The organism is Rhizobium sp. CBN3, from assembly GCF_030518245.1.
In the GTDB taxonomy this organism is placed as follows: domain Bacteria; phylum Pseudomonadota; class Alphaproteobacteria; order Rhizobiales; family Rhizobiaceae; genus Rhizobium; species Rhizobium aethiopicum_A.
In genome coordinates, this window is record NZ_JAULSE010000003.1 from 451206 (window position 1) to 506425 (window position 55220).

Consider the following 55220-nt stretch of genomic DNA (forward strand, 5'->3'; position numbering starts at 1 on the left):
GGCCGGACCAATTGCGATCGGGGCCGAAGCGATTGGTGGCGGCATTTCGTCCGCCAATGCAGCGGAGACGGAGGCGAGAAGCAAGGCCGATGTGAGCAGGATGCGGTTCATGTCATGGACTTTACGATTCGAGCGCCGCGACTCTAGCCGCTCGCCTTGCCAGACGCCATGTGGCCGGATGTCACCGCAGCCGCCGGCGGGAGACCGCATCAATCGTAGAGATAGTACTTGTCCCACTTCTCGCGCGGCACCTTCTCACCGATCTGGTAGTCGAGCTGGCGCACGTTGATATGCTGCGGGCCGGTGATGCAATTGTAGGAAAGATGATACCAGTCGCCCTTGCTGCGGAAGACCGCGCCCGGCGCCTGCAGCGAATTGTCGCCGGCGATCGGGTCCTTGAAGGTATAGGCGATCACCTTGTCGGGCTTGAAGCCGGTGCTGTCCTTGTTGATGCGGCTCATCGCTTCCGTGTCGCAGCTCTGTTCGAGGCGGGTGGAGGGATCGAGTTTTTCCAGCTGCTTCTTGATAGCCGGGTCGACGGCAAAGGCGGGGGCAGCCAAGCCGGCCAGGGATACAAACAGGAGCAGACGTTTCGGCATTGCGGAGGAAATCCCTTACTGTTGTACAGTCTTCATCCTGCCGCCGGCGGCTTGCCGGGGGCTGGGCACGTGCAAAATTCGCTCTGCGATAGCGGACCTCCTTAAACATTGTGGTGACATCAAGGCACGGCGGGCGGTGCCGTCTCCTCGACTGTGGACGGTCACCTGCACCCTTGGCGCTTGATCCGGCGGCTGCGCGCCTCTATCTCTTGCCAACCCGACATTCCCACCGGAGCCAATTCCTTGTCCGTTTTCAAGAGCCTGCCGACACCGCCCGCCGCACCGAAAAAGCCCCTCTCCGATACGCGTCATGGCATTACCCGCACGGATGACTACGCCTGGCTGCGCGCCGATAACTGGCAGGCGATGTTCAAGGATCCGTCGATCCTCGACCCCGAGATCCGCCGGCATCTCGAAGCCGAAAACGCCTATATGAACGCAGCGATGGAAGACACCAAGCCGCTGCAGAAAGCGCTGTTTTCTGAAATGCGCGGCCGCATCAAGGAAGACGACAGCTCGGTACCGATGAAGGATGGCGCCTATGCCTACGGCACTTTCTTTGTGACCGGAGGCGAACAGCCGCGCTATTTCCGCATTCCCCGCGACGGCGACGTCGCCGACGAGGCGATCCGCACCGTGCTGCTCGACGGCGACAAGGAGGCATCAGGCAAGGCCTATTTCCGGCTCGCCGGCCTCGACCATTCGAGCGACCACAGCCGCGGCATCTGGGGCTATGACGACAAGGGATCGGAGTTCTTCACGCTGAAGGTGCGCGATCTCGCGACCGGTGAAGATCTTGCGGACCGGATCGAGAATACCGGCGGCGGCGGCGTCTGGGCGCCCGACGGCAAGAGCTTTTTCTATTCGGCGCTCGACGAGAACCACAGGCCCTCGAAGGTGTTCCACCATATTGTCGGCCGGCCGCAGTCGGAAGACCGGCTGGTCTATGAGGAAGCCGATGCCGGCTTCTTCATGGGCGTCGGCGGCTCGCTGCTCGACGACTTCATCTATATCGACATTCACGACCACGAGACCAGCGAATACCGGCTGCTGTCGACCAAGGATCTGACGGCCGAGCCGAAGCTGGTGGCGGCGCGCGAGGAAGGCATCGAATATTCGCTGACCGAGGGCGGCGACGTCTTCTACATCCTGACCAACGACGGCGGCGCCAAGGATTTCAAGATCATGGAAGCGCCGGTCAACAATCCGGTCAAAGAGAACTGGCGCGGAGTCGTCGCCCACAAGCCAGGCACGTTGATCATCAGCCATATGGCCTATGCCCGCCATCTTCTGTGGCTGGAACGCAAAGACGGCCTGCCACAGATCATGATCCGCGACCGAGCGACCGGCGAGGAACATGCGATCGCCTTTGCCGAAGAAGCCTATTCACTGGGGCTTTCGGGCGCGGCGGAATACGATACGGATGTCATCCGCTTCTCCTATTCCTCGATGACGACGCCGTCGCAGCTCTACGACTACAATATGGTGACGCGCGAGCGCACATTGTTGAAGACGCAAGAGGTTCCCTCCGGCCACAATCCCGACGACTACGTCACCCGCCGCGTCTTCGCCCCGGCATGGGACGGGGAGACGGTGCCGGTCACGCTGCTCTATCGTAGGGATACGCCGCTCGACGGCTCAGCACCCTGCCTGCTTTACGGCTACGGCGCCTACGGCATCACCATTCCGGCCGGCTTCAACACCAACTGCCTGTCGCTCGCCGACCGCGGCTTCGTCTATGCCATCGCCCATATCCGTGGCGGCAAGGACAAGGGCTTTGCCTGGTACGAAGACGGCAAGATGGACAAGAAGACGAACACCTTCAAGGACTTCGTCGCCGCGGCCGACTATCTGAATCAACAGAAGTTCACCTCTTACGCGAAGATCATCGCCGAAGGCGGCTCGGCCGGCGGCATGCTGATGGGCGCGGTTGCCAACATGGCGCCGGAGAAGTTCGCCGGCATCATCGCGGCCGTTCCCTTCGTCGACGTGCTCAACACCATGCTTGACGACACCCTGCCGCTGACGCCGCCGGAATGGCCGGAATGGGGCAACCCGATCGACAGCAAGGAGGAATACGAGCAGATCGCCGCCTATTCGCCCTATGACAATGTCGATGCCAAGGCCTACCCGCCGATCCTGGCGCTCGGCGGCCTAACCGATCCGCGGGTCACCTATTGGGAACCGGCCAAATGGGTGGCGAAACTGCGCGACAAGACAACAGGCGAAGCGCCGATCCTGCTGAAGACCAATATGGACGCCGGCCATGGTGGGGCGTCGGGACGGTTCCAGCGGCTGGAGGAGATTGCGTTCGAGTATGCATTTGCGATCAAGGTGGCTGGGAAGATGTGAGGTGGCGGCGACGGCACAAGATCGAGCGAGAGAGAAATGCCAGTCTACATCGCCCTCCTCCGCGCGATAAACGTCGGCGGCACCGGCTCGCTGCCGATGGCTGAACTCAAGGTGATCTGCGAAGGCCTCGGCTTTACCGACGTGAAAACCTACATCCAGAGCGGCAATGTGCTTTTCCGCTCTGACGAGACTGAGAAGGCGGTCGCGGAAAAACTCGACGCCGCGCTCGGACAAAAGATGGGCAAGCGGCCGGGCGTGATGGTGCGCAGCCGGAAAGAGCTCGAGGCGATTGCCGCCAACGCGCCCTTTGTCGATGCCAAGCCGAATTTCCTGCTCGTCACCTTCCTGCCCGAAAAGGCGTCCGGCGATGCGCTCGATAAAATGGTGGCGCCCAATGGCGAGGAGGCGAAGCTCGCCGGCCGGGAGATCTACGTGTACTACCCCAACGGGTCCGGCCGCTCGAAGCTGAAGCTGCCTGCGCTTAAATCAGGCACCTCGCGCAATCTCAATACCGTGCGCAAGCTTGCGGAAATGGCCGCTGACATGGAGGACAAGATCTGAGAACAAGGATTAAGAACGGCTGCGTCGCGCAGAATTTGATTCAGGCGAAGCGCCTCAAGTGCTTGTTTTCATGGCGCCGCTTTTCTCAAGAAGCATCTTTGGCCCGCTTGGCCTTATAGCCGCTGATCTCCTCGCCAGCGGTCGGCGAAAAACGCAGGTTCCAGACGGTTGCTGTGATCGAGATGATGGTGACGACGATGAAGGCGGTGGAGAAATCGCCGAGATCAGGCGTTTCGCTGCCTGAGAAGGCCATGGAGCCGTGCAGCGCCAAGGCCCCGATGCAGATGCCGAGCGACAGCATCAGCTGCTGGAAAGTGGTGTAGAAGCTGGTGGCCGAGCTCATCCGCTCCTTTTCGATCTCGTCATAGGCAATGGTGTTGTAGGCGGTGAACTGGAAGGACAGGAAGAAGGCGCTGAGCACCAGGACGACGAAGATCAGCGGCATCGGCCAGTCCGGCCGAAAGGCGGCGCAGAGGGCATAACCGGCCGTGCCAAGGATGCCGTTGAGGACGAGGCTTCGGCGGAAGCCGAGCCGGCTGAAGACGAACCGCGCCATCGGCTTCATTGCGAGAGCGCCGAGCGCGGTTGATATGACGATCTGGCCGGCTGCGGCGGCCGACAGCCCGAAGCCGATCTGGAACAGCAGCGGCAGCAGGAAAGGCTGCGCGCCCTGGGTGATGCGGGTCAGCGAACCGGCGATGACTGATGTGCCGAAACTCGGCACCTTCATTAGCGAAAAATCCATGATCGGCGACGGATGCCTGCGGGCATGCCTCAAATAGGCAATGCCGAAGATGAGGCCGACTGATATCAGGAAGATCGAAAAGGCGCCCTCGCCCTCATGGCTCGACATTTCGAAGCCGAAGAGCAGCGAGCCGAGCGAAATGCCAGAGAGGATGAAGCCGATCGTATCGAAGGGGCCGGCCGCCTTGCCCTTGACCTCGTCGATATAGATCGAGACGAAGATCATGCCGATAATGCCGATCGGCACGTTGATGTAGAAGATCCAGCGCCAGTCGAGATAGGTGACGATGAAGCCGCCGAGCGGCGGACCGACGATCGGGCCGATCAACGCCGGCACCAGTAGCCAGGACATGGCGCTGACCATATCCTTGCGGGCGACGCTGCGCATCAGCACCAGACGGCCGACCGGCATCATCATGGCGCCACCCATTCCCTGCAGCAGTCGCGCCAGCACCAGGAAGGGCAGCGTCGGGGCCAGCGCGCAGAGGACGGAGCCGATGACGAAGACGGCGATCGCCGCCCTGAACACTGTGCGCGAACCGAAGCTGTCGGCCATCCGGCCGCTCGCCGGAATAAAGATCGCCAGGCTGAGGAGATAGGAGGTCAATGAGATCGACATGGCCGGCGCGCTCACAGCGAAATCGCGCGCCATGGTGGGCAGCGCGGTCGCCAGCACGGTCGCGTCGATATTTTCCATCAGCATCGCACTTGCGACGATCATCGCGATCACCCGAAAATTGGGCGCGGCGCGCCGAACCATCGGCGCCTGATAAATCTGATCCGACATCGTCCGGAATCACTCACGGTGGCGCGGCGGAGCAGAGGAAGCAGCAAGGCCGCGGGGATGACATGGCACAAGGCCAAGGGGAGATGATCTGCTATACGCCCGAGATCATGGCGGGGCTATGGCCTTTCTGGCAAAGCAGCTTTGACGAGAGGTAAAAGCAGATCACGATTCCTTGCATCGGCATGATCTGCGTGACGGCCGACCGACCGGGCGCGCAAGACCGGCTTGCGCGCGGGCCACCCCGGCCCTACCTATGAACAATGACCTCGACCCCGCAGAAAATCCGGTCCGGTGCGGCCTTTCCGTTCGACAACAGCTATGTCGGCTTGCCCGAGCGCTTCTTTGCGCCGCAAACGCCGACGCCGGTGGCCGAGCCATGGCTGATCAAGCTCAATGAGCCGCTGGCCGCCGAGCTCGGGCTCGACGTCGAGGCACTGCGCCGCGACGGCGCGGCGATCTTTTCCGGCAATCTCGTTCCCGAAGGGGCCGAACCGCTGGCGATGGCCTATGCCGGGCACCAATTCGGCGGTTTCTCGCCGCAGCTCGGCGACGGGCGAGCGATCCTACTCGGCGAGGTGGTCGACCGCAGCGGCAAGCGCTTCGACATCCAGCTGAAGGGCGCGGGGCCGACGCCTTTTTCACGCCGCGGTGACGGGCGGGCGGCGATCGGGCCGGTACTCAGAGAATATATCATCAGCGAGGCGATGTTCGCGCTCGGCATTCCCGCCACACGGGCGCTGGCGGCGGTGACGACGGGCGAACCGGTCTATCGCGAAGAGGTACTGCCGGGCGCGGTCTTCACCCGGGTCGCGGCAAGCCATATCAGGGTCGGCACCTTCCAGTATTTCGCCGCAAGGGGCGACACAGACGGCGTGCGGGCGCTCGCCGATTATGTAGTCGACCGTCACTATCCCGAACTGAAGGCTGCCGAAGAACCCCATCTCTCGCTGTTTTCGGCAATCGCGGAGCGCCAGGCGGCGCTGATCGCCCGCTGGCTGCATGTCGGCTTCATCCATGGCGTGATGAATACGGATAACATGACGATATCTGGCGAGACGATCGACTTCGGCCCTTGCGCCTTCATGGATGTCTATAACCCGGCGACCGTCTTCTCGTCGATCGACCAGCATGGCCGTTATGCCTATGCCAACCAGCCGGCCATCGGCCAGTGGAATCTTGCGCGGCTCGGCGAGACGCTGCTGCCGTTGATCGACGCCGAGCCGGACAAGGCGGTCGACAAGGCGAATGTGGTGATCCGGGCCTATGGCGAACGGTTCCAGGCGCATTGGCTGACCGGCATGCGGGCAAAGATCGGCCTTGCCGGGCAAGAGGATGGCGATCTCGACCTCGTCCAGGCGCTGCTGTCGCTAATGCAGGCGCAGGGCGCCGATTTCACCCTGACCTTCCGGCGGCTCTCCGACCTTGCCGGTGATGACGGCGCAGAGCCTGCCTTTGCCGATAGCTTCCGGGAGCCGGAGGCCTGTCGCCCTTGGCTCATGCAGTGGCGCGAGAGATTGTCGCGCGATCCGCAGACAGCGGCCGAACGCGCCAGCGCCATGCGCCGCGTCAACCCAGCCTTCATTCCTCGCAATCACCGGGTCGAACAGGCGATCAAGGCTGCGGTCGAGCACGGCGATTTCTCGCTATTCGAAGCGCTGCTCACCGTGCTGTCGAAGCCCTACGAAGATCAGCCGGATTTCGCCGCCTACATGGAACCGCCGAAGCCGGAGGAACGGGTGCTGCAGACTTTCTGCGGGACGTAAGCGGCTTCAATACAACCGTATCGTGACATCCGGCTGCGGCAAATGCGGCCGTTGAATAGCATCTCCCTCGCTCTATCTGCCTGACCGGCGGTCCTTTTCCGCTGATCCCCCACCCCGGTTAACCCAAGCGGGAGACAGCCTTATGGCGCTCGTCATCACCTCCATCCTCTTCATCATCATTGGCCTGGCGCTCGGCGGCGGCGGGCTCTGGCTCGTCACGCTCGGCGGCAGCATCTTCTATCTGTTTGCCGGCCTGATGTTCCTCATCACCGCCGGACTGCTGCTGATGCGCAAACCGGTGGCGCTCTGGGTCTATGCGGTGCTTGTCGTCGCCGCACTCGCCTGGGCGATCTGGGAGGTGGGATTCGACTGGTGGCAGCTGGGGCCGCGCGGCGGCGTCATCATCCTGCTCGGCCTCTGGCTGCTGACGCCCTGGATCCGCCGGCCGCTCGGCTTTCGCAGCCCGACCGGCATCGTCTACGGCGCCAATCCCTGGCCGCTCGCCGTGCCCGTCATTCTCGCCATCCTTGTTGCCGTCTATTCGATGACGACGGACCCGCACGATCTGGCCGGCGATCTGCCGAAGGATGCGGTCGCCGCCAATCCCGCCTTCGGCGGCAGCGTGCCGGACGGCGAATGGCACCAGTATGGCCGCACGCCCTTCGGCCAGCGCTACTCGCCGCTCGACCAGATCAATGCCGAGAATGTCTCCACCCTGAAGGAAGCGTGGCGATATCAGACCGGCGACGTCAAGCGGCCGGAGGATATCAGCGAAACGACCTATCAGGTGACACCGCTCAAGGTGAAGGACACGCTTTATCTCTGCACGCCGCATAACTGGGCGATCGCACTCGACGCCAAGACCGGCAAGGAGAAATGGAAATACGACGCCAATTCGGGCATGAATCCCAACCGGCAGCACCAGACCTGCCGCGGCGTCACCTATTATGCCGATCCTGATGTCGCCGCCGGCCAGCCCTGCGCCGAGCGCGTCTACCTGCCGACCTCAGACGCCCGGCTGATCGCGCTCGATGCGGCCGACGGCAAGATCTGCACCAGCTTTGCCGATCAGGGCGTGCTGCATCTGGAAACCGGCATGCGCTTCAATCCGGCCGGCTATTATTATTCCACCTCGCCGCCGGTAGCGGTGGCCGGCAAGATCATCGTCGGCGGCGCGGTGAACGACAATTATTCCACCGAGGAGCAATCCGGCGTCATCCGCGCCTTCGACATCAAGAGCGGCGCGCTGATCTGGAACTGGGATTCCGGCAATCCTGATGTAACGACGCCGATCGCCGACGGCCAGACCTATACGACCAATTCACCAAACAGCTGGTCGGTCTTCAGCGTCGACGAGGCGCTCGGCATGGTCTACATCCCGCTCGGCAACCAGGTGCCCGATCAGATCGGTATCGGCCGCAGCGACAATGTCGAGAAATTCTCTTCCTCGATCGTCGCGCTCGACATCGGCAGCGGCCAACTGCGTTGGGTGCGCCAGACGGTACATCACGACCTCTGGGACATGGATGTGCCGGCGCAGCCGGCGCTCATCGACCTGACGAAGCCTGACGGCAGCGTGGTTCCCGCCCTCGTCGGCCCGACCAAACAGGGCGATCTCTATGTGCTCGACCGGCGCAACGGCGAGCCGATCATCCCGGTCAAGGAAATCCCGGCGCCCGGCGGCGCGGTCACCGGCGATCATACGGCGCCGACGCAGCCGATCTCAGACCTCACCTTCTCGCCCGAGCCGCTCAAGGAAAAAGACATGTGGGGCGTGTCGCTGTTCGACCAGCTCCTCTGCCGCATCGACTTTCATCGCTATCGCTACGAGGGCCGCTACACGCCGCCGTCGCTTAAAGGGACGATCGTCTATCCCGGCAATTTCGGCACCTTCAACTGGGGCTCGGTGGCGGTCGATCCGGAGCGGCAGATCATGTTCGGCATGCCGACCTATCTCGCCTTCACCTCGCGCCTGGTGCCGGCCGCCGAGATTCCGCCGCGAGGACAGGACGAGAAAGGCAGCGAACAGGGGCTCAACCGCAATGACGGCGCTCCCTACGGCGTGTTCATGGGTCCCTTCCTCGGGCCGATGCAGATCCCCTGCCAGGCGCCGCCATGGGGCTATGTCGCCGGCGTCGACCTGCGCACCGGCAAGATCGCCTATATGCACAAGAACGGCACCGTGCACGACATGACGCCGCTGCCGCTGCCCTTCAAGGTCGGCGTACCGGGCATCGGCGGCCCGATGCTGACCAAGGGCGGCGTCGCCTTCCTCGGTGCTGCGGTCGACAATTACCTGCGCGCGTACGACGTAACGAACGGACGCGAGCTCTGGCGGGCGCGGCTTCCGGCCGGCGGCCAGGCGACGCCGATGACCTATACGACCGACGACAACAAGCAATATGTCGTCATGGTCGCCGGCGGCCACGGCTCGGTCGGCACGAAGCCCGGTGATTATGTCATAGCCTATACGCTGCCTTGATGGGAGGCAGCGCCTTGAGCCGCATTCACAACCGATTGAGCGGAAGGAAATCACTGACCTGGAGTGAGACCCCTCCCCAACCCCTCCCCACAAGGGGGAGGGACTACTCTGCGGCGCCGTCGCATTTCATTTCTGACGGTGCAGCATGTGGCCGCGTATGTTAGCGCCAGACTCCCGCTGCGGGTTGCCCCTCCCCCTTGTGGGGAGGGGTTGGGGAGGGGTTTTCCGGGCGATCGGACTTACTCCGGCAACCCCGCATACGAAGGGCCTCTATATAGCGGTTTCGGTCATCCGGTCGCCGGAACGGTGGGAGAATGTCGGCGAGATTCGAAAGCCGAAGGGCCGGATCCAGCAGGCGCAGGCGCGCAATCGTTTCCCCTGCTTCCGCGCTCCGCCCGGCCATGGCTTGGCCGGCCGCCATCACGCGCATAGCGCTCGGGTAGTTCGGCTGGTGGCGCAGGGATTTTGCCGCCCAGGCGGCGGCATCGTCGTAGTTACCTGCACAGAAGTGAGCCAGTCCGGTGTTGAACTGCCAGGCAAACAGGCGCGGATCCAAGGGGCTCAGGCGCATGGCCAGCGCAGCGTGTTCGATGGCCTTGTCCGGCTCGCCCAGGCAGGCTCTCACCCAGCTGCTGACGCCTAGGGCGGCGCCCAGGTTCGGGTTGAGTAAGAGAGCGCGATCGATACAAGCCGCGCTGTCATCGAGGTCGCCGCCGACATAACCGAGCACATAGCCACCGTAGGAGAGCGCGACTGCATCGTCCCAGCCGAGTTCCACGGCTCTTCTCGCCAATCGGGTCGCTTCGGCAATATCGCTGGCGGGGTTGAGCATCCAGCCATTGCTCTTTCGGGTCGCGTAGCATCGCGCCGCCCGGGCGTGGGCGATAGCAAAATCCGGATCGCGCTCGATTGCCTTCATGAATAGCCGCAGAGCCTCGTCGACGACTGATCTGTTGGTCACCGTCCGATCGAAGGCCGCCAGCCCGCGGAGATAATAGTCATAGGCGTCGAGGCTCTCGGTCGGCTTGCGTTTAGCCCGCTCGATCTCCGCCTCTTCCACTTTCGGCGTTATTGCGCCGACAATGCTGGATGCGACCTGATCCTGTAGATCGAACAGGTTCGCCAAGTTTCCGTCAAAACGGTCTGCCCAGAGATGCGCGCCGGTCGAGGTGTCGATGAGTTGTCCGGCGATACGAAGCCGGTCGCCCGCACGGCGCACGCTTCCCTCGACCACATAGTCCACGTCCAGCTCGCGCCCGACCCGCTTTATGTCGACGGCCTGCCCCTTGTAGGTGAAGCTCGAATTGCGGGCGATGACATAGAGGTGACGGAACTGCGCAAGAGCGATGGTGATATCCTCCACGATGCCGTCGGCAAAATATTCCTGCTCCACATCGCCGCTCAAATTCTGAAACGGCAACACCGCAAGGGATGGCCGATCATGATGTTTCGTCGGAGCGGAGAAGACCTGCAGCTGCGGCTCGACTGCGGCCGCGGCCCGCCGATCACCGGATCGCTGCCGCGGTTGCAGCGAGGCAGCCAGGGACGACGTCTCCGCTTCGGGTTCGACATCCAGATGCTTCTTCAGGAGAGCTCGGCAGGTCTCGAACTGGCGCAAGGCCATGTTCTCGTGGCCGCGGAGAGTGTGGATCCGCATCAACGCCCTGTGAGCACCCTCCGCCGTCGGGTCAGAGGCGAGAAGCCTCTCGGCAAGCGCTTCACAGGGCGGTTCTTCCGCGGAGCCTGGTTCCAAGAGGGCAAGGCTCAAACGTTCCACGAGCTGCAGCGCCTTGCGCTGATATGTGCTTCGGTACGGTGCGAACCACTCAGCCAATTCATCCGGAATGGACTCGCCTTCAAGCAGATCGCCGCGGTAGAGATCCGCTGCGGAGGCGAGATCTGCGCTCGCCCCCGTCCCCAGCTTCCGGTCGAAGAGCGAAATGTCGGCTTGATCGGGATCGACGAAAAGCGCCACCGTCTCCTGATCCCCTTCGATAGAGACGGTGCCGTCACTGCTCGCCGGAAACGACCGCCTGATGTCGACCAGCGCCTGCCGCAAACTATTGCGGGCCTGCTCATTACCTCGTCCCGGCCAGAAGGCTTCGGACAGCACCTCCCTGCGGCAGCCGCGGCGGCCTGCCAACGCCAGGGCAGCAAACAGCAGCGACGTCTTGCGCGTGGCGAAGCGGACTGGCCGGCCTTCTCCGGAGATGACCTCGAGACCGCCTAGCAACCTGATGCGCATAGAAAGCCCCCAGACTTTGAACCGCCGCTCGCAGAATAGCATTTGGGAAGACGGATTTAACACCGATTTAGCGGCGGCTTGTCGAAGTTTTCTTCCCGGTTCACGCTCAGCCGAACAGGCCGAAAACGCTCGTATGGCAGATTTCCACCCGCACATCACAAGTGGAGATCGGAAATGGCTCATACGGAAACACAGCCTATCGTCAGCGCGCCGACAAACCAGGTGGCTGGCCCCATGAACATCATCGCAAACCTGATCGCTGGCCTGCAGGCGTGGCGACGGGCGGTCGTGAGCCGGCAACGACTGGCCGAGCTGACACCCGATCAACTGAGAGACATCGGTCATCCGGAGACCAATCGGCCCGTGCTCGAAATCAAAGCGGGCCTGATCACGAACTTGATGTCGATGCGGTAATCAATTGCTTCTGAAGCGATTTAACACATCACACCATCTCGGTGATCATCCTGCCGACTTCGGCAAAGATCGGGTTGAGATCCTTCATCGGCGCCGTCGCTTCGGCGATATAGACGGCAGCGACGATCGGCCCACGGTCCGGCGGCCAGATAACGGCGATGTCGCCGAGGGAGCCGTTCGGGCCGGTGCCGGTCTTGTCGCCGACCTTCCAATCGGCAGGCAGGCCGGCCCGCAGCCTTTCCTTACCCGTCGTGCTCGCCACCAGCCAGGCGATCAGCTTGTCGCAAGAGGGCCCGGTCAACACCGAGCCGAGCGTCAGATTGCCGAGCGTATCGAGCATCGCATCCGGTGCCGTGGTGTCGCGCGGATCGTCCTTGCGACCCTCGTTCAGTGTCGGTTCGGTGCGGTCGAGACGCGTGGTGCCGTCGCCGATCGAGCGCAGCCAGTCGGTCAGTGCCGGCGGGCCGCCGAAACTTTCGAGCAGCAGGTTGCCGGCGGTGTTGTCGCTGACCGTTACCGCCGCCTCGCAGAGTTCGGCGATCGTCATGCCGTCGGCACCGGCGTGTTTTTCACTGAGCGGCGAATAGTCGACGAGCTTGTCCCTGCCGTAGGTCACCCGGCGCTCGAGGCTCTCCTGCCCCTTGTCGACGCGGGCAAGGACGAAGCCTGCCGCCAGCGCCTTGAAGGTGCTGCACATCGGAAAAGCTTCGCTGCCGCGATAGCCGAAGGAAATGCTCGTCTGGGTGTCGAGCACCGAGACGCCGAGGCGTCCGCCGGTGCGCTTTTCCAGCGCGGCCAGGCGATGCTCGATATTGTCGTCGCCCTCCCCCGCAGTTTCCTGTGCATTGGCCGCAAGCGCCAGCGTGGACAGGCCCAAAGCAGGCAGGCAGAGTGCCGAGCCGATCAGCATGCGGCGAGTAAGGCTGGGATCCATGAATTCCTCCGACGATTCGGAGAATAGAGCTAAGGACCGATTGCGGCGGCATCTCGTCCCCGCTGCAACTTGTTGTCGGCCGCTGCAACCTTGTTGTCAGCCGCTGCACCCTTGTTGAGTAGCGGCGATTTCGTCCTCCGCCCGCAGCAATCAGGCGGCGCGCGTGACCTCGACCGTCACATGCGACAATTCTTCCAGCGCCGAAAGCCTGTCCTTGTAAAAGGCCGGATCGCGCGGCTGCGAGGTGACGACCGCGACGATTGCTGCATGATGGCCGGGGCCGACCTGCCAGACATGCAGGTCGGTGATCCGATCCTCCTCTGTCTCGATCGCCTGGCGGATTTCGCCCGGCAGGATCTCGCCTTCGGGCATGACATCGAGAAGGACGCCGCCCGACGATTTCAGCAGGCTCCAGGACCAATTGGCGATGACCAGGCCGCCGACGATGCCCATGATGGGATCGAGCCAGAGCCAACCATAGAGGCTGCCGAGGGTCAACGCCGCGATGGCGAGCACTGACGTGAGCGCATCGGCCATGACATGCAGATAGGCGGCGCGGATATTATTGTCGCCGGCCTCTGCGTGATGGTGGGCATGGTCGCCGTGACCGCCATGGCCGTGGTGGTGTGCGTGGTGCCCATGCGCGTGATGGCCATGCGCGTGCGCATGATGAGCATGCGCGGCATGACCGCCGCCGGCCAGCAGCCAGGCGCTGGCGAGATTGACGGCAAGGCCGATGACCGCAACGGCGATTGCCTGGGCAAAGCCGATCGGCACCGGATTGGAGAGGCGCAGCAGGCTCTCCCAGGCCATCAGCAGGGCGATCAGGGCAAGGACAATGGCGCTGGCGAAGCCGGCGAGATCGCCGAGCTTGCCGGTGCCGAAGGTGAAGCGCGGATTGCGCGCCTGCCGGCGGGCAAAGAGATAGGCGAGCGCGGAAATCAAAAGAGCGCTGGCATGGGTCGACATATGCCAGCCATCAGCGACGAGGGCCATGGAGCCGTAGACGGTGCCGGCGGCGATTTCCGCCACCATCATCACCGCCGTCAGCGCAATCACAAGCCAGATGCGCCGCTCGTTACGCAGATGATCGGCGCCGAGGAACACATGATCGTGTTCGAGGGCTTTCACTTCGACTTTCCCGATCCCGGCATTCATTCCCAGGGTCCTTCTCTCATCAGCGGATATAGGTTCTCAGCACTTCAGATATTTCTTCGACCGCCTCGGCCCGGGCTCTGTCGTCCTCGGCATTGAGCACGTGCTCGCGCAGGTGATCATCCAAAACCTCGCCGGTCAGCCCAGTCAGCGCGCCCCGAATGGAGGCGAGCAGTTGCAGGATTTCGCCGCAGGGGCGTTCAGCCTCGAGCGCCCGCTCGACCGCTTCCAGCTGCCCCTTCAGGCGGCTGACGCGGGCAATGAGCTTCTTCTTCTGCAGGGTGGTGTGAGACATCGCAGACCTTCAGGTAGCATAGGGGGGTATCCTATTTAGGTTCTCGGCTGGATTCAAGGCCTGAGATGTTTCAACGTCACGCGCTCACGCCATTGACAAATGCCGCGTTTGCGGCGATGGATGCTGCATGATCAAGAACGTGCACCAGAGCCGCTCGTATTTTTGGCTGTACCTGTAAAGGGCGGCCGGACAGATCATATTGTCAACAAGCCGCCGTCAGGCGGCTTTGTTGTATCGGCAGCGTCCTGACGGCAGATTATCAAAGGACGCGAAGACCATGACTGAAATCGAAGACAGCGAAATTTCACTGATGCGCCCATCGGTGGTGACGATCCGCGCCGCCAAGCCGCGCGACCTGCCCGAGCTCAACGAGATGATCGCGCTGCTTGCCGCCCATCATGGCGACGCGGCCGCGACGACGCCGGAGCAATTGGAGCGCGACCTGTTCGGCCCGCTGCCCTGGATCACCGCGCTTATTGCCGAAACCGGCGAAGGGCTGATCGGCTATGCGATTCTCGTGCCGCTCTACAGGGCGCAGGAAGGCAAACGCGGCATGGACCTGCACCATCTCTTCGTGCGCGACGGCCATCGCGGCCACGGCACCGGTCAGCTGCTCGTCGACCGCGCCCGCGAGACGGCGCGCAATGCCGGCTGCGGTTACCTCTCCGTCAGCGCCGCTACCGGCAATGTGCTGGCGCATCGTTTCTACGAGCAGATGGATTTCACCCCGCGGCCGGTGACCGGCATGCGTTACATGCAGTCGATCGCATAACCCGCCCCGCGAGTCTAAGTCTGTGTTGATGAGGAGATTTCATGCCTGACTTCAAACTCCATTGCTTCGCTCTCTCGGGGAACGCCTACAAGGTCGCCCTCTTCTTCGCCCTTGCCGGCATCGAGTGGGAGAGCATTTTCGTCGATTATCTCGGCGGTCAAACGCGAACCGAACAATGGCGCGAAACCATCAATGAACAGGGCGAGGCACCCGTGCTCGAACATGGGGAAACGAAGATCAGCCAATCGGGGGTTATCCTCGACTACTTGTCAGAGGTGACGGGGCAGTTCGGGGCGCAGTCAGCCGAAGAACGGCGCGAGATCATGCGTTGGATCCTTTTCGACAACCATAAATTCACGAGCTATTACGCGACGTTGCGGTTCATCTATGGCCTTCAGAAGAGCGGCGAGACGCCGGTCGTCGAGTTTTTGAGGCTGCGGGCAAAGGCTGCCTATGCAATTGTCGACGGCCACCTTGCCCACCGAGCCTTTATGATCGGCAACCGGCTGACAATCGCAGACCTCTCCTTGGCAGGCTACGTCTTCATGCCGGAGGAAACCGGGATCGATCACAGCGCCTATCCGGCGATCGCAGCCTGGAAAGACCGGATCAGCAGCATGCCAGGCTGGCGCCACCCCTATGATCTGATGCCGGGTCCCACCTCGCTTTGAACAATTTGAACAAGCGTCCTCGTCCGTCCGAATGGACGCACCGCCGCTTTAACGTCCCGGCACGGCCTTGAGATAGGCGGCGATCGCCTCGCGGTCGGCAGCCGGCAGGCGGGCGATATTGTGCTGCACATCGACCATCGAACCGCCGACGGAATCGAAATCGGGCGTGAAGCCGGTTTCGAGGTAGTTGGCGATATCCGCCTCGCTCCAGCCGCCGATGCTCCTGGAGGCCGGGGTGATATTGGGGATGCGGCCCTTGCCTTCCGGATTGGGCGCGCCGGCAAGCCACTGATCTGCCTGGAAGCCGCCGAGCCCATTGCGCGGCGTGTGGCACTCGCCGCAATGGCCGGGGCCTTCGACGAGATATTGCCCGCGCTTGATCTTGTCGTCGCTCTTGGCGAGCGCGACGCGCGGCTGATCGTTGAAATAGAGGAATTTCCAGCCGCCGAGCGCAAGGCGGATATTGTAGGGAAAGGGCAGTTCATGCGGGGGCGCGACGCTGGTGCTCTTCGGCAGGGTTTTCAGGAAGGCGAAGAGATCGTTGACGTCCTTGTCGCTCATGCGGGAATAGGAGCCATAGGGAAAGGACGGGTAAAGATGCTCTCCGCCCGGGGCGACGCCGCGCTTCATCGCATTGCCGAACTGGGCGAGCGTCCAGGCGCCGATGCCGGCCTTTTCATCCGGCGAAATGTTCGGCACGTGGAAGGTGCCGAAAGGGCTCTTCAGCGCCAGACCGCCCGCCAGCGTCAGCCTGGCATCGCCTTCGGAACCGGGTGCTGAATGACAGCTGACGCATCCGCCCGCCCAGAAGACCATCTCACCGTTTACCGGATCCGGCGCGCCGAGACCGGCCCAATGGCTCTCCGGCAGCGGATCTGGCGCGGTAACGAGGTAGAAGGCGCCGCCGCCGAGAACGGCGACGCCGATCAGACAGAGCAGTAACCGGATGAATCTGCGGACCATGCGCCGCCTCCCCTGTTGCCGACGTGACCCGCCATCGATCGCACATCAGGCGATCCGCGCCGGCGGAAATTGCTCAGGCCACTATCACTCCTTGATACGATAGGCCTTGTGACAGCCGCCACAATTGGCGCCGAGGGCGTTCAAGGTGGCGCCGACAGCGACGGCATCGGCCGGAAGCTGAGCCAGTGCGGTTTCGGCGTCGGTCGAGAGCTTTGCGGCCCGCGCCTTGAAGTCATCCATGTTTTCCCAGACCTTGGGGCTGACCTCGGGATCGTTCATATCGCTGCCCGGCTTGAACTGATCGGGGAAGACCTTGGCCGTTGCGGCGATCGTCGTCAGCGCCGACTTCACCGTCTCGGCATCATAGGGCTTCTCACCCTTGGCGATGGCGGCCATCGCGCCCGCCGAACCGCCGATCTTCTTCATCAACGAAATGCGCGAATCATGGGTGCCGTCGGCGGCGGTCACCGAACCGAAGGCGATGCCGGCCATTGCTGTGGCGGCAGCTACTGCTTTCCAATTCATCTATTCCTCTCCATTTTCTTGAGGCCAAGGCGGCCGCTGGCCAATCTGCACCGGCAGCATGACAAAATCCATGCGTCCAGGCAGTCACGTTTTGCCGGAGGGTCATAAAAACAATGTGATAACCGGCGGCTCAGGCGGTTTTCCAGCCTTGCCACAGGCTGAAGGCAGAGACCGCAACCAGGAGCAGTCCGGCGCAGCGGCCGACAAAGGCCGTGGCGTCGGGATTTGCCACCAGCAGATCGCGGCTGCGGCCTGCCGTCATCGCCAGCGTTCCGTAAACGGCAAACTGCGTGACGACGGTCATGGCGCCCATGATCAACCCCTGCAGCCAGACCGGGCCATATTCAGGCTTGAGAAACTGCGGGTAGACAGCGAACATGAAAATATAGGCCTTTGGATTAAAGAGACAGGTGACGGCGCCCTGGCGGAAGGCGCGCCAGCCGGAGCGCGCCGTCGCCGGTCCGACCGCCTCGACGGTGATCGAACTGCGCATCAGCGAAACGCCAATCCAGATCATATAGGCGACGCCGGCAAAGAGCAGCAGGTTGAAGAGCTGCGGCAGCATGGTGACGAGCACGCCGACGCCGGCCGCGCCATAGGCCGAATGCACGGCACCGCCCGCCATGATGCCGCCCGTTGCCGCGAGCCCCCGCCTGATACCGCCGGTCAGCGCGTTGGCAAGCACGAAGAGCATGTCCATGCCCGGCACGATGATGATGCCGAAGAGAAGGGTAAAGAAGAGCCAGAGGTTTTCATGGTAATTCATGTCAGTTGCCACCTTCAGTTCCGCGGGCCATCTTCAAAAGACCCCGATTGATTTCAATCCGATAGGCGGCTCTATACGCAAACCCAACTGACAGTGTATTGTCAGGAGCGTGAGGATGGAGATGCAAAAATGCGCAAGGCCTCGCGGCTTTTCGAGATCATTCAGATCCTGAGGCTCGCCAGAAAACCGATGACGGCGGCTGTCATGGCCGAGACGCTCGAAGTGACCGTGCGCTCGATCTATCGCGACATCGCCGCCCTCCAGGCAATGCGGGTGCCGATCGAAGGCGGTCGCGGCATCGGCTACATCATGCGGCCGGGCTTCGACCTGCCGCCCCTGATGTTCTCGATCGAGGAGATGGAGGCGATCGTTCTGTCGCTGGCGCTGCTCGAACGCACGGCCGACGAGGAGCTGAAGCAGGCCGCCCGCAGGGTCAACCAGAAGATATCAGGCGCCGTGCCGGCGCCATTGCGTGAGGCGATGAACAACAAGGCGCTTTATGCCTGGGGCTCGATCGCGCAGCCGGCTGCCATCGACCTTGCGGTCGTGCGCCGGGCGATCCGCGACGAACGCAAGCTGCTGCTCGCCTACCGCGACGAACTCGGCCGCGCCAGCGAGCGGACAATCCAGCCGATCGCGCTGATCTATTATTCGCAGACCGCCAATATCGTCGCATGGTGCGAGTTGCGACAGGCGATCCGCAATTTCCGCAGCGACCGGGTGGAGCAGTGCGCGGCGAGCGAGGATTTCTTCAAGGGCGACGGCGACCGGCTGCGGGATTTGTGGACGAGCGGGTGGACGCAGAAGGCTGTGTCTGCGTGAAATCAGCCACATGGCCGATCATCGACGCTCACATGCGCGTCGACGTGCCCCTCATCCGCCTGCCGGCACCTTCTCCCCGTAAACGGGGCGAAGGGGATATGCCGCGGCCCCTCCGTTCCTCACCAACCTCTGGTATGGCACGTCCCCTCGCCCCGTTTACGGGGAGAGGGTTAGGGTGAGGGGCAGCTATTGCACGGATCTGACGGCAGAGTTGCACAAGCCTGAGCAGGATGAAAAGACGTGCCGGCCCCGGTCGCAGCCTGATAAACCAGCGTGCGGCTCTTCTCGCGGCCGAAGCCGCGGATCTCGATGCGGTCGGGGTGGAGCTCGACGATGGCGAAGGCGTTCTGGTTCTCGGTGTCGACCACGCCCTTGAAGTTGACGAAGTGGCAGGCGCCGGCCTTGCCGTAATTGCCGACATGGTCGTGGCCGTTGAGATAGGCGACGACATGGGGCTGTGAGGCGAGCAGCGCGACGACGCGCTCGCTGTCCCACATGCCGTGCTCACCCGGCGGATACACCGGATAATGGTTCATCACGATGACCTTCTCGCCGGCGGCAGCCGCATTGGCGATCTCGTCGCCGAGCCAGGCGAATTGTTCGTCGCTCAGCGCCCCGTTCCAGTGATGGGCATTCGCCGCCTCTTTGGCCTGCAGCTCCGCCAGCAGCCGTGCGGCAAGCGCACGGTGAGGATGGCCTTCGGGCGGTGCGAAGGTGCTGACCTCGTTGCCGTCGAGCACGATGAAGCGCCAGCCGTGACGGGAAAAGCTGTAATGGGGCGACGGCATGCCAAGGCGGGCGGCGACTTCGGAAAGGTGCCCGGCGGAGACGGAGAAATCGTGATTGCCGAGTAGGAAGAGCGCCTCGTGCCTCAGCTTGCCGTAGACCGGCAGGATGTCGTCGAAGCTGGCGAAGCTGCGGTCGATGACGTCGCCGAGCGTCATGACGAAGCTCAACTCCTCGCCGTTGAAGATCTCGATCGCCTCGGCGACTTTGGTGAGGCTGTTGGCGTAATAGCGGTCCATGGCCGCGTGTGGGGCGACCGCCGCATATTGCGGGTCGGCGATGATGCCGAAGCGGAACAGGGGAACAGCAGAGGACGACATGGGGCGGGCCTAAGAGCGGCCGATGACAGGGCTGTGACGGCTTCATGCGAAAAGAAAACACCCGGCGTTTGCGGCGCCGGGTGTCGAATTGGGCGAAGTCGCTTACTTCGTGGCTGCTTCGTAGCGCTCCAGGACGTAGTCCCAGTTGATCAGGCTATCGATGAAGGCTTCGAGATATTTGGGACGCGCGTTGCGGTAGTCGATGTAATAGGAGTGTTCCCAGACGTCGACGCCGAGGATCGGGGTGGCGCCGTGAACGAGCGGGTTTTCGCCGTTCGGCGTCTTGGAGATTTCGAGCTTGCCGTTCTTGACGGAAACCCAGGCCCAGCCGGATCCGAACTGGGTGGCGCCGGCATTGGCGAAATCGGCCTTGAACTTGTCATAGCCGCCGAGATCGGAGGCGAAGGCGGCTTCGAGCTTGCCCGGCAGCTTGTTGCCGCCGCCGCCCTTCTTCATCCACTTCCAGAAATGGATGTGGTTGTAGTGCTGGGCAGCGTTGTTGAAGAGCCCGGCATTCGTGCCGAAAGACTTCTTCACGACCTCTTCGAGCGAGAGATCCGAAAGGCCGGCTTCGGCGGCGAGCTTGTTGCCGTTGTCGACATAGGCCTTGTGGTGCTTGTCGTGGTGAAACTCCAGCGTTTCCTTCGACATGAAGGGGGCAAGCGCTTCGTAATCATAGGGAAGTTCAGGCAATTCGAAAGCCATGTCAGATCTCCTCTTGCAATAGATTGCGTCATCGGCAGGTGAGGCGGAACATAGGAGGGGAAAGGGGGAGAGGCAACCGGCGAAATATCAAAAAACGACCGGACGGAGGAAAATTTGCCTCAGCTTCAGGGCGGGATTCGAGCGTGCAAAATCGCCGGCATGCCGCCCCGAAAACCCGCTCACCGGCGACCGATACCAATGGAGATCCGATATGAACAGGAATATAATCCCGCGTCTCACCATTGCCGCGCTTCCGCTTCTTGTCACTGCGGCGCATGCCTCTTCGGACGAGGCCTGGAAACAGCTCGCCGCCGACGTGGAAGCCAAGTGCAGGAAGGCGGCGGTCGCGATCGAGAAGCCGAAGGCCGCCGTCGATCCCTTCGGCACCTCGCATTACGGGCTGGCCCTGGTGACGGGAAAGCCGAAGGGGGCCAAGGGCCTCGTCGTCCAGATCTGCGTCTATGACAAGCAGGAGAAGTCGGTCGAGATCGGCAGTGAGATGGATGCCAATGAGCTCGGGTTCACGCCAGCGAAATAGCCGGCCACGGTGGCGGTTTGTGACTTCAGTCACATTCCGAGCGGAACCCGACCTCGCTCTCAGGAGTTGAAGTCCTGGGTTTTTAGAGCGCCGCGCCTCTGTGAGAGGCGCTGAGGCGCTCTATGTTTGCGATAAACGCATGATCTTTTCCGAAAATCGATTGGGATTCTCGGGCTATGCGCAGGGAGGGTTCAGGCATGTCGGAGCTTCGCAACCGGGCGGAAGATCAGCAGAAAATCTATCAGCGCTGGGCACCGGTCTATGACCGCGTCTATCGCGGCATCCTGCGCGACGGCCACCGCAAGCTCGCCGCGCTGGCCGCCGCGGCCGGCACCGATATTCTGGAAATCGGAGTCGGCACCGGTCTGACGCTCGCCCACTATCCCAGCCGCTGCCGGGTGACCGGCATCGACATTTCCGAACATATGATCGCACGGGCGCGCGAAAAGGTGCGGCGCGAAAACCTGCGGCATGTGCAGGCGCTCGAGGTGATGGATGCGCATGCGCTGCACTTTGCCGACAAGTCTTTCGACGTGGTCTGCCTGCCCTTCGTCATCACGCTCATTCCCGAGCCCGAGCGGGCGCTGGACGAATGCGCCCGGGTGCTGCGGCCGGGCGGCGAGATCATCCTGGCAAGCAAGCTCGGCGACGGCGCCGGCCTGCAGGGCGCGATCGAGGCGGCGGTGGCACCGCTGGTGCGCCACATCGGCTGGTCGTCCGCCTTCCGTATCCACCGCATCGTCGCCTGGGCCGAGCGCCGCGGCGATTTTTCAACGATCGATATTCTGCCAGTCTTTCCGAACGGCTTCTTCAAGATCGTCCGGTTAAAGCAGCGCGGCTTTTCCTCCTGAGACCAAAAGTTTTTCCGCATCGCCGATTCTGATGCTACCGTTCGCCTGAGGGGACTGCATGACATCGGATATCTTCTTTTTCATCGTTGTCGGCTTCTGTGCGCAGATCGTCGACGGCGCGCTCGGCATGGCCTTCGGCGTGCTGTCGACGACGAGCCTCTTGGCTTTCGGGGTGCCGGCGGCCAATGCCAGCGCCATGACACATGTGACGGAAATGTTCACGACGGCGGCGTCAGGCCTGTCGCATGCCTATCATCGCAATGTCGACTGGCGTCTGGTGGCGCGGCTCGCCCCGGCCGGCATGATTGGCGGCGCGATCGGCGCCACTCTGCTTGCCAATATCGACGGCAAGGTGATCGAGCCCTTCGTATCGGCCTATCTGATCGCGATTGGCCTCCTGATCCTCTACAAGGCCTTCCGACCGCAGAACAGGCGCGAGGTGCGGGACTGGGCGGTGCCGCCCGTCGGCTTTTGCGGCGGCGTGCTCGATGCGATCGGCGGCGGCGGGTGGGGCCCCGTTGTCACCAGTACGCTGGTCGGGCGCGGCCATGATCTGAAACGGGTGATCGGCTCGACGAATTTCACCGAATTCGCAGTGACGCTGACGATTTCGATCACCTTCGTCGTGACGCTCGGCTGGTCTGAGCTCAATTCGGCGATCGGCCTGATCATCGGCGGCGTCATCGCCGCCCCTTTCGGCGCCATCCTCGTCAAGCGGCTGCCGGTGCGGGCGCTGATGGTCGCGGTCTCGATGGTCATCATCACGACGTCGGCGATGCGGATCTTCTAAAGCCGCTTCGGCGGGTCAGAGATTGCGGCCGAAATAGACCTCCACGGCGGCGATCCTGTCGCCGCGGAAACGAAGGCTTTCCATATTGGCGAAGCTCGTGCCGTCCAGTTTTTCGGCGCGATAGCGAACGACAGCCTCGTCGCCGTTTACCGCCAGGAATTCGATATAGATCGCGCGGAAGAGCGGATCCTTGGGCCAGCAGCGCTCGAAATGGGCGGCCCTATCGATATGATCGTCGCGCGGACTGGAAAAGGTGAAATCCTCCGTCAGCATGGCACCGGCAATATCCTTGCGGTCGGCGAGATAGGCGGCGTAGAGATCGCGGACGGCCTGTTCCCTCGGGATCACTGCGTTCATGGCATGTCCTCCATAACCGATTGCATTGCGCAATCGGTTATGTCCTAGCACTTTTCCCTGAGATGATCCAGATTGCGGCGCGATTGCGCTACAGGATCGATGCAAGGAATGACAGACACACAATGGGACGCCGGGGTTAAGCTTGGCTCGATCTACTGGAAGCGCAACCTTGCCGTCTCGCTGATCGGTTCCTTCACCACGATCGTGGCGATGACGCTGCTGCTTCCCTTCCTGCCGCTCTATGTCGAGGAACTCGGCGTGACGGAGCACGCGGCGATCGTGCAATGGTCGGGCATCGCCTATGGCGCCACCTTCCTTGCCGCCGCCCTGGTCGCGCCGCTCTGGGGGCGGCTCGGTGACATCTACGGCCGCAAGCTGATGCTGGTACGCGCCAGCCTCGGCATGACGCTGGCGATCTCGCTGATGGGCATGGCCGGCAATGTCTGGCAGCTGGTGGCGCTGCGCCTATTCGTCGGGCTTGCCGGCGGCTACTCCTCCGGCTCGATGGTGCTGGTGGCGACGCAGACGCCGAAGGACCGCTCCGCCTGGGCGCTCGGCGTGCTCTCCTCCGGCATCATGGCTGGCAATCTCGTCGGGCCGTTGATCGGTGGAGCGCTGCCGCCGCTCATCGGCATCCGCGGAACGTTTCTCGCCGCCGGCGGCATGATCTTTTTCGCCTTTCTCGCCACCACCCTGCTGATCAAGGAGGAGAAGTCGCCGGACCGCCGCCAGGCGGCCAAGGCGAGCGGCGGCTGGAAATCCATAGCCGACAAACGGCCCGTCATTGCCATGCTTGCGACCGGCATGCTTCTGATGCTCGCCAATATGTCGATCGAACCGATCATCACCGTCTATGTCGCCGAGATCATGCCCGTCGAGGCGCAAGTGACGGTGATCTCCGGTCTCGTCATGTCGGCTGCCGCCCTCGGCAGCATTCTTTCGGCCTCATGGCTCGGCAGGCTCGCCGACAGGATCGGCCACTGGCCGGTGATCTCGGGCGCGCTCGTGGTCGCCGGGCTGCTGCTGATACCGCAGGCTTTCGTCACCAGTTCCTGGCAGCTGATCATACTGCGTTTCCTGATGGGTGCAGCCCTCGGCGGGCTTCTGCCCTGCATCGCCGCCGTCATCCGTCACAGCGTGCCGGACAGTGCGGCCGGAAGCATTCTCGGGCTTTCCGTCTCCTCGCAATATGTCGGCCAGGTGGCCGGCCCTGTCCTCGGCGGCTTCGTCGGCGGGCATATCGGCATGCGGGCAGTTTTCCTCGGCACCGCGCTGCTGCTTGTGGCGGGTGCGGCCTATGCCTGGGCGGCACGGCCGAGGGATACGGAGACATCAAACATGCGTGCTTCCGCAAATCAGCTCGACGCCTGAGCGGGCGATCGCCTCCAGCGTTTCGCGACTGTCGCCGGCGCGGGCGCGCACGGCAAGGGAATGCATGACGGCGGAAGCGAGCCTTGTCAGCGTCAGCGGGTCGGCGCTCTCGGCAAGCTCGCCGCTTTCCGCGGCAATGCGCATGCGCTTTTCGATCTCACCGTCGAAATCGTTGAGGCTGCGGCCGAGCACCTCCCGCACCCGCTCATGTTCGACCGCCTCGACCGAAGCGGTGCTGATCAGCAGACAGCCGCGGGCGGCGATTTCGCCATGCAGATAGATTGCCAAAGCACCGGCATAGACACGAGCGAGGTTGTCGCGCAGCGGCAGCGAGGGGTCGAGCGCTTGCTTCAGAACCTCCATGCCATCCTGGCGATACGCCTCCAGCGCCTCGAGATAGAGGGCTTCCTTGTCGCCGAAGGCGCCATAGAGGCTCGGGCGGTTGAGGTTGGTCGCGGCACTCAGGTTGTCGAGCGAGGCGGCACTAAAGCCCCTATCCCAGAAGACATCCCGCGCCTTGTCAAGCGCTGCCCGGGCGTCAAAGCCCCTCGGTCGGCCGCGCTTCTTCTCGTCCTTCATATTTTGTACCGCTTCGCATTAAATTCTTGACGAAGGTCATTTTATGCGAAACAGTACAAATGTCCAAACATTATCGCCTAACGCATCTTGCCGCCTCCGCAGAAAGGAAACCGACGATGAAACTCTATATGCACGCCGCCGCCTGCTCGCTTTCGCCGCACATCATCTGCCGGGAGCTGGGCCTCGACATCCAGCTCGTCCAGGTCGACCGGAAAACGCACACAACAAGCGACGGCGAAGATTATCTCGCCATCAACGGCAATGGCTATGTCCCGGCGCTAATGCTCGACGACGGCAAGGTGCTGACCGAGGGACCGGCGATCGTGCAGTTCCTCGCCGAAGGTTCGGCGCTGCTGCCCGAAATCGGCGACATCAAGCGCAACGAGGTTCAATCCTATCTCAATTTCATCACCGCCGAGCTGCACAAGCCGATGGTGCTGCTGTTCAATCCGATTTATGCCAGCGTGCACGGCGAGATCCGCGCGCTGATCTCGAAGCGGCTTGCCTGGCTGAACGACCGGCTTGCCGGATCCTATCTCACCGGCGAGGCCTTCACGGTAGCGGACGCCTATCTCTTCGTCTGCCTGAACTGGTCGCCGTGGACAGACATCGATCTGAAACAATGGCCTGATCTGCACGGCTTCATGGCTCGTGTGGCGGCGCGTCCCAAGGTGCGCGAGGCGCTGCAGGCGGAAGACCTCCAGGCCTTCAATGCCGACGGCGTCTATTTCGCCCCGCAGGCCTATCTTGCCTCGGCCGGACGCGTGGGCGAGCCGGTGCGGCCATAGCACCGGCCACGCTCAGAGAGTGTTGACCGCCACCGGCAGGGCGCGCTTATGCGCGGTCGCCCGATAGGCGGCAAGGATCCGGCGGCCAGCGATCTCGCCGACCGGCTTGCCTTCAAGAAAATCGTCGATCTCATCATAGGTGACGCCATAGGCCTCCTCGTCGGGACGCAGCGGCCGCTGATCCTCGAGATCGGCGGTGGGCACCTTGAAGACCAGATCGTCCGGAGCGCCGAGCCGCTTTGCCAGCAGGCGGACGCGGCGTTTGTTGAGCCCGGCAAGCGGCAGGATATCGGCGGCGCCGTCGCCGAACTTGGTGAAGAAGCCCATGACGGCCTCGGCGGCATGATCGGTGCCGATCACCAGGGCGCCGAGCGCGCCGGCAAGCGCGAACTGGGCGATCATCCGCTGGCGGGCCTTGATATTGCCGAGGATGAAATCCTGCCGGCCGGCCTCGGCAAAGGCGAGGCCGCCGTTCTGCGCGGCCGCCAGCATCGCATCCGCCGGCTCCTTGATGTTGACCATCATCGAGCGGTCGGCACCGATCGTTGCGAGCGCCTTCGCCGCATCGGCCTCATCTGCCTGGATGCCGTAGGGAAGACGCACGGCGATGAACTCCGCCGAATGGCCGCCGTCACGCAGCTCACGCACCGCCTTCTGGGCGATCAGCGCCGCCGTCAGCGAATCGACGCCGCCGCTAATGCCGAGCACGTAGCCGCGCATGCCGGAGGCGACGAGATAATCCTTGAGGAAGGCGGTCCGCCGCTCAATCTCGTGCTCGGGATCGATTGCGGCGGCAACGCCCAGCTCACGGATGATCTCGCCTTGTTCGTCGGACAGCACGGTCATGGGATTCTCCTTTATGGGATTCGCGGGCACTATGGCGGAAAGGTGCGGGAAGGGTAAGGTGGTGACTGTGTTGTACGTGTTCCGAGCGTAAGAGGCTCCCTCACAGCAAGAAAATGCCCCTCACCCTAACCCTCTCCCCGTTCTGACGGGGAGAGGGGACGTGCCCTGCGAGAGCTGAGCGAGGAACGGAGACGTTGCGGCATATCCCCTTCGCCCCGCAAGCGGGGAGAAGGTGCCGGCAGGCGGATGAGGGGCGGACGCGAGCGCCTAGCGCACGATCGTAAACAGCTCCACCGGCTCCGCAAAGCCCTTCAGCCGATGCGCGCCGACGGAGGCGGCGTCCCCTGCCCCGGCCTCATCGCGGAACGGCGCCGACATCAGCAGAGCCTCGCCCAACTCGCTGCAGGCGGTCTGGATGCGGCTAAGCAGATTGACGTCGCGGCCGATCAGGGTGAAGTCGAGACGGTTGCCGGAGCCGATATTGCCGTAGCTGACCTCGCCGTAATGCAAGGCGATGCCGGCCTTCACGCCGATGCCTTGATACTGGAAATGGTCGATCTCATCGAGGATGGCGCGGGCCGAGGCGAGAGCGGCGCCGCAGGACTGGGCGGCATCGTAGCCCGGGAAGAAGGCGAGCACGGCATCACCCATGAATTTCAAGAGTTCGCCGCCCTCACGCGTGATGGCCGGCACGATCCTGTCGAAATAGGCGTTCAGCAGGCCGAGCACGGTGCTGCCGGGCAGCCGGTTCGACAGCTCGGTAAAACTTCTGAGATCGCAGAGCAGCAGGGCTGCCTGCATCGATTCGATCTCGCCGCGGCGGATACGGCCGGCGAGGATCCTGCTTGCCGTCAGCGGGCCGATATAGGTATCGAGCAGACTGAGCTCGACCTGGCGCAGAATGCGCAACTCGCTGGTGTTGCGCAGCGCCGGCAGGATGCGCTCGATCAGCTGCTGCTCGGAGGCGGAGAAGCCGCCCGGCCGCCTGGTAGCGAAGACGGCGGCGCTGACCGGGCCGTCGACATTGCAGAGCGGCGCGATGACGAGCTGCATCAGGCCGCGGTCGGCAAAGACATCGATATGCTGCCAGCGGCCGTGCACGCTGTCGCCGGCCCCGACGACCAGCAATTCCCGCGTGTCCATGACCTTGCGCAGCGGTGTGTTCGATATCGCAACCCGCGCGCCGTGTTCACGGTCGTGGATCTCGACCGGTTCGCCCGGAGCCCAGGCGACGGTGCGCCCGATGAACTCTGGATGCAGCGTCATCAGATGCAGGGTCAGCCGGTCGACCGGCAAGCCAAGCGCCTGAAGCCTGCGGCCGAGGCCGGAGACGAGGCCGGCTTCGTCGAGCGCATGGCATTCGTCGCCGGAGAGCCATTCGATGATCGAGAGCAGCGCGCCGGTGCTGACGGCATTGCCGGCGGCCTGTGGCCGAAACCGGTCGGCTACGGGGGCATGGATCGCTGACGTCATAGTCTTCTCCTCCTTCATGCTTAATGGGCGCCGCCGCCGGAGAGTTGACCGGGTTTGCGAAGCAACAGGCTTGCCAGCAGGGCGACGACGAGGGCGACGCCGAGCAGGAAAAACGTGTCGCTGAAGGCCATGATATTGGCCTGCTTGCGAATTTTGAGCGCGATGGCAACGACAGCCTTGTGGCTGGCGAGCGCCTGATCGCTGACGCCGTGGTTCATGAAATAGGCCGTCAGCCGGGCGATGCGATCGCGGGTCGCTTCCTCGAAGACGGAGACCGAGTTGGTCAGGATGTTCGAATGGAACTGTTCGCGCTTCGACAGGAAGGTCTGCAGCGAGGCAATGCCGACCGCGCCGCCGAGGTTACGCATCATGTTGAAGAGGGACGAGGCCGAACCGGCATTCTCCTGCTCGATGCCTGACGTGGCGATCGCCGAAAGCGGTGTGAAGACGAGTGCCTGGCCGATGGCGCGGACGATGTTCGGCCAGAACAGCTGGTCGCTCGCGTAATCGCCGGTCATATGCACATTCATGAAATTCGAGGCGGCAAAGAGGGCGAAGCCAATGACGATCAGCAGGCGGACGTCGAACCGTTTCATCAGGCGCGGCACCAGCGGGATCAGCAGCAGCTGCGGGATGCCGGTCCATGCCAGCACCATGCCGATCTGCTCGGAATTATAGCCCTGGATGCGGGTGAGATAGATCGGCAGCACGAAGACCGAACCATAAAGCGCAATGCCGAGCAGGAAATTGGCGACGATACCGAAGCCGAAGTTGCGGCGCAGCAGCAGGCGCAGGTTCAAGAGCGGATGGGCAGTCCTCAGCTCGATGACGATGAACAGCGTCAGCGAGACGGCCGCAACAACCGCCAGGCGGAGGATGAAATCGGAGCCGAACCAGTCCTCCTTGTTGCCCTCTTCCAGCACGGTCTGCAGGGCTGCCAGACCGATCGCCATGGTGACGATGCCCGGCCAGTCTCCTTTGGCGAGCAGCTTCAGGTTCATCGGCGCCCGGTCGAGCGAAGCAAAGAGCATGCCGACCATCAGCGCGCCCGGCACCAGGTTGACGTAGAAGATATATTCCCAGCCCCAGTTCTCGGTGAGGTAACCGCCGATGGTCGGGCCGATCGCCGGCGCGAAAGTGGCCGACAGGGCAAAGAGCGCCAGGCCGATCGGCTGCTTGGCCTTGGGCAGCAAGATGATGATGATGGTGAAGGCCATCGGGATCAGCACGCCGCCGGAGAAGCCCTGGATGGCACGCAGGATGATCATCTGCTGCAGATTGGCCGCGAAGGCGCAGGCGACCGAGAAGACCAGGAAAAGGATGGCATTGACCAGCAGATAGTTTCGTAGCGAGAAGACCCGCGTCAGCCAGCCGCTCAAGGGGATGACGACGATCTCGGCGATCAGATAAGAGGTCGAGATCCAGCCGCCGTCATCCGTGCCGGCGCCGATGGCGCCCTGAATATCGGCGAGCGAGGCGTTGACGATCTGGATGTTGAGCACCGCCATGAAGGCGCCGAGCGTGGAGCCGACAACCGCCATCCACATGCGCAGCGGGCTCATGGCAGTGGCTTGGGCCGGCGTTGCGGCGGCCGGACGCGCAAGCGAATTGCTGTTTGCGGCGATCTCAAGCGTGGCCATGACATATCTCCTTCCAGCTCTCGCGGGAACTTTCTCATGAGGGGTCCAGGTGATCGTTAAGAGAACGATCGGGGATCATCCGGGGAATGATCGGGGTCATTCGCGGAAGAAGAGAAGAATCATCCAGCGGGGCTGGATAATCCCTGCTCGGAAGCAGTCTTGCGCTCGGCCGCTTCTGTCTGAGCGGCCTTGGTGTCGATCTCGGGCTCGACCGACATGCCGGAGCGCAAGAGGCCACTCAGCGCTTCATCGTCGATGACGATCTTGACCGGGATGCGTTGGACGATCTTGGTGAAATTGCCGGTGGCATTGTCAGGCGGCAACAGCGAGAATTCGAGGCCGCTTGCCGGCGAAAGACTATCGACGTGGCCTCTGATCGCCGTGTCGGGAAAGCTGTCGACCTTGATCTCGACCGGCTGACCGGGGCGGACATGGGTGAGCTGCGTTTCCTTGAAATTGGCTACGACATAAACGGCATGCAGCGGCACGACTGCCATCAACTGCGTCCCCGAGGTGACATACTGGCCGACGCGTATCGAACGGGCGCCGACCGTGCCGTCGACGGCGGCGACGATGTCAGTGTAGGAAAGGTTGAGCTCCGCCTGGTGAACGGCCGCTGCCGCCCGGTCGCGCTGGGCAATCGTCTGTTCGCGCTGGCTTTCGAGAACCGGTACCTTGTTCTCAGCCGCCACAAGTGCGGCCCGGTCGCGCTCGACAGCGGCGGCGGCCTGATCGCGAGCCGACTGGGTCTGTTCGGCGCGGGACTGCGTGCCGGCGCCGCTGGTGATGAGGCGGGCCGAGCGGGCGGCATCGGAAACGGCAAAATCCAGCGAGGCCTGAGAGGCATCGATCGTTGCCCTGGCCTGGCCGATGACCGACTGCTGCAGGGCGATCTGGGCATCGATATTGGCAATGGCGGCTTCGGCCGCCTTGAGATCGGCCCTCGCCTGCGACAGAGCGGCCTGGAAGTCGCGGTCGTCGATGCGGGCAAGAACCTGACCTGATTTGACCGCGTCATTGTCGTTGACCAGCACCTGCCTGATATAGCCGGCGACCTTCGGGGCGACCGTGGTGTAATCGGTCTTCACATAGGCATCGTCCGTGGATTCGATGAAGCGGCCGACCGTCCAATAGCGATAGCCGAAATCGCCCGACAGGGCGATGCCGGCAAGCAGTGCTGCGGCAATGACCGCACGCTTGGCAGTCCTGCGGCCGGTCCTCGCCGGAATTTCCGCAGCCGGAGCCTCGACGACAGGCGCTTCTGCCACCGGGGCGCTCGGCGCTTCGGCCGCAGGTGCGGCATCGGCCTGCCGGGCAGTGTCGAAAACGTCGTTGCGGGGCAGCTCAACCATCGTACTTCTCCTTCAATGCCGGCCCCGTTTCAGAGGCCCTGTTCGATTGAAGGGAAAATGCACCCTGCCACTGTTTCTGATAATCTGCTTATATCGGGAAGGATCATCAACTCTCAGCGGATAATCCGAGGGCAATATGGATCGACTGACAAGCCTTGCCGTCTTCGGCCGGGTGGTGGAATGCGGCGGTTTTTCCGCCGCCGCGCGCCGGCTGAACATGTCCGTGACAATGGTCGGCAATCACGTGCAATCGCTGGAGGACCGGCTCGGCGTCAGGCTCCTCAATCGCACGACGCGCAAGGTCAGCCTGACGGAAACCGGCAAATATTATTATGAACGTTCATCGCAGATCCTGGCCGAGCTCGACGAGGCCGACCGGACGGCGGGTGCGCTCAGCACTACGCCGCGCGGCACGCTGAAGGTCTATACCAGCAGCGCCATCGTTCGTTTCCTGCTGCCCGTCGTCAGCGAATATATGGAGCTTTATCCGTCGATCTCGCTCGACTTCAGCGTCGGCGAGCGGATGGTCGACATGATCGAGGACGGCTACGATCTGGTGATCCGCACCGTGCCGCCACCGGATTCGTCCCTCGTCGCCCGCAAACTGACGCCCTGGCGCCATATGCTCGTCTGCTCGCCCGCCTATCGCGACAGCCACCCGATGCCGCAAAGGCCAGCCGAGGTCGCCGATCACAATTGCCTGCAATATGCCTATTACCCCTATGGCGAGGAATGGCGCTTTGAGGATGGCGAGGGCAAGCAGGAGAGCGTCAAGATCGGCGGCAACATCATCTCGAACAATGCCGAGATGCTGCGTTTCGTGACACTGAATGGGCAAGGCATTTTCCTGGCGCCGAGTTTCGTGGTGTTCGACGATATCGCCGAAGGGCGGCTGGTGAAGATCATGCCCGACTACCGGCCGGTCGAATTCAACATCAACGCCGTCTATCCCAACCGCAGCCATCTGGCGACGAAGGTGCGGCTGTTTATCGATTTGCTGGCCGAGAAATTTGCGGAGCATCGGAAGTGGATGACGTGAGGCGCGCGCGTCGGTCGCGCCCTGGCGAGCTGCATTAGCCACCGCTCCTCAATTCTTCAGCAAGCCGGAAATGGCGATTGGCCATTTCTGCGTCGCCCTTTGCCTGAGCGAGCAGAGCCAAATTGTAGTTCGCACCCGGGTCGTCCGGTTTCAACTGGAGAGCGGCGAGGTAATGGTGCTCTGCCGCGGGCAAGTCCCCGTTCTCGTGAAGCAGGACGGCGAGATTGTTATGGGCCTCCGCATAGTCCGGCCTCGCACGAATAGCGGCTCGGTACTCTTCCTCTGCCCTATGCTGGTCGCCCGGTTCGAGCAGCATGGCATAATTGTAATGCGCCTCTGCATAATCGGGCTGATGCTCCAGCGCTCTTGCATAATGGGCTTCTGCGCTTGCTATATCTCCCATCCGCTCCAAGAAGACGCCGTAGTTGTTATTGGCCTCGGCGAAGGCGGGTCGGAGACGAAGGACTTCCCGGTATTGGCAGTCGGTCTGAACCGGATCGTCATTCGCCTCGAGAAGGCCCGCATATCGCAGCCGAGCATCCACAAAGTCGGGACGAAGGCGAATGGCGTCACGATAATGCGTTTCCGCGCCGCCGATATCGCCCATTTCCTGCAGCAGGATCGCATAATTATAGTGGCCTTCGGGATAATTCGGCCAAAGGCGGAGCGCCTCCTGGTAATGCTCAGCGGCTTCGACGGCGTCACCTAGCCTTTTCAGAAGAATTCCGAGATTGTTGTGAGCCTCCGGATATGTGGCACGGAGTTCCAGTGCCTTGCGATAGCAAAGCAGTTCGTCTTCCACCGCACCAGTACTTCGCGATCCCAACCCGACCCCTCTCAGGAACCAGTCCTCCGCGGTCATTTTGTCCTCGGGCCTTGCGGCAAGTGCGGCCTGGTCGACGGACACCATCCTGTAGAGCTGGCGACAGGCCAGAAAGTCGCCTTTGAGCTCGAAACTTCCAGCATCCTCGAAATTATAAACGGGAAGGTCGATAAGCTCGAGAATAGTCTGTGAGATAAACAACGAGTCCGGGTCGGCGCTCGCTTCCACGCGCTTCGCGATATTGATAGCCCGACCGATCCACGCGTCGTCGTCTGCAATCCGGTAGCATTCGCCGAAGTGGCAGCCCACCCGGATCGGAAGATCATGCCCGTACTGAGATGCGGCCAGAGAACGGCGGCGTTGTTTCCAATACGCGATGAGCTTCAGCGAGAAGTGAACCGCGACGTCCGCGGATTCGAAAAGAAAAAGGTGGCCATCCCCGGTGAAGTTTTCATGCCGCCTGCCGTACTGGCTGGCCAGGGACTGCGACAGGTAGCGGTATTCCGTGACGATTTCCGCTGCCGCATCCCCTGAGACATTGTTCCAGACCGCCGAGTGGCGGACGAGATCGGTGAAGATAACGGCGAAGTAGATACTCATTTCGTTTACCGCCGATCGGCGCTATCATCTTACAAAGTGAGCGCATCGAGGTTGAACTTCATCCAGTACACAGAAGGAAACCCATCATGCCACAGTATATGGTCGAAAGACACTTGCCAGGCATCACTCCGCAGCAGCTTTCAGCCGCCGCGGCACGCGCAAAGGTCGTCACTGCTGAAATGACCGCACAAGGCAAGCCGGTTCGATATCTGCGCTCGACCTTCGTGCCATCGGAAGAGAAATCTTTCTGCCTATTCGATGCGCCCTCTGCCGAGCGTGTCGAGGAAGCAAACCAGATCGCGCAAATTCCTTTGCAGCGTATTATCGAAGTCCAGCACATCGCTGCCGACGATCTGGCCTGAGATACTATTTTCAAAAGATCGACGGTCGCGACCTGCGAAACGCGGTCCAACGGACGGGTTGAGGCCCGTGGCTCGACCCAGGCCAAGGTATCGGCAGGCGGATGAGGCGCAGACTTGAATCTTACCAGCTCGGACCGCCCATGCCCTATCCTTGCGCTTCGGGCGTTCGCAGCTGCAATCGATTCACTAGATCGATTGCTTCGGCTGCGCCGAACCGCTCCTCATCATCACTCTTCGCTCTCGCTTCTGCCGTGGGCCCAGTCCATGTAGAGCTCCAGCGCCTTGCGTGTGACGGGGCCTTCCTGAAGATCGCGGTCGTCGAGGCGGGTGACGCCGACGACCTTGGAGTAGTTGCCTGTCGTGAAGACCTCGTCGGCCTGCATGAAATCCTCCACGGAGAGCGTGGCTTCGACAACGTCGAAGCCGGCCTTGCGCAGCAAGCCGATGACCCTGGCGCGGGTGATGCCGGCGAGGAAGGTGCGGTTGGCAGCCGGCGTGATCACCACGCCGTCGCGCACAAGGAAGACGTTCGAGGAAGCGGTCTCGACGACATTGCCGTTGAGATCGCGCACCAGCGCGTTGTCGAAGCCGCGGCTGCGCGCCTCGGCGATCATGCGGCCGCTGTTCGGATAGAGCGAGCCGGTCTTGGCCTCGGTCATCGCTGTTTCCGGCGACGGACGACGATAGGGCGAGACGGTGAGGCTGGTGCCGCCATGGCCGCCCATCGGCGCCTCGAACAGGCAGAGCGCGAAGCGGGTCGATTCGGCGTCGACCGAGACGACGCTGCCGGGCGACCCATGTTCGCCCCAATACATCGGCTTGATGTAGATTGCCGTCGCGCCATCAAATTTGGCGACGCCTTCCCAGGCGAGTGCGGCGATCTCCTCGGCAGACTTCACCGGCTTCAAGCTCATGGCGAGTGCTGAGCGGTTGACGCGTTGACAATGCAGGTCGAGATCCGGAGCGATGCCGTCGAACCAGCGGGCGCCGTCGAAGACCGAGGAGCCAAGCCACATGGCGTGCGAGGTCGGCCCGATCAGCGGCGGGTTACCGGAGAGCCACTCCCCGTCGACATGAGTCCAGGTGGTTGAACGCGGTGATGTATCGACGGCCATACTGCCCTCCCTATCAAGTCAGGGAAAGCAAAAACCGCCGCGGCTCGCCGGGTCAAGGAGAAATCCGAGCGGGAAAGGCGGAAGCAAGAAAATGCCGGAGGACGGCGCAGGGCCGCAATATTCGTGCGCGATACCGGCGACGCCGTCGATGGGTGCATCAGCAAAAATGATGGAAGGACAGTTGGATCGCCGGGCCGCCGCATGCGATCATGGACGCAAGCGCGAATAAGGGAGAACGCCGATGAAAGCCATGTTCTACGAAGCCTTCGAGCAGGCCCCGGAGATCCGCACCCTGCCCGATCCCACACCTGCCGAGGACGGCGTCGTCATCGCAGTCGGCGCAAGCGGGCTCTGCCGCAGCGACTGGCACGGCTGGATGGGCCATGACCCAGATATCCGACTGCCGCATGTGCCGGGTCACGAGCTTGCCGGGCGGATCGTCGCCACCGGCCGTGGCGTGATGCGCTTCAAGGTCGGCGACCGGGTAACCGTGCCCTTCGTTTCCGGCTGCGGCCACTGCTCGGAGTGTCATTCCGGCAACCAGCAGGTCTGCCCGAACCAGTTCCAGCCCGGCTTCACCCATTGGGGTTCCTTCGCTGAATATGTAGCGATCGATTATGCCGACACCAATCTGGTGCACCTGCCCGATTCGATCGAGGACGCGACGGCGGCAAGCCTCGGCTGCCGCTTCGCCACCTCGTTCCGCGCCGTTGCCGACCAGGCGCGCACCGGTCCCGGCGAATGGATCGCCGTACATGGCTGCGGCGGCGTCGGCCTGTCGGCGATCATGATCGCCACCGCACTCGGCGCCAATGCGATCGGCATCGACATATCGGAAGAGAAACTCGCCTTCGCGCGCGCATGCGGGGCGGTGGCGACGGTCAATGCGTCTGAAGTCACCGACGTAGCCGAAGCGGTGCGCGAGATCACCAAGGGCGGCGCGCATGTCTCGATCGACGCGCTCGGCCACCCCGCCACCTGCTTCAACTCGATCAAGAATCTGCGCCGGCGCGGCCGGCATGTGCAGGTGGGGCTGATGCTCGGCGAATACGCCACCCCGCAGATTCCAATGGCTCAAGTGATCGGCCACGAACTGGAAATCTACGGCAGCCACGGCATGCAGGCCTGGCGCTATGACGCGATGCTGTCCATGCTGGCGGCCGGCAAGATCGCCCCGCAGAAACTGATCGGACGCCGCGTCAGCCTTGAGGAGGCCGTGCCGGCGCTGATGGCGCTCGACAAGGCTGAGGCAACAGGGATCAGCGTGATTACCCGGTTTTCATAGGGAGCGTCCGAGTCTGGGCATAATGAAGTCGCAAGGAGAGAATACATCTTCTCCTCTTTGAGTATCATCGACCGACCGCTAGACTCACTGCACTGGGCATATGATCTGTCGCTGTCTGAGGTAACGGAACGGTTCTGCGGTTGGTGGACAGTTTCCGGTATTTTGACGGTGTTAAGTTGTGGTGGCGGAGAAACACCCGGTTGAAATTTGACAGATTGCGATAGCCGACCTCGAAGCAGATGTCCGTTATCGGCATAGAGGTATCGGTCAATAGCTGACCCGCCTTCCAGATACGAAGCTTGTTGACGTGGTCGGTGAAGCTGTGGCCGCTGTTTTTCTTGAAGAATCGCGAGAAGGCGCTGTCGCTCATGCCAACCATGCGAGCCATATCAGGCAACCGGATATCCTCCGACAGGTTGGCGAACAGATATGCGAAGACCTGTTGCAGGGCTTCGAGCGAACCATAGCTCAGGTCCGGCACGTAAGCCTCTGAAGACAGCGTATCGAACTCGTCGGTGTCCCGCAGCAGCGAGAGCAATGACAGGAAGGTCGAAAGCCGCACCGAGCCGGACTGGAACTCCATGTCGAGTATCAGCGCCTCCGCCTGATCCCGCGCCCGGCCCTTGAAGGAGAGCCCCCGCTTTGCGCGGGCGAGAAAGTCACGCAGCCCCGCCAGTTCCGGCAAGAAGGCCGAAGCCTGCTCCAGCTTGGCCGGCAGAAACTGGATGACGATGTCACGTCCTGGAATGCGCTCATCCGGCCCGAGCGGCGTCACCCAGTCGTGCGGCAGGTTGCTTCCGATGACGGAAATATGGCCCGGGGTGAACGCGCCGACATGATCGCCTGCAAGTAGGACGCCGCTGGCGTTGGGAATATAGTGGATCTCCACCTCCGGGTGGAAATTCCAGACGTTGCGTTCCCACGGATAGTCGTCGCGGCGCCAGAGGAACGACTCGTCCGCGCCGGTCAAGACATATTCAAATCTCGCGACCGTCGGCGAAATAACTGACATTGCGCACATTCTCCCGTGCCTCCCAGCATGCCCCATACGCCGACAATCAATATTAGATTGTGCAACGCACACAAGAAATCATGAATAAATTCGGTATTTCGCGCATGAGAGTATCAGTATTGCGCAACGGCCGCGCTTGTGTCCACCCGTTCTTTCTACAACTATTGTGGTCCGTTGGGCGTCTTGGAGGAGAGTTTAGACGCACAACCGGACCGACTTTGCGATCCAAATGGAGGAGAACAATGAACAGTTTCGTCAAAGCCGTGGGCGTCGGCTTCATTTCGCTTGGCCTTTGGAGCTCGACCGCTCTTGCTCAGGATTCCTGGTGGAAGACTGCCGCCCAGCCCTATCAGGGCGCAACCATCCGGGGCATCTCGGAATCGACCCCAGCATCGAAATATGTCGAGCAGGTGCTCGGTCCGAAGTTCACCGAAGAGACCGGCATCAAGGTCGAATTCGAGGCGACATCCTGGGACCAGATGTACGACAAGGCGATCAAGGACATGGAGGCCAATACCGGCATCTATGACTTCGTCTATATCGAGCAGGACATCGTATATACGTATCTGGCCCGGAACTTCCTGGTCGATATCACCAAGTCGCTCGCCGATAATGCGAAAATCGCTTCGCCGGACTTCAAGCCGGAGAATTTCACCACTTTCCTGAACTATTTCAAGGATCCGAAGTCGGGCAATGTCATGGGTGTTCCCATGGAAGCATTCATCAAGCCTTATCTCTACCGCAAGGATCTTTTCGATGATCCGGCGATCCAGAAAGCCTACAAGGATTCCACCGGTGCGGATCTGAAGCCCGCGACGACGCATGAAGAGTATACCCAGATCGCCAAGTTCTTCACCGAATACGGCGCAGACAAGGAGCTCTGGGGAACCACCGTACAGGCCTCGTCGAGCCACCCCGCCGCCTTCTACGAATTCTTCGAGTCGGTCGCGCCGACCTTTGGCGTCTACAACTGGGGCATCGATGGCACGACCTTCGCGGCCACCGAAGCGAACGGCGGCCAGATGAACTCCGCCGCCGCGAAGAAGGCGCTCAACTACTGGATCGGCCTGCTGAAATACGCGCCGCCGGAATCGACGTCGTCCACTTGGGACGAGGTTGCCGGGACATTTGCCGCCGGCCGCGCAGCCCAAGGCCTCGTCTACGGTGAAAACGCTGCCTGGATCGCTACCGACGAAAGCAAGTCGACCGTCGTCGGCAAGGTGGGAGTGGCATTGCCTCCCGTCGAGGCGGGTGTCATGGAGGCAGCCGAATCCGGCAAAGGATATATCGGCTATTACGATGGTGGCGCGTTCGGCATCCCCCATTCGTCCAAGAACAAGGACGCGTCGCTGCTATTCCTGCAGTATATCGGTCAGGCTTCAGTGCAGACCGACTGGGCGTTGGCCGGCTCCCGCATCGTCATGAACTCGACCTACGACGATCCCAAGATCGTCGATCAGGACAAGAAGATGAACGGCTACTACACGCTGATGCGTGAGGATGGAAAGCTGTTCGCCGGAGCGCCGCCGTTCCCGTTCCACGCGCAAGTTCTGCAGGTAGTCGCGCCGTTCATCTACAAAGCGATCGTCGGTGAGATCAAGCCGGACGATGCGCTGGACCAGGCCGCCACCGCAGCCGAAGCTGAACTCGTGAAGCTCGGCTACCGCAAGTAAAAGACCGCACCTCCCAAGCGGTTGGCGGCCGCCTTCAGCAAGGTGGCCGCCCCTTTCCTGACTGCGGTTTTCGGGCCTGCCCGCGGCGCTGGTAGTCAGGCGAATTAGTGTCAAGGACGATCTGACGGAGCGCAGGATGAGACAATCCAACATCGGATGGCTGTTTCTAACACCAGCCACGCTAATCCTGTTCGTCGTCGGGTTCGTTCCCTTTATCTACATTCTCTATGTCGGCTTCTTCGACTGGAACACCAACGCAGTCGACCCAACCCTGCGCTGGGCCGGCCTTCAGAACTATCGCAGCCTCGTTTTTGACACGACATTCCTGAACTCGCTTGCGCGCACGCTGGTCTTCGCATTCTTCGTCGTTGTGAGCGAACTGTTGTTAGGCTACGTCCTGGCCCGCGCGCTGATGGCGGACCGCCTGTGGGGCCGGCAGTTCTTTCGCACGATCCACACACTGCCGATCGTTGTCGCGCCCATTGCAGTCGGCGCTACCTGGCGGCTGCTTTGCGTTCCGGGCTTCGGCATCGTGCCCTACTACCTGAAACTGTGGTTCGGCATCGACTACAACATCTCGACCAACGCCTATCACGCCTTCGTCACCGCGATTATCATGGACCTGTGGCATTGGACGCCGTTCGTTACGCTGTCGCTCATGGCGGGACTGACCGCCTTGCCGAAAGAACCGCTCGAACAGGCGCAGATCGACGGCGGCAACAAGCTGCAGATTTTCTGGTACGTGATCGTTCCGATGTTGAAGCCGGTGCTGCTGACAACCGTCTTCATCCGGCTGATGGACGCATTGCGCTCGGTCGACGAAATCTGGATGCTGACCAAGGGTGGTCCGGCTGAGGCGACCCGGTTCATCGGCCTTCATATCTGGATCAACGTCTTTCCGAAGACCGACTACGGCTACGGTGCGGCCATGTCGCTGCTGACGCTATACGTCACGATCGTTCTGAGCTGGCTGCTGTTCGTTGCCATGACCGGCCGCAAGGGAGGTGCACAATGAGACGTTCCGGTATAGCGTCCTTCGTCCTTTGGATATGTCTGACCATTCTGACACTGCTTCCGGTCTGGTGGATGCTGGTCGTTTCCATGCGCCCCCGCGTGAAGCTTTATTCGAAGTCGTTCCTCATCGACGATCTTTACTGGAACAATTTCCTGGCGGTGCTGAACAGCTCGACCTTCCTGCAGTATCTCTGGAATTCGCTGATCGTGGCGACATCGAACGCAGCGCTGGTGTGCGCGCTCGGCCTGCTCGCGGCGTTCGGGCTGTCGCGTTATAAAATCGGCGGCGGTGACAATGTGTTTTTCTGGCTGATCACCAACCGCATGGCGCCGCCAGCCGTGTTTCTGCTGCCGCTCTTCCTGCTGTTCACCAAGTGGTTCGTGTTCGGCGATTTCATGCTGTTCGATACGAAGATTGGCCTAATCCTGCTCTATTGCGTCTTCAACCTGCCCTTCGCCGTCTGGCTCTTGAAGGGCATGCTCGACGGGATCCCGCTGGAGCTTGACGAAGCGGCGCGGGTCGATGGTGCGACCACCGGCCAGGTGCTGTCCAACGTCATCCTGCCGCTGGCGCGGCCGGGGTTGGCGGTCACCTTCATCCTGACCTGGATTTTCGCGTGGAACGAGTACCTGTTCGCAGCGACCCTAACGTCGTCGGCTCACGCCAGGACGGTGACGACAGCGCTCGCTGAATATGTCTCGGTGACCGGAACGAACTGGGGCGAGATGGCGGCGATGGCGTTCCTGACCACGCTCCCGGCCCTTATCGTGCTCGGCTTCGTCCAGAAGCACATCGTGACCGGCCTCACGTTCGGCGCATTGAAAGGGTAAGATGATGGCTGGCGTTCAACCCCAGAAAACCCAACGCGACGGATTCCTGCCTATCCGAACCAACGGCTTCGACAGGGGCTTCATCTCGGTCGTGATCCTAATCCTGGTGCATCTTCTCTGGATGCGCTTCCTGGAGGGCGTATTGCCCCTATGGGTGGCGACGGTGCTCTGCCTGGCGCTCGCCGTGTTCATTATCCGAAAGGGCTGAAGACATGAGATCACTCGTCCTCGAACGCAAAGACGAACTGCGCATTCGCGACCTGGACCCGAAGGAGGCGCTCGGTCCAACCGACGTGCGCATCGCCATCAAGACCGTCGGCGTCTGCGGATCGGACGTTCACTATTACACTCACGGCGCGATCGGCCCGTTCGTTGTGCGCGAGCCAATGATCCTCGGCCACGAAGCCGCCGGCATCATCGAAGAGGTCGGCAGCGCGGTCCAGAACCTGAAAGTGGGCGACCGTGTTTGCATGGAGCCCGGCATTCCCGACCCTCAAAGTCGCGCGTCGCGGCTGGGTCTCTACAACCTCGATCCCGCGGTGCGCTTCTGGGCGACACCGCCGGTGCATGGCGTACTGAGACCGAGCGTGGTCCACCCGGCGGCCTTCACCTTTAAGCTTCCGGACAACGTTTCGTACGCCGCTGGCGCTATGGTCGAGCCGCTGGCTGTAGGTTTTCAAGCAGTTTCCAAAGCGAGGCTGACGCCCGGTGCGATCGCGCTGGTCACGGGCGCCGGGCCGATCGGCATGGTGACAGCGATCGCGGCGCTGTCGGCTGGTTGCGCCAGAGTTATCGTTACCGATGTTGTCGACGAAAAGCTTGCCGTGGCGCGCAAGCTCGGCCCTGCCATCATGACCGTCAATGTACGCTCGCAGGACCTGAAGAGTGTCATAGCCCGCGAAACCGACGGCTGGGGCGTCGATGTCGTCTTCGAATGTTCCGGCGCGGCCGACGTGATCGCCGACACGGCGCACCATGGTTGCCCCGGCGGCGCCATCGTCCTTGTCGGCATGCCCCTGAAGCCGGTCCCGCTCGATGTCGTCATCGCCCAGACCAAGGAGCTGCGCATCGAACACGTGTTCCGCTACGCCCATGTCTACCCGCGCATCGTCGCGCTGTTGGGATCGAACCAGATCAATGTCGACGCGCTGATCACCGATACCTACGCTTTCGAGGATTCTGTCGAGGCGTTCGATTACGCCGTGCGACCGAAGCCGTCCTCCGTGAAGATCCAGATCGAGCTTGGGAGGTAGCATGTACCTGCGGAAGTTGGATCTCAGTGGCGGATGCAGGATACACCTCGTGGTGAAGCTGCCCGTGGACCCGTCCCGAATGATCGGCGGCCAAGCCGCCACAACTGACTAAGGATTGACACATGGCGACGATCGAGCTCGACCAGGTCGACAAGCATTACGGCTCCTATCACGCACTGCGCAACATCTCGTTCGATATAGCCGACGGTGAGTTCGTCGTGCTGGTCGGTCCCTCCGGTTGCGGCAAATCCACCCTGCTGCGGTCGCTTGCCGGCCTTGAGGAGATCACCGGCGGCACGATCAAGCTTGGCGGACATCGCGTCGACAACATCGCCGCCAAGGACCGTGACGTGGCGATGGTGTTCCAGAACTACGCGCTCTATCCGCACATGACTGTTCGGGAGAACATGGCCTTCGCACTGAAATTGCGCGGCGAGAATCTTGCGGATCGCAATACCAAGGTCGACAAGGCTGCCGAGATGTTGCGGCTTACGCCCTATCTCGACCGATATCCGAAGGCGCTTTCCGGAGGCCAGCGGCAGCGTGTTGCCATGGGGCGCGCGATGGTTCGCCGCCCAAAGGCGTTCTTTTTCGACGAGCCACTGTCAAACCTGGACGCCGCGTTGCGCGTAGATATGCGTTCGGAAATCAAAACTCTTCATCAGCGCCTCGGCGCGACTTCCGTGTATGTCACGCATGACCAGATTGAAGCCATGACAATGGCGGACCGCATTGTCGTGCTTCGCGACGGCAAGGTGGAACAGATCGGTGCGCCACTAGAGCTTTACGACAGGCCGGCAAATATCTTCGTCGCCGGCTTCATCGGATCGCCGGCGATGAACATGCTGCCGGCCACGATCGATCTCTCCTTGAACTCAGCGCGGCTCGCTGACGGGTCGGCCCTTCCCCTTCCACAAGGCACGCGGGCGAGTAACGGCCAGGAGGTTATATACGGCGTACGTCCAGACCAGTGGATACTGGCGAATGGCGATGCGGGCGTACCGGCAACTGTCGAGTTGATCGAGCCCACCGGGGCCGAAATTCTCCTTGCAGTCCAATTGGCGGGCAAGCGGGTCTTGTGCGCCTTTCGCGAGCGCCACGCGCTGAAGCCGGGCGACAGGATACGGCTCAACGTCGATCCTGCCGCGGCTCATGTGTTCGACAGGCAATCCGAGCAAAGACTCCCGTTCTGAGCAACAGGCATCCGAAGGATCAACCATGTCGGACTTTACAGGAAAAACGGTCATCATAACCGGCGCTGGCAAGGGTATCGGTCGCGCCTGCGTTGAACTGCTCAGCCACCGTGGCGCTCGAATCGTAGCCTTGTCGCGTACGCAGGCCGATCTGGATGATCTTGCGGCAACGTTCGGTGCAACCGTAATATCAGTCAATCTCGCCGACAATGCAGCAGCACGCGCCGCCATGAAGAAGGCGGGACTGGCAGACGCGCTGATCAATTGCGCGGGAACCAATGTGCTTGAAAGCGTCATCGACATGACCGAGGAGGGCTATGAGCAGGTCCTCGGCATCAACCTGCGGGCCGCGCTGATTTGTGCGCAGGAGTTCGCGCGGGCTCGCATTTCAAACGGCGGCGGCGGTACGATCGTGAATGTGACCTCGATCGCCGGACATCGTGGTTTCGTGGATCACGTGGCCTACGCCGCTTCGAAGGCGGGACTGGAAGGCGCGACACGTGTCATGGCCAAGGAACTCGGCGCCTATGGAATCCGGGTCAATGCAGTGGCGCCCACGGTTACCATGACGGAGCTTGCCGCCAAGGCGTGGTCCGAGCCTTCCAAACGTAACCCGATGATTGTTCGCCACCCGTTGGCGCGCTTTGCAGCGGTCGACGACGTCGCGCGCTCGATCGCACTGCTTATTTCAGAGGACGCCCCGATGATCACTGGCGCAGTACTGCCAGTCGATGGCGGCTTCCTTGCTGTCTGAAAATCAAAAGGCGAGACAAGACGATGACTAAATCACTCGAAGGAAAGATCGCTGCGGTAACCGGCGCAGCTTCCGGTATCGGCCTGGCGACGACCCGTGCCCTGGTCGACGCCGGCGCCAAGGTCGTGATGGTCGACTACAACAGCCAGGCGCTGGAAACCTACGCTGCCGAGTTCGGCGACGCTGTAGTCATGCAGGTCACCGATCTTCTGGACGCCGCAAGTTGTGCGGCCATGGTGCCGGAAATCCTGGCAAAGGTCGATCACCTCGACATTCTGCACTGCAATGCGGGGTCCTACATTGGCGGGGATCTTATCGATACCGATACGGCGGCAATCGATCGGATGCTGAATCTCAACGTGAACGCCGTCATGAAGAACGTCCGCGACATCGCTCCGCATATGATCGAGCGCGGGACCGGGGACATTTTGGTCACTTGCTCCGTAGCCGGCCATGCGCCGATCCAGTGGGAGCCGGTCTATTCCAGCTCCAAATGGGCGATTACCAGTTTCGTCCAGATCATGCGCCGGCAGTTGAAAAACCACGGCATCAGGGTCAGCCAGGTCTCGCCCGGCCCGGTCGTTTCCGCTCTGCTTGCCGATTGGCCCCCCGAAAACCTTGAGAAGGCAAAAGCCAATGGGAGTCTGATCGAGCCCTCCGAGGTCTCCGATGCCATCATCTTCATGCTGACCCGCCCGCGAAACGTCACGATCCGGGACATGATTGTCTTGCCGACAAATTTCGACGTGTAGGTAATGAATACCAAGGTGTTGCGGGAGGCCCAATTCCGGGCTTCACGTCAAAGGTCTGACTGCTTTGGGGCCGTGAGCGGACTGGCAGGTTTTCTATCGAGAGCTTGCTTCGCAGACATTGCCGGACATCTAAGCATTTGCAGATTCCGACATCTTGATGATTCAAATCTGATCGTCCAATTATTGGTCATCAAATTCCGGGAACATGCTATTCTAGGTTTATGGCGCGATTCACAATCCCTTCTAGCCTCAAAGATGATCCGGACATTGTTGCTCTGCATCGACAGTTTCTAGTCGAGGAAATTGATCGTACGCTTTCCTTAGCTGAAGTACGATCCCTACCATTCGATGAGTTACTAACAGGCATCGAATGCTTGCCTAATATCGACAACTCAAGTGAAATCATATTTCGCGCATGTGAATACGAGCCGTCTCTCAATCAAGCATACTCTCTTGCGGAATCTGTTCGTCGATTGGCAGATTCTGTCGAAGAATTACCGAGCCGCCTTAAGCCAACCTATGATAGAGCCATAAGGCGGATATTGTCGCGACTTCCTGCAGAAGTAGCGTGGCCCGTTTGCTCTCCGTGGCTTGAGCACAAGAGAAAATTCAGGAGGGAAACCGCCTACTTAGTTCTTCGAAAAACGGGTGTAGATGAGACTGCAGGAGCGCGTTTACTTGGTGTTTTTCAAAGTACGGGTGATCAGATGGCGTTAGAGCTGATAGCTCGAAACCCACTTGCTACCAGAAACGTGAATATTGAGACAATTTTACCACTCTTTGATGACGAGTATTGGCGAATGCGACTGGTGGAAGCTGTATTGATGGATGATGAGACAAAATCGGTGATGTTGGCGACCAAATATCCAAGAGAATTTACACACGCCGTCGGTCGTCAAAAACAAAAGAGTATGCTTCCAAAGCTTAACAGCCTTTTTGATCTGCAATCTGAAAATCTGGAATTCCTTTCAATATACGCTTGGGCTCTCGGTCAGATTGGAGCGATGGAAGAAATCCGCAAGCTTCGAGTACATATCGAGAGGCTACGATTTCTGGCCTAAATGGGTCAGCTTTCAGAAGCTAGGCGAGTTCAGCGAACGTCCGAGTTGGAGCGCAAAGCTGCCAACGCCGCATCGTTACCGGTTGGTGGCAGTCCGCAAATATCCGGTGTGCCGTGTGTCCCGCCTCCGGCCCTCTCGGAGACACAACTTAGAACGCGGCAGGCCCGTGTCATTTTCACGCAGGCCGCCCTGGATCGGGGACCTTGCGGAAGCGGCCCGCTGCACCGATATCCGCCGCGACGCTTCATCAGGCATTATCCGTGCCGAAGCCGTCCGGCGATCTTGCCCCGGCAACGGGGCGGTTGCCAAAGGCGGCGCAAAGGTCTAACGGCTGCGCCGGCAAGAAGGCGCCTACAAGAAAAGCCTCGTTAAGAAGAAGAAGAAAGAGACATGATGTCCAACTCGTTTGTGAAAATGCCTGCCGAAAACACGAAGCGATATTTCGTTCTCGGCGAACGGATCGAGCGGCGGCTTCGGCTCCGCGGAACCTGGTTCAACATCTTCGACGTCACAGTGCCATCCGGCAGCCGGACGCCGAAACACGCGCATGCAAGCCCGGAAGTCTTCCGCATTCTCGAGGGCCGTTTGACGATCTGGCGGCTGACCGACAGTGGTCCCGAGGAGATCGAGGCCGGTGCTGGCGACATCGTCACGATCCCGCCTTTCACGGTGCACGGCTATGCCAACCGCGGGACCGTTCCGGCAGTCTTTTCGGCCGTCGTCGATCGCGAGATGGCAGAGTTCATCGAAACGGAAGGCACGAGCGAGCCGCTGAAAGCCCCCTCGCCTGAGACCATCGCCCGGATGACGGCCGCTGCCAATGCTTATGGGATCACCATTCTGGCGGCGTGACATTCGAGCGCGTGATGCCGGAGCGTTCGGCGTTCGGCATCACGCAGGAATGCGTGAAGGCATGCTTGCCGCCGTTTTTCGAAACTGTCACATCAAGGCGCTATAAGGAATTCGCCCGGCGCCTCTTGCGCCGGACCTGTTTCACCGCCAAAATTGCGCCATGCCCGATAGCGACCCATCCAGTACAAGCTCCGCCCGTTCAAACCGGAAAGCCGCCGCGGAAGGTGCCGGCCCCTGTCGTAGACGGTGCGGCGATGTCTGCCTCGCGCCTCGCATCCAGCCGAGCTCACAGAAAGCTTTGCCGATGGGTGATGCGCATATATAGCGTCTCTGCGAAAGCTCCGCCGCCTCGCCTTATGCGGCATCAAAACCTCAACGAATAGGGTCCCTGTGTTTCTGGAAATTGGAATTGTGGCGTTTCTCACCATCCTGAATGGTGTGCTCGCCATGTCTGAGCTGGCTGTCGTGTCTTCTCGAACAGCCCGCCTGAAGGTCCTCTCCGACAATGGGAGCAAAGGTGCAGCTCAAGCCATCAAACTTGCCGAAAACCCCGGTCGCTTTCTTTCCACGGTTCAGATCGGCATCACGCTCGTCGGTGTTCTCTCCGGCGCTTTTTCCGGGGCCACGCTTGGCGGCCGCCTGACAGCATGGCTGGAGGCGCAGGGAATGTCATCGACGGCCGCTGACGCTATTGGCGTCGGCTCCGTCGTCGTGGCGATCACCTATCTTTCCCTGATCGTCGGCGAACTTGTGCCAAAGCAGATCGCATTGCGGGAACCGGAAGCGGTTGCGGCGAGGGTCGCGCCCGCCATGGCGCTGCTTTCACGAATTGCCCTGCCGCTCGTCTGGCTTCTTAACGCGTCGGGAAATCTGATGCTCAAGCTGCTCGGCCAGACAGGAAAAGTCGGCGATAACGTCTCTGACGAAGAGATCAAGACCGTTCTGGCCGAGGCGCAGTCGGCGGGCGTCATCGAAAGCGAAGAGTCGGCGATGATCTCTGGCGTCATGCGGCTGGCGGACCGCACCGCCCGGGCGCTGATGACGCCACGGCGGGACGTCGAAATTATTGATATCGACGACAGTCTCGATGAAATCCGGACGCAGTTGCACCGGACGAAGCGGTCTCGATTGCCGGTTCGCAAAGGCAGTTCTGACGAGGTGATCGGCATCCTGCCGGTCAAGGATTTCTACGACTCGATGTCCGAACACGGCAGCGCCGACATCCAGGCCCTTACACAGGACGTCCCGGTCGTTTCAGACCTTGCAACCGCGACCAATGTCATTGAAGCGATCAGGAAATCGCCTGTTCACATGGTGCTTGTTTTTGACGAATACGGCCATTTCGAAGGGATTGTTTCGTCAGGGGACATTCTGGAAGCGATCATGGGGGCACTTCAGGAGGGCCCGGTCGATGAGCAGGCCATCGCCCGTCGAGACGATGGTTCCTATCTCGTCTCCGGCTGGGCGCCGATCGACGAATTCGCCGAGTTCCTGAATCTCAAGCTCGAGGACGATCTCGAATATCAGACCGTGGCCGGCCTGGTGTTGGAGGAGCTGAAACATCTGCCGGAATTGGGGGAGAGCTTCACGAGAGATGGATGGCGCTTCGAGGTCATCGATCTCGACGGGAGGCGCGTGGACAAGATCCTTGTCTCTGAAGTTCGCGACTGAGCTCGACGGGCGCAACATCGAAACGATCCGCATCCGCCACAGGAAAGACGTGGCCCGACATCAGGAGGTATCGCCATGGCATGGTCCGCCAGCCAATATGTGAAGTTCGAGGACGAGCGCACGCGGCCGGCGCGCGATCTTCTGGCGCAGGTACCGCTGCAGAACCTTCGCCGCGCCGTCGACCTCGGCTGCGGCCCGGGCAATTCGACCGAGCTCATCATCGAGCGTTATGGGGCTGCCGGCGTCTCCGGCCTCGACAGCGACATCAACATGCTGGAGGCGGCCCGCAAGCGGCTGCCGGGCACAGCCTTCGTCGAGGCGGATCTTGGCAGCTGGCAGCCGACGGAGCCCGCCGATCTGCTCTTTGCCAATGCCGTCTTCCAGTGGCTGCCCGATCATCTCGACATTTTCGAGCGGCTGATGGACGGGCTTTCCGAAGGCGGCGTTCTTGCCGTGCAGATGCCCGACAATCTCGGCGAACCCTCGCATCTGGCGATGGAAGAGACTGCCCATGCCGGCCCTTGGAAGGCCGCCTTCGAGGCGAAGAGCGTGCGCCGTCAGCCGCTGGCACCGCCGTCCACCTATTATTCCAGGCTGATTGCCAAGGCGGCGCGCGTGGATATCTGGCACACCATCTACAATCACCCGATGGCCGATGCGGGGGCGATCGTCGAATGGGTCAAGGGAACCGGGCTGATGCCCTATCTCGCCCATGCCGGCGAGAGACATCGCGAGGCTTTTCTCGCCGATTATCTGGAGCGGGTGGAAAAAGCCTATCCGAAGCTGTCGGACGGTCGGGTGCTGCTGCGGTTCCCGCGGATTTTCATGGTGGCGGTGAAGAAATAACCGGCTGCGGCCGGATGCTCGCTCGCACCATGGTTTCGCAGCTTGTGTCGATCAATCTGTCGCTGCCCGCGGCAGCCGCTGCACAATTCCGGGCAGCGTGCATTCGTCTAGTTAACGGCAGCCAGTCCGCCCGCCAACAGCGCATCCAGTTGGGCAATCTCAGCTGCGGTCAGGCTGATACCTTTGGCCTCCGATAGGATGCGCGCGGCGAAGCGGCGCTGCGACGGAAGCCGCGCGCCTTGTCCCACAATCGTATCGAAGAGCACTTCGGCGCGCGCGAACGGATCGCCGGGGCGGCCCCTGGCAAAGGCTTCGGGTGACATCGCAATGATCAGTTCACCATGGAACGGCGCCAAGGTCGTCGTGCCGAGGTAGTCTAAGACCTCGGGACTGGTGAGATCGCCGATCATGATGCCGGCGAGCAGCTCTATCATGGTGGCGATGGCGGACCCCTTGTGGCCGCCAAAAGGCATCATTGCGCCTTCGAGCGCGGCAACCGGGTCAGTGGTGGGATTGCCGGCAGCGTCGATCGCCCAACCTTCCGGCAGTTGCTTGCCAGCGCGGCGGTGCAGTTCGATCTCACCGCGCGCGGCCACCGACGTGGCAAAATCGAACACATAGGGCGGCTGGTCTTTGCGAGGCCAGCCGAAGGCGAATGGATTGGTGCCGAGCAGAGGCTTGCTGCCTCCGGATGGCGCAACCGTCGCATAGCTCGGGCACATCACCAATGCTGCCAGGCCGTGCGCGGTCAGTGCCTCGACCTCGGGCCACAGGGCCGAGAAGTGCGAGCAATCGTTGATGACCATCGCGGCGATGCCAAGCCGCTTGGCGCGTTCCGCCAGAGCGGGTACGCCGAGTTCAAACGCCGCGCTGGCGAAACCGCCCCGCGCATCGACCCTGACGATGGCGCTGCCGTCATCCGGTGCAACGACGGGAGCGGCATCAGGCATCACCTTGCCCGCCTTTACCGTGCGCAGCGCACCCTCGATGCGGTATATTCCGTGCGACTTGCAGGCATCGCGTTCTCCGGCCACGATGACATGCGCCAAAGCCGCCGCCTGCACCTCGTTCAATCCTGCGCGTTCGAAGATGGCAACGACTCGATTTTGCAGGGCTTCGACGCTCATGGTAACGGCTTCAGTCACGCAATTCTCCATCCGAGATCAAGTTCCGCTTTCGCCCGCCCTGCTTTTGGCCGCCAGTGACACGCTGGCAAGTCTTCGACCGTTCTGCAGCCCAGCTGCGCCATCGTTGCCGTCAGTTCGGCTTTCAGGACGTTCATCAAATGATCGCCGCCGCGACGCCCGATGGCGGCGGAAGCAAACAGGAATGGCCGGCCGATCAGGACAAAATCGGCACCGAGCGCCAGCATCCGGGCGATATCGAGGCCGGAGCGCACGCCTCCGTCTGCGAAAAGCAAGGCCTTGGGGCCAAGTCGTGCGCGGATTTCACCGATGACCTCCGCCGCCGACGGCGCGGCGTCGAGTTGCCGTCCCCCATGATTGGAGAGGATCAGACCATCGCCGCCCAAGGACATATATTCCTCCGCTTCGTCGGCGCGAAGCACACCCTTGACCAGGATCTTGCCTGGCCATGCGTCTCGGATTTTCTTGAAGCGCTCGCGCGTGACGTGACCCGTCATCACCCTGCCGACAAATTCGGCCGCTGCGGCAAGGCTCGAGCCCTTCGGATAGTAAGGCGAGAGATTGGCGAAGTCGGGAGCGCCGTTTTGCAGAATGCCCATCGCCCATGACGGACGCATCGCCACCTGCATGATCGTCGAAAGGTCGTAGACCGGCGGGATGCTCAAACCATTGCGGATGTTGCGCTCGCGCCGGGTGGATGCGGGAATGTCGACAGTCACGACAAGGACGTCGTAGCCCGCTCTGCGCGCCCGATCCACCATGTCGTCCTCCATGGCGGGATCGTTGGGTGGATAGAACTGGAACCAGCTGTGATCACCGCCTGCAAGGCGGATCGTCTCAAGCGAGGTGTTGGCGAAAGTGCTGAGGATATAGGGAAGGTTATGCTGCCTGGCAGCCTGTGCCAGCGGCAGCTCGGACCCGGGCCACAGAAGGCCGGCCAGCCCAAGCGGCGCGACGGCAAATGGCGCGTCGAAACGATGACCGAACAGGCTTGAGCCGATATCGGGCTCGTCGGCGTCGGCCAGGTAGCCCGGCATCAGCACCACCTCTTCCATGGCCGCCAGATTGCGCCGCACGGAGGCTTCGCGCCCGAGCCCGCCGGCGAGATAGTCCCAAGCGAAATACGGCATGCGTCTTTGCGCGGCTTTTTCCATGTCGGCGACGCAGGGAAACCGTCGTTCTAGCGCTAGGTCCATCTCGGGTGCTTCGATCTTCAGGAGGAAAAGACAGCGGAACGCTCTGGCGTTCCGTGGCGGGGATTGGGTGCCTCGATCAATTTTCGCTTGAGGTCATCGCCCCCAGCAGTTTCGGCAGATCGCCGAAGCGCGCGACCAGACTGAAGACGATCCCTGCCGTCGCCACGAATAGGATCGCCACCGCCGCCATGGTCGGCGTGTAGCCGTAACGCAGCGAATTGAAGATCTTGATCGGCAGCGTTTCCAGCGTGAACCCGACCGTCATGTAGGCAACGATGTATTCGTTGAGCGACAGCACAAAGGCAAACGCGTAGCCCGACACGATGTAAGGCGAGATCAACGGCAGAACGACGGTTCGGAACACGATGCGGTCATCGCCCCCCAAGGTCGAGGCGGCCTCCACCAGCGAGCGGTCGATCGCCGAAAAGCCGAGCGAAATGGTCACCAGCGGCAGCGTGACGAAGAAGATGGCGTGGCCGATCACCGCCGTCCAGGGCTGACCGTAGAAACCGGTCGTAGCCCAGAACGTCAGGAGGCCGAGCGCCGTGATAACCGGCGGCAGGGTAAAGGGCGCCACGCCGAGCAACTGGAAAATATTGGCCCAGGGCGCGTAGCGGCGCCAGAGGAACCAGGCGAGCGGCAAGGCGATCAGCACCGCCAGCGCCGCCGACGACAGCGCCAGCACAAGTGAGGCGATCAGCGCGTTGCGCCATTCCATGTCAAGAAAGATCTGACCGTACCAGCTGAGCGAGAAGCCTTGCGGCGGGAAGGTGAGGCTCTGCCTGGCATTGACCGACACACCGGCGACGACGATCAGCGGCAGAGCGAGAAACAGCCCGACCAGCCCGAAAAAGAGGTTGCGGAGAATAGTCATTTGATCTCCCCTCCCCGGCGGCCAACGAGCAGGGTGAGCGCTACAAGGGCCAGTGTGACCAACACCAGGAAAACCGCCATGGCAGCCGCGAAGGGCATGTTCGACTGATAGATCGCCTGGTCGGTAATGTGCACGGAAAGCGTCCAGTGCTGCGGGCGGCCGAGCAGTTGCGGCAACAGATAGGATCCGAGCGCGAAGATGAAGACCATGATCAGCGTGGCGAGGATCGTATCGCGCAGTGCAGGCACGACGACTGTGAAGAAGGCCTGGACCGGCGAAGCGCCGAGCGTGCGCGCGGCCTCCGACAGCGTCGGATCAAGCCGCACCAGCGCCGGGTAAAGCACCAGGACCGTATAGGGGAAGGCCTGATAGACCATGCCTGTGACGACGGCCCCGGCGCTCGGCGTCAGCGCGACTGCCTGCCCCATGAGGCCCAGCCACACGAAGAGGTTGGTGATGCCGGCCGTGCGCGAAAACAGCGTCGACCAGGCGAAGCCGATGATGACCTCAGACAGGGACAGGATCGAAAGGAGTGCGACCAGCCAGGCCACCTGGGTGCTCCGCTTCATGCGGATCAGCAGATATGTGAATGGCAGGGCCAGAACGACACAGATAACGGCCACACCAATCGCAAGGAGCAGCGAGAAGCTGAGCACTCCGCCAAAGAAGGCTGAGAGGAAGCGGGCATAATTGTCGAATACGAAGTCGGGCGTGTAGAAGCCGCCCTGCTGGCGCTTGAAGAAGCTGACCGATATCATCGTGCCGAAGGGTACGACGAAGAAGACGATCAGCATGATCGCCGGGAACGCGAGCGGGGCATAATCGCCGAGCGTCTGCGGGGCTTCGCGTCTCATTGCTCGAGCACCACGCAATCCTTGTCGGTGAGCGCAATGCCCACCCTCTGCCCTACCGTCACGTCAGGGCGCTCGCGCGGCGTCGAGACCGCAATGAACTGATGACCGCCGACATTGACAAAGGTTTCGACGACGCCGCCGAGATCGCGGACAAAGATGACCTCGCCCGTCAGTGCGCCGGCCTCGGGCGGGCCCAGGCGCACGTCTTCCGGCCGGATCGAGAGCGTGGCGCGCTCGATACCTGCCGACAGCGACAGGGCTGCGACCGGCTGCCCCAATATGCTGACCGCGCCGCCCTCCCGCCTGGCCTCGACCAGATTTGTCTGGCCAATGAAATCCGCGACGAAACTGTCTGCCGGCCTGCGATAAATCTCGGTCGGCGACGCCGCCTGGCGTATCTGACCGCCGTTCATGACCACAACCGTATCGGCCATGGTCATCGCCTCGCGCTGGTCGTGCGTGACGGCGATCGTGGTGATGCCGAGCCGCTGATGAAGCTGGCGAAGCTCCACCTGCATGGCTTCGCGCAGCTTCGCATCAAGCGCCGACAGCGGCTCGTCGAGCAGAAAGAGTTTCGGCGAAATCGCCAGTGCCCTTGCGATTGCGACGCGCTGCCTCTGGCCGCCGGAAAGTTTCGACACGGCGCGATCAGCGTAGCCCGGCAAATAAATCATCGCCAGCAGCTCTTCGACGCGCTTCGCCTGCTCGTCCTTGGGCCGACCGCGAATGCGCAAGGGATAGGCGATATTCTCGCCTACCGTCAGGTGCGGGAACAGCGCCAGCGACTGGAACACCATGCCAAGCTCGCGCTGGTGCGTCGGCGTCTTGGTGATGTCTTTCCCGTTGAGCGTGATGCGGCCCGAGGTCGGCAGATCGAGACCTGCGATCATGCGCAACAAGGTCGTCTTGCCGCAGCCGGAGGGGCCGAGCAGACAAACGAATGCCCCGTGCGGCACCGTCAGGTCGACATTGTCGACGGCGCGAATGACGCTGAAGTCCTTGACGATATTCTGAAGCGTAAGTCCCGACATATGCCTCTTCCCCACTCGAAGGCGGGCCCCTGAACGGGGCCCGCGAAAGCACGATGAGCGTCAGCTGGCGATCATTTCCGTCCACTTCTCGTTCAGCCAGTCGGCCTTGGAGAGGTACATGTCGTAGTGTGGAATGATCGGTTCGATGTCGGAGGAAACCGCCGCAAATTCCTTCTCGTTCAGGTCGGTCGTTTCGCGCCTGACGGTTGGCGACGTGCCCACCTTGCGTGACAGCACGGCCTGGACGGACGGCTGGCACATATAGTCGATGAAGATATGCGCCTCTTCCGTCTTCTGCGACGCCTTCGACAGCGCCCAGGAACCTGCGTCCTGAATGCCGCCCTCCTTCGGGAAGGTCGAGCGAACGGGCTGGCCGTCCGCGGCGGCGAGACCGGTCACGTCGTGATAATACTGTCCCATCGGGATTTCACCCGACTTCAGCGCCTGTTCGAACTGCGCCTCGTCGCGATACCACAGGCGGACATTCGGCTTCAGCTCGGCCAGCTTGGCGAAGACCTTGAGGATGCTCTCCTCGGTGTCGAGCGCCTGGGCGCCGCCGAAATAGGTCTTTGCCGTCACGTCGAGCAGGAAGGAGTTGGAGACGAGCGCCAGCAGACCGAGCTTGTCGGCATTGGCCGGGTCCCACAGCGCTGTCCAGCTGGTCGGCGCTTCCTTGTAGACATCAGTGTTGGTGACGAGGGTGATGAACCATGAGACCGCGCCGATGCCGGCGACGCG

At 61.8% G+C, this 55220-nt stretch carries 54 protein-coding genes and 1 pseudogene (2 of these 55 cut by a window edge); 28 read left to right on the forward strand and 27 right to left on the reverse strand.

The window, feature by feature from the left end; genetic code table 11:
* Window positions 1–111, reverse strand: partial view of a polysaccharide deacetylase family protein gene (locus tag QWJ46_RS07500; protein WP_302750189.1) — the 5' portion only. It extends 687 nt beyond the left edge of the window; the window shows 111 of its 798 coding nt (coding positions 1–111); the start codon lies at window positions 109–111; its stop codon lies off the left edge, out of view.
* Window positions 112–209: 98 nt separating this feature from the next.
* Entirely contained in the window at window positions 210–599 is a 390-nt protein-coding gene (locus tag QWJ46_RS07505; protein WP_085777460.1) for a DUF930 domain-containing protein, read from the reverse strand.
* Window positions 600–842: 243 nt separating this feature from the next.
* Here QWJ46_RS07505 and QWJ46_RS07510 point away from each other — a divergent pair, with 243 nt between their 5' ends.
* Together QWJ46_RS07510 and QWJ46_RS07515 are read left to right on the forward strand one after the other, a co-directional pair.
* The gene (locus tag QWJ46_RS07510) at window positions 843–2951 is read left to right on the forward strand and encodes a S9 family peptidase (RefSeq protein ID WP_302750190.1); all 2109 of its coding nucleotides are present in this window, start codon (window positions 843–845) and stop codon (window positions 2949–2951) included.
* A gap of 36 nt (window positions 2952–2987) precedes the next feature.
* Window positions 2988–3512 carry a DUF1697 domain-containing protein gene (locus QWJ46_RS07515; protein ID WP_302750191.1) on the forward strand — a complete coding sequence of 175 codons (525 nt, stop codon included), beginning with the start codon at window positions 2988–2990 and terminating at the stop codon, window positions 3510–3512.
* A gap of 85 nt (window positions 3513–3597) precedes the next feature.
* Here the strand turns inward: QWJ46_RS07515 and QWJ46_RS07520 are convergent, their stop codons facing one another.
* Window positions 3598–5043 carry an MFS transporter gene (locus QWJ46_RS07520; RefSeq protein WP_302750192.1) on the reverse strand — a complete coding sequence of 482 codons (1446 nt, stop codon included), beginning with the start codon at window positions 5041–5043 and terminating at the stop codon, window positions 3598–3600.
* Window positions 5044–5303: 260 nt separating this feature from the next.
* Between QWJ46_RS07520 and QWJ46_RS07525 the strand changes: the two genes are divergently transcribed.
* Window positions 5304–6806: a YdiU family protein gene (locus QWJ46_RS07525; RefSeq protein WP_302750193.1), complete on the forward strand. Its 1503-nt coding sequence runs from the start codon at window positions 5304–5306 to the stop codon at window positions 6804–6806.
* A gap of 142 nt (window positions 6807–6948) precedes the next feature.
* The gene (locus QWJ46_RS07530; RefSeq protein ID WP_302750194.1) at window positions 6949–9288 is read left to right on the forward strand and encodes a glucose/quinate/shikimate family membrane-bound PQQ-dependent dehydrogenase; all 2340 of its coding nucleotides are present in this window, start codon (window positions 6949–6951) and stop codon (window positions 9286–9288) included.
* Between the two features lie 160 nt (window positions 9289–9448).
* Here the strand turns inward: QWJ46_RS07530 and QWJ46_RS07535 are convergent, their stop codons facing one another.
* Window positions 9449–11533 (reverse strand): BTAD domain-containing putative transcriptional regulator, encoded by a 2085-nt coding sequence (locus tag QWJ46_RS07535; protein ID WP_302750196.1) that lies wholly within the window; start codon window positions 11531–11533, stop codon window positions 9449–9451.
* Between the two features lie 174 nt (window positions 11534–11707).
* Between QWJ46_RS07535 and QWJ46_RS07540 the strand changes: the two genes are divergently transcribed.
* Window positions 11708–11947 (forward strand): DUF1127 domain-containing protein, encoded by a 240-nt coding sequence (locus tag QWJ46_RS07540; protein ID WP_302750197.1) that lies wholly within the window; start codon window positions 11708–11710, stop codon window positions 11945–11947.
* Between the two features lie 28 nt (window positions 11948–11975).
* Here QWJ46_RS07540 and bla read toward each other — a convergent pair whose 3' ends face one another.
* The 3 genes from bla to dmeR form a co-directional block, all read right to left on the reverse strand.
* Window positions 11976–12881, reverse strand: a complete 906-nt coding sequence (gene bla / locus QWJ46_RS07545; RefSeq protein ID WP_302750199.1) for a class A beta-lactamase — start codon at window positions 12879–12881, stop codon at window positions 11976–11978.
* Window positions 12882–13031: 150 nt separating this feature from the next.
* Entirely contained in the window at window positions 13032–14039 is a 1008-nt protein-coding gene (gene dmeF / locus QWJ46_RS07550) for a CDF family Co(II)/Ni(II) efflux transporter DmeF (protein ID WP_302750201.1), read from the reverse strand.
* A gap of 19 nt (window positions 14040–14058) precedes the next feature.
* Entirely contained in the window at window positions 14059–14331 is a 273-nt protein-coding gene (dmeR, locus tag QWJ46_RS07555) for a Ni(II)/Co(II)-sensing transcriptional repressor DmeR (RefSeq protein WP_097599864.1), read from the reverse strand.
* 277 nt (window positions 14332–14608) lie between these two features.
* Here dmeR and QWJ46_RS07560 point away from each other — a divergent pair, with 277 nt between their 5' ends.
* A complete protein-coding gene (locus QWJ46_RS07560) occupies window positions 14609–15103 on the forward strand; it encodes a GNAT family N-acetyltransferase (RefSeq protein WP_221113218.1) in 495 nt (164 codons plus the stop codon).
* 41 nt (window positions 15104–15144) lie between these two features.
* Window positions 15145–15774: a glutathione S-transferase family protein gene (locus QWJ46_RS07565; protein ID WP_302750203.1), complete on the forward strand. Its 630-nt coding sequence runs from the start codon at window positions 15145–15147 to the stop codon at window positions 15772–15774.
* Between the two features lie 48 nt (window positions 15775–15822).
* Here the strand turns inward: QWJ46_RS07565 and QWJ46_RS07570 are convergent, their stop codons facing one another.
* The 3 genes from QWJ46_RS07570 to QWJ46_RS07580 form a co-directional block, all read right to left on the reverse strand.
* Entirely contained in the window at window positions 15823–16737 is a 915-nt protein-coding gene (locus QWJ46_RS07570; protein WP_302750204.1) for a cytochrome c, read from the reverse strand.
* A gap of 84 nt (window positions 16738–16821) precedes the next feature.
* On the reverse strand, window positions 16822–17262 hold the full coding sequence (locus QWJ46_RS07575; RefSeq protein WP_302750205.1) for a cytochrome c: 441 nt from the start codon (window positions 17260–17262) through the stop codon (window positions 16822–16824).
* A gap of 130 nt (window positions 17263–17392) precedes the next feature.
* Window positions 17393–18028: a LysE family translocator gene (locus QWJ46_RS07580; protein WP_302750206.1), complete on the reverse strand. Its 636-nt coding sequence runs from the start codon at window positions 18026–18028 to the stop codon at window positions 17393–17395.
* A 129-nt stretch (window positions 18029–18157) separates the two neighbouring features.
* Between QWJ46_RS07580 and QWJ46_RS07585 the strand changes: the two genes are divergently transcribed.
* A complete protein-coding gene (locus QWJ46_RS07585) occupies window positions 18158–18850 on the forward strand; it encodes a YafY family protein (protein ID WP_184458841.1) in 693 nt (230 codons plus the stop codon).
* 263 nt (window positions 18851–19113) lie between these two features.
* On the opposite strand, the pseudogene QWJ46_RS07590 reads toward QWJ46_RS07585, so the two are convergent.
* Window positions 19114–19956 (reverse strand): annotated as a pseudogene (locus tag QWJ46_RS07590) (metallophosphoesterase); the annotation flags it as partial.
* A 102-nt stretch (window positions 19957–20058) separates the two neighbouring features.
* Complete coding sequence (locus tag QWJ46_RS07595; RefSeq protein WP_085777444.1) at window positions 20059–20661, reverse strand: superoxide dismutase; 603 nt, start codon at window positions 20659–20661, stop codon at window positions 20059–20061.
* Window positions 20662–20872: 211 nt separating this feature from the next.
* Here QWJ46_RS07595 and QWJ46_RS07600 point away from each other — a divergent pair, with 211 nt between their 5' ends.
* From QWJ46_RS07600 to QWJ46_RS07610, 3 genes are all read left to right on the forward strand, one after another.
* Window positions 20873–21199 (forward strand): hypothetical protein, encoded by a 327-nt coding sequence (locus QWJ46_RS07600; protein ID WP_302750207.1) that lies wholly within the window; start codon window positions 20873–20875, stop codon window positions 21197–21199.
* A gap of 197 nt (window positions 21200–21396) precedes the next feature.
* Entirely contained in the window at window positions 21397–22050 is a 654-nt protein-coding gene (locus QWJ46_RS07605; protein ID WP_302750208.1) for a class I SAM-dependent methyltransferase, read from the forward strand.
* Between the two features lie 58 nt (window positions 22051–22108).
* Entirely contained in the window at window positions 22109–22840 is a 732-nt protein-coding gene (locus QWJ46_RS07610; RefSeq protein WP_302750209.1) for a sulfite exporter TauE/SafE family protein, read from the forward strand.
* Window positions 22841–22855: 15 nt separating this feature from the next.
* On the opposite strand, the gene QWJ46_RS07615 is transcribed toward QWJ46_RS07610, so the two are convergent.
* Window positions 22856–23197, reverse strand: a complete 342-nt coding sequence (locus QWJ46_RS07615) for a nuclear transport factor 2 family protein (protein WP_302750211.1) — start codon at window positions 23195–23197, stop codon at window positions 22856–22858.
* Window positions 23198–23305: 108 nt separating this feature from the next.
* Here QWJ46_RS07615 and QWJ46_RS07620 point away from each other — a divergent pair, with 108 nt between their 5' ends.
* The gene (locus QWJ46_RS07620; RefSeq protein ID WP_302750213.1) at window positions 23306–24568 is read left to right on the forward strand and encodes a multidrug efflux MFS transporter; all 1263 of its coding nucleotides are present in this window, start codon (window positions 23306–23308) and stop codon (window positions 24566–24568) included.
* Here the strand turns inward: QWJ46_RS07620 and QWJ46_RS07625 are convergent.
* Entirely contained in the window at window positions 24530–25147 is a 618-nt protein-coding gene (locus QWJ46_RS07625; protein ID WP_302750215.1) for a TetR/AcrR family transcriptional regulator, read from the reverse strand. The two genes, QWJ46_RS07620 and QWJ46_RS07625, sit on opposite strands and share 39 nt — an antisense overlap.
* Window positions 25148–25263: 116 nt before the next feature.
* Here QWJ46_RS07625 and QWJ46_RS07630 point away from each other — a divergent pair, with 116 nt between their 5' ends.
* Window positions 25264–25935 (forward strand): glutathione S-transferase N-terminal domain-containing protein, encoded by a 672-nt coding sequence (locus tag QWJ46_RS07630; protein ID WP_302750216.1) that lies wholly within the window; start codon window positions 25264–25266, stop codon window positions 25933–25935.
* Between the two features lie 12 nt (window positions 25936–25947).
* Here QWJ46_RS07630 and nadE read toward each other — a convergent pair whose 3' ends face one another.
* The 4 genes from nadE to QWJ46_RS07650 form a co-directional block, all read right to left on the reverse strand.
* Window positions 25948–26781: an ammonia-dependent NAD(+) synthetase gene (gene nadE / locus QWJ46_RS07635; protein ID WP_302750217.1), complete on the reverse strand. Its 834-nt coding sequence runs from the start codon at window positions 26779–26781 to the stop codon at window positions 25948–25950.
* A 267-nt stretch (window positions 26782–27048) separates the two neighbouring features.
* A complete protein-coding gene (locus tag QWJ46_RS07640) occupies window positions 27049–28254 on the reverse strand; it encodes an adenylate/guanylate cyclase domain-containing protein (protein WP_302750219.1) in 1206 nt (401 codons plus the stop codon).
* A 20-nt stretch (window positions 28255–28274) separates the two neighbouring features.
* Complete coding sequence (locus QWJ46_RS07645) at window positions 28275–29894, reverse strand: DHA2 family efflux MFS transporter permease subunit (protein ID WP_302750220.1); 1620 nt, start codon at window positions 29892–29894, stop codon at window positions 28275–28277.
* A 119-nt stretch (window positions 29895–30013) separates the two neighbouring features.
* The gene (locus QWJ46_RS07650) at window positions 30014–31246 is read right to left on the reverse strand and encodes an HlyD family secretion protein (protein ID WP_302750222.1); all 1233 of its coding nucleotides are present in this window, start codon (window positions 31244–31246) and stop codon (window positions 30014–30016) included.
* A gap of 136 nt (window positions 31247–31382) precedes the next feature.
* Here QWJ46_RS07650 and QWJ46_RS07655 point away from each other — a divergent pair, with 136 nt between their 5' ends.
* Window positions 31383–32285 (forward strand): LysR family transcriptional regulator, encoded by a 903-nt coding sequence (locus QWJ46_RS07655; RefSeq protein ID WP_302750223.1) that lies wholly within the window; start codon window positions 31383–31385, stop codon window positions 32283–32285.
* A 34-nt stretch (window positions 32286–32319) separates the two neighbouring features.
* On the opposite strand, the gene QWJ46_RS07660 is transcribed toward QWJ46_RS07655, so the two are convergent.
* The gene (locus QWJ46_RS07660) at window positions 32320–33708 is read right to left on the reverse strand and encodes a tetratricopeptide repeat protein (protein ID WP_302750225.1); all 1389 of its coding nucleotides are present in this window, start codon (window positions 33706–33708) and stop codon (window positions 32320–32322) included.
* Between the two features lie 86 nt (window positions 33709–33794).
* Between QWJ46_RS07660 and QWJ46_RS07665 the strand changes: the two genes are divergently transcribed.
* Complete coding sequence (locus tag QWJ46_RS07665; protein WP_064692247.1) at window positions 33795–34070, forward strand: DUF4242 domain-containing protein; 276 nt, start codon at window positions 33795–33797, stop codon at window positions 34068–34070.
* A 227-nt stretch (window positions 34071–34297) separates the two neighbouring features.
* Here QWJ46_RS07665 and QWJ46_RS07670 read toward each other — a convergent pair whose 3' ends face one another.
* Entirely contained in the window at window positions 34298–35185 is an 888-nt protein-coding gene (locus QWJ46_RS07670) for a branched-chain amino acid aminotransferase (RefSeq protein WP_302750228.1), read from the reverse strand.
* A gap of 241 nt (window positions 35186–35426) precedes the next feature.
* On the opposite strand from QWJ46_RS07670, the gene QWJ46_RS07675 reads away from it, so the two are divergent.
* Window positions 35427–36470, forward strand: a complete 1044-nt coding sequence (locus QWJ46_RS07675; RefSeq protein ID WP_302750230.1) for a zinc-dependent alcohol dehydrogenase family protein — start codon at window positions 35427–35429, stop codon at window positions 36468–36470.
* A 64-nt stretch (window positions 36471–36534) separates the two neighbouring features.
* Here the strand turns inward: QWJ46_RS07675 and QWJ46_RS07680 are convergent, their stop codons facing one another.
* Window positions 36535–37482: an AraC family transcriptional regulator gene (locus tag QWJ46_RS07680; protein WP_302750280.1), complete on the reverse strand. Its 948-nt coding sequence runs from the start codon at window positions 37480–37482 to the stop codon at window positions 36535–36537.
* A gap of 242 nt (window positions 37483–37724) precedes the next feature.
* On the opposite strand from QWJ46_RS07680, the gene QWJ46_RS07685 reads away from it, so the two are divergent.
* From QWJ46_RS07685 to tam, 12 genes are all read left to right on the forward strand, one after another.
* Window positions 37725–39155, forward strand: a complete 1431-nt coding sequence (locus tag QWJ46_RS07685; protein WP_097599882.1) for an extracellular solute-binding protein — start codon at window positions 37725–37727, stop codon at window positions 39153–39155.
* 136 nt (window positions 39156–39291) lie between these two features.
* On the forward strand, window positions 39292–40170 hold the full coding sequence (locus tag QWJ46_RS07690) for a carbohydrate ABC transporter permease (RefSeq protein ID WP_085777432.1): 879 nt from the start codon (window positions 39292–39294) through the stop codon (window positions 40168–40170).
* A complete protein-coding gene (locus QWJ46_RS07695; RefSeq protein WP_085777431.1) occupies window positions 40167–41000 on the forward strand; it encodes a carbohydrate ABC transporter permease in 834 nt (277 codons plus the stop codon). Before QWJ46_RS07690 ends, QWJ46_RS07695 begins: the two co-directional genes overlap by 4 nt.
* A gap of 1 nt (window position 41001) precedes the next feature.
* Window positions 41002–41208, forward strand: a complete 207-nt coding sequence (locus tag QWJ46_RS07700) for a DUF2160 family membrane protein (protein ID WP_010052171.1) — start codon at window positions 41002–41004, stop codon at window positions 41206–41208.
* Between the two features lie 4 nt (window positions 41209–41212).
* The gene (locus QWJ46_RS07705; RefSeq protein ID WP_097599883.1) at window positions 41213–42253 is read left to right on the forward strand and encodes an NAD(P)-dependent alcohol dehydrogenase; all 1041 of its coding nucleotides are present in this window, start codon (window positions 41213–41215) and stop codon (window positions 42251–42253) included.
* Window positions 42254–42375: 122 nt separating this feature from the next.
* On the forward strand, window positions 42376–43446 hold the full coding sequence (locus QWJ46_RS07710; RefSeq protein ID WP_302750235.1) for an ABC transporter ATP-binding protein: 1071 nt from the start codon (window positions 42376–42378) through the stop codon (window positions 43444–43446).
* A gap of 25 nt (window positions 43447–43471) precedes the next feature.
* Window positions 43472–44200 carry an SDR family oxidoreductase gene (locus QWJ46_RS07715; RefSeq protein WP_302750236.1) on the forward strand — a complete coding sequence of 243 codons (729 nt, stop codon included), beginning with the start codon at window positions 43472–43474 and terminating at the stop codon, window positions 44198–44200.
* A 23-nt stretch (window positions 44201–44223) separates the two neighbouring features.
* A complete protein-coding gene (locus QWJ46_RS07720) occupies window positions 44224–44952 on the forward strand; it encodes an SDR family oxidoreductase (protein WP_302750237.1) in 729 nt (242 codons plus the stop codon).
* Window positions 44953–45173: 221 nt separating this feature from the next.
* Window positions 45174–46013, forward strand: a complete 840-nt coding sequence (locus QWJ46_RS07725) for a hypothetical protein (protein WP_302750239.1) — start codon at window positions 45174–45176, stop codon at window positions 46011–46013.
* 390 nt (window positions 46014–46403) lie between these two features.
* Window positions 46404–46865 carry a cupin domain-containing protein gene (locus tag QWJ46_RS07730; RefSeq protein WP_097599889.1) on the forward strand — a complete coding sequence of 154 codons (462 nt, stop codon included), beginning with the start codon at window positions 46404–46406 and terminating at the stop codon, window positions 46863–46865.
* 390 nt (window positions 46866–47255) lie between these two features.
* Window positions 47256–48536, forward strand: a complete 1281-nt coding sequence (locus QWJ46_RS07735; protein WP_302750241.1) for a hemolysin family protein — start codon at window positions 47256–47258, stop codon at window positions 48534–48536.
* A gap of 75 nt (window positions 48537–48611) precedes the next feature.
* On the forward strand, window positions 48612–49382 hold the full coding sequence (tam, locus tag QWJ46_RS07740; protein ID WP_302750242.1) for a trans-aconitate 2-methyltransferase: 771 nt from the start codon (window positions 48612–48614) through the stop codon (window positions 49380–49382).
* Between the two features lie 107 nt (window positions 49383–49489).
* Here tam and QWJ46_RS07745 read toward each other — a convergent pair whose 3' ends face one another.
* The 6 genes from QWJ46_RS07745 to QWJ46_RS07770 all read right to left on the reverse strand — a co-directional run.
* Window positions 49490–50527: an Ldh family oxidoreductase gene (locus QWJ46_RS07745; protein WP_302750243.1), complete on the reverse strand. Its 1038-nt coding sequence runs from the start codon at window positions 50525–50527 to the stop codon at window positions 49490–49492.
* The gene (locus tag QWJ46_RS07750; RefSeq protein WP_302750245.1) at window positions 50524–51657 is read right to left on the reverse strand and encodes an alpha-hydroxy acid oxidase; all 1134 of its coding nucleotides are present in this window, start codon (window positions 51655–51657) and stop codon (window positions 50524–50526) included. The genes QWJ46_RS07745 and QWJ46_RS07750 overlap by 4 nt, the downstream gene beginning before the upstream one ends.
* A gap of 142 nt (window positions 51658–51799) precedes the next feature.
* Window positions 51800–52597, reverse strand: coding sequence for an ABC transporter permease (locus QWJ46_RS07755; RefSeq protein ID WP_184458873.1), 798 nt, complete (start codon window positions 52595–52597; stop codon window positions 51800–51802).
* Window positions 52594–53451, reverse strand: coding sequence for an ABC transporter permease (locus tag QWJ46_RS07760; protein ID WP_302750247.1), 858 nt, complete (start codon window positions 53449–53451; stop codon window positions 52594–52596). Before QWJ46_RS07760 ends, QWJ46_RS07755 begins: the two co-directional genes overlap by 4 nt.
* A complete protein-coding gene (locus tag QWJ46_RS07765) occupies window positions 53448–54482 on the reverse strand; it encodes an ABC transporter ATP-binding protein (RefSeq protein WP_184458875.1) in 1035 nt (344 codons plus the stop codon). Before QWJ46_RS07765 ends, QWJ46_RS07760 begins: the two co-directional genes overlap by 4 nt.
* A 60-nt stretch (window positions 54483–54542) precedes the next feature.
* Window positions 54543–55220, reverse strand: the 3' portion of a protein-coding gene (locus QWJ46_RS07770) for a PotD/PotF family extracellular solute-binding protein (RefSeq protein ID WP_302750248.1). 405 nt of this gene lie beyond the right edge of the window; 678 of the gene's 1083 nt are visible here — the last part of the coding sequence; its start codon lies off the right edge, out of view; its stop codon occupies window positions 54543–54545.

What these genes read in the sequence shown, in the direction of transcription:
- QWJ46_RS07600 (WP_302750207.1), top strand. Translation starts at nt 20,873, where the DNA reads ATGAACAGGAATATAATCCCGCGTCTCACCATTGCCGCGCTTCCGCTT.
- QWJ46_RS07530 (WP_302750194.1), top strand. Translation starts at nt 6,949, where the DNA reads ATGGCGCTCGTCATCACCTCCATCCTCTTCATCATCATTGGCCTGGCG.
- QWJ46_RS07605 (WP_302750208.1), top strand. Translation starts at nt 21,397, where the DNA reads ATGTCGGAGCTTCGCAACCGGGCGGAAGATCAGCAGAAAATCTATCAG.
- QWJ46_RS07570 (WP_302750204.1), bottom strand. Translation starts at nt 16,737, where the DNA reads ATGGTCCGCAGATTCATCCGGTTACTGCTCTGTCTGATCGGCGTCGCC.
- QWJ46_RS07710 (WP_302750235.1), top strand. Translation starts at nt 42,376, where the DNA reads ATGGCGACGATCGAGCTCGACCAGGTCGACAAGCATTACGGCTCCTAT.
- QWJ46_RS07535 (WP_302750196.1), bottom strand. Translation starts at nt 11,533, where the DNA reads ATGCGCATCAGGTTGCTAGGCGGTCTCGAGGTCATCTCCGGAGAAGGC.
- QWJ46_RS07585 (WP_184458841.1), top strand. Translation starts at nt 18,158, where the DNA reads ATGCGCAAGGCCTCGCGGCTTTTCGAGATCATTCAGATCCTGAGGCTC.
- QWJ46_RS07685 (WP_097599882.1), top strand. Translation starts at nt 37,725, where the DNA reads ATGAACAGTTTCGTCAAAGCCGTGGGCGTCGGCTTCATTTCGCTTGGC.
- QWJ46_RS07565 (WP_302750203.1), top strand. Translation starts at nt 15,145, where the DNA reads ATGCCTGACTTCAAACTCCATTGCTTCGCTCTCTCGGGGAACGCCTAC.
- QWJ46_RS07615 (WP_302750211.1), bottom strand. Translation starts at nt 23,197, where the DNA reads ATGAACGCAGTGATCCCGAGGGAACAGGCCGTCCGCGATCTCTACGCC.
- QWJ46_RS07520 (WP_302750192.1), bottom strand. Translation starts at nt 5,043, where the DNA reads ATGTCGGATCAGATTTATCAGGCGCCGATGGTTCGGCGCGCCGCGCCC.
- nadE (WP_302750217.1), bottom strand. Translation starts at nt 26,781, where the DNA reads ATGACCGTGCTGTCCGACGAACAAGGCGAGATCATCCGTGAGCTGGGC.
- QWJ46_RS07645 (WP_302750220.1), bottom strand. Translation starts at nt 29,894, where the DNA reads ATGGCCACGCTTGAGATCGCCGCAAACAGCAATTCGCTTGCGCGTCCG.
- QWJ46_RS07595 (WP_085777444.1), bottom strand. Translation starts at nt 20,661, where the DNA reads ATGGCTTTCGAATTGCCTGAACTTCCCTATGATTACGAAGCGCTTGCC.
- QWJ46_RS07695 (WP_085777431.1), top strand. Translation starts at nt 40,167, where the DNA reads ATGAGACGTTCCGGTATAGCGTCCTTCGTCCTTTGGATATGTCTGACC.
- QWJ46_RS07715 (WP_302750236.1), top strand. Translation starts at nt 43,472, where the DNA reads ATGTCGGACTTTACAGGAAAAACGGTCATCATAACCGGCGCTGGCAAG.
- QWJ46_RS07515 (WP_302750191.1), top strand. Translation starts at nt 2,988, where the DNA reads ATGCCAGTCTACATCGCCCTCCTCCGCGCGATAAACGTCGGCGGCACC.
- bla (WP_302750199.1), bottom strand. Translation starts at nt 12,881, where the DNA reads ATGGATCCCAGCCTTACTCGCCGCATGCTGATCGGCTCGGCACTCTGC.
- QWJ46_RS07725 (WP_302750239.1), top strand. Translation starts at nt 45,174, where the DNA reads ATGGCGCGATTCACAATCCCTTCTAGCCTCAAAGATGATCCGGACATT.
- QWJ46_RS07610 (WP_302750209.1), top strand. Translation starts at nt 22,109, where the DNA reads ATGACATCGGATATCTTCTTTTTCATCGTTGTCGGCTTCTGTGCGCAG.
- QWJ46_RS07620 (WP_302750213.1), top strand. Translation starts at nt 23,306, where the DNA reads ATGACAGACACACAATGGGACGCCGGGGTTAAGCTTGGCTCGATCTAC.
- QWJ46_RS07755 (WP_184458873.1), bottom strand. Translation starts at nt 52,597, where the DNA reads ATGACTATTCTCCGCAACCTCTTTTTCGGGCTGGTCGGGCTGTTTCTC.
- QWJ46_RS07665 (WP_064692247.1), top strand. Translation starts at nt 33,795, where the DNA reads ATGCCACAGTATATGGTCGAAAGACACTTGCCAGGCATCACTCCGCAG.
- QWJ46_RS07650 (WP_302750222.1), bottom strand. Translation starts at nt 31,246, where the DNA reads ATGGTTGAGCTGCCCCGCAACGACGTTTTCGACACTGCCCGGCAGGCC.
- QWJ46_RS07675 (WP_302750230.1), top strand. Translation starts at nt 35,427, where the DNA reads ATGAAAGCCATGTTCTACGAAGCCTTCGAGCAGGCCCCGGAGATCCGC.
- QWJ46_RS07580 (WP_302750206.1), bottom strand. Translation starts at nt 18,028, where the DNA reads ATGAATTACCATGAAAACCTCTGGCTCTTCTTTACCCTTCTCTTCGGC.
- QWJ46_RS07540 (WP_302750197.1), top strand. Translation starts at nt 11,708, where the DNA reads ATGGCTCATACGGAAACACAGCCTATCGTCAGCGCGCCGACAAACCAG.
- QWJ46_RS07575 (WP_302750205.1), bottom strand. Translation starts at nt 17,262, where the DNA reads ATGAATTGGAAAGCAGTAGCTGCCGCCACAGCAATGGCCGGCATCGCC.
- QWJ46_RS07670 (WP_302750228.1), bottom strand. Translation starts at nt 35,185, where the DNA reads ATGGCCGTCGATACATCACCGCGTTCAACCACCTGGACTCATGTCGAC.
- QWJ46_RS07760 (WP_302750247.1), bottom strand. Translation starts at nt 53,451, where the DNA reads ATGAGACGCGAAGCCCCGCAGACGCTCGGCGATTATGCCCCGCTCGCG.
- QWJ46_RS07525 (WP_302750193.1), top strand. Translation starts at nt 5,304, where the DNA reads ATGACCTCGACCCCGCAGAAAATCCGGTCCGGTGCGGCCTTTCCGTTC.
- QWJ46_RS07505 (WP_085777460.1), bottom strand. Translation starts at nt 599, where the DNA reads ATGCCGAAACGTCTGCTCCTGTTTGTATCCCTGGCCGGCTTGGCTGCC.
- QWJ46_RS07765 (WP_184458875.1), bottom strand. Translation starts at nt 54,482, where the DNA reads ATGTCGGGACTTACGCTTCAGAATATCGTCAAGGACTTCAGCGTCATT.
- QWJ46_RS07730 (WP_097599889.1), top strand. Translation starts at nt 46,404, where the DNA reads ATGATGTCCAACTCGTTTGTGAAAATGCCTGCCGAAAACACGAAGCGA.
- QWJ46_RS07660 (WP_302750225.1), bottom strand. Translation starts at nt 33,708, where the DNA reads ATGAGTATCTACTTCGCCGTTATCTTCACCGATCTCGTCCGCCACTCG.
- dmeF (WP_302750201.1), bottom strand. Translation starts at nt 14,039, where the DNA reads ATGAATGCCGGGATCGGGAAAGTCGAAGTGAAAGCCCTCGAACACGAT.
- tam (WP_302750242.1), top strand. Translation starts at nt 48,612, where the DNA reads ATGGCATGGTCCGCCAGCCAATATGTGAAGTTCGAGGACGAGCGCACG.
- QWJ46_RS07630 (WP_302750216.1), top strand. Translation starts at nt 25,264, where the DNA reads ATGAAACTCTATATGCACGCCGCCGCCTGCTCGCTTTCGCCGCACATC.
- QWJ46_RS07625 (WP_302750215.1), bottom strand. Translation starts at nt 25,147, where the DNA reads ATGAAGGACGAGAAGAAGCGCGGCCGACCGAGGGGCTTTGACGCCCGG.
- QWJ46_RS07655 (WP_302750223.1), top strand. Translation starts at nt 31,383, where the DNA reads ATGGATCGACTGACAAGCCTTGCCGTCTTCGGCCGGGTGGTGGAATGC.
- dmeR (WP_097599864.1), bottom strand. Translation starts at nt 14,331, where the DNA reads ATGTCTCACACCACCCTGCAGAAGAAGAAGCTCATTGCCCGCGTCAGC.
- QWJ46_RS07720 (WP_302750237.1), top strand. Translation starts at nt 44,224, where the DNA reads ATGACTAAATCACTCGAAGGAAAGATCGCTGCGGTAACCGGCGCAGCT.
- QWJ46_RS07560 (WP_221113218.1), top strand. Translation starts at nt 14,609, where the DNA reads ATGACTGAAATCGAAGACAGCGAAATTTCACTGATGCGCCCATCGGTG.
- QWJ46_RS07690 (WP_085777432.1), top strand. Translation starts at nt 39,292, where the DNA reads ATGAGACAATCCAACATCGGATGGCTGTTTCTAACACCAGCCACGCTA.
- QWJ46_RS07750 (WP_302750245.1), bottom strand. Translation starts at nt 51,657, where the DNA reads ATGCCGTATTTCGCTTGGGACTATCTCGCCGGCGGGCTCGGGCGCGAA.
- QWJ46_RS07680 (WP_302750280.1), bottom strand. Translation starts at nt 37,482, where the DNA reads ATGTCAGTTATTTCGCCGACGGTCGCGAGATTTGAATATGTCTTGACC.
- QWJ46_RS07700 (WP_010052171.1), top strand. Translation starts at nt 41,002, where the DNA reads ATGATGGCTGGCGTTCAACCCCAGAAAACCCAACGCGACGGATTCCTG.
- QWJ46_RS07705 (WP_097599883.1), top strand. Translation starts at nt 41,213, where the DNA reads ATGAGATCACTCGTCCTCGAACGCAAAGACGAACTGCGCATTCGCGAC.
- QWJ46_RS07640 (WP_302750219.1), bottom strand. Translation starts at nt 28,254, where the DNA reads ATGACGTCAGCGATCCATGCCCCCGTAGCCGACCGGTTTCGGCCACAG.